Origin of the sequence: Acidiplasma sp., from assembly GCF_038728925.1 — an archaeon.
Taxonomy (GTDB): domain Archaea; phylum Thermoplasmatota; class Thermoplasmata; order Thermoplasmatales; family Thermoplasmataceae; genus Acidiplasma; species Acidiplasma aeolicum.
In genome coordinates this window covers 1-57,671 of record NZ_JAVYSZ010000009.1, presented here as the reverse complement: position 1 = coordinate 57,671, position 57,671 = coordinate 1, and the positions used below count along the sequence as shown (strand labels likewise).

At 32.5% G+C, this 57,671-nt stretch carries 54 protein-coding genes and 2 pseudogenes (1 of these 56 running past the window's edge); 35 read left to right on the top strand and 21 right to left on the bottom strand.

Going from position 1 to position 57,671, the window contains the following annotated elements; genetic code table 11:
- Positions 1–9, top strand: partial view of a hypothetical protein gene (locus QXW15_RS04990; RefSeq protein WP_342790071.1) — the 3' end only. 180 nt of this gene lie to the left of the window's left edge; only the last 9 of its 189 coding nucleotides appear in the window; the start codon falls outside the window, past its left edge; its stop codon occupies positions 7–9.
- Between the two features lie 219 nt (positions 10–228).
- On the opposite strand, the gene QXW15_RS04985 is transcribed toward QXW15_RS04990, so the two are convergent.
- The 3 genes from QXW15_RS04985 to QXW15_RS04975 form a co-directional block, all read right to left on the bottom strand.
- Positions 229–642, bottom strand: a complete 414-nt coding sequence (locus QXW15_RS04985) for a type II toxin-antitoxin system VapC family toxin (protein ID WP_342790070.1) — start codon at positions 640–642, stop codon at positions 229–231.
- On the bottom strand, positions 632–856 hold the full coding sequence (locus QXW15_RS04980) for an antitoxin (protein WP_342790068.1): 225 nt from the start codon (positions 854–856) through the stop codon (positions 632–634). Before QXW15_RS04980 ends, QXW15_RS04985 begins: the two co-directional genes overlap by 11 nt.
- Positions 857–1,446: 590 nt before the next feature.
- Positions 1,447–2,352, bottom strand: coding sequence for a hypothetical protein (locus tag QXW15_RS04975; RefSeq protein ID WP_342790067.1), 906 nt, complete (start codon positions 2,350–2,352; stop codon positions 1,447–1,449).
- A 76-nt stretch (positions 2,353–2,428) separates the two neighbouring features.
- Here QXW15_RS04975 and QXW15_RS04970 point away from each other — a divergent pair, with 76 nt between their 5' ends.
- Entirely contained in the window at positions 2,429–2,728 is a 300-nt protein-coding gene (locus QXW15_RS04970; protein ID WP_342790065.1) for a hypothetical protein, read from the top strand.
- Between the two features lie 328 nt (positions 2,729–3,056).
- Here QXW15_RS04970 and QXW15_RS04965 read toward each other — a convergent pair whose 3' ends face one another.
- Entirely contained in the window at positions 3,057–4,439 is a 1,383-nt protein-coding gene (locus QXW15_RS04965) for an APC family permease (RefSeq protein ID WP_342790063.1), read from the bottom strand.
- A gap of 722 nt (positions 4,440–5,161) precedes the next feature.
- Positions 5,162–5,779 carry an HAD family hydrolase gene (locus QXW15_RS04960; RefSeq protein ID WP_048101297.1) on the bottom strand — a complete coding sequence of 206 codons (618 nt, stop codon included), beginning with the start codon at positions 5,777–5,779 and terminating at the stop codon, positions 5,162–5,164.
- A 198-nt stretch (positions 5,780–5,977) separates the two neighbouring features.
- Between QXW15_RS04960 and QXW15_RS04955 the strand changes: the two genes are divergently transcribed.
- The 5 genes from QXW15_RS04955 (at position 5,978) to QXW15_RS04935 (ending at position 11,343) form a co-directional block, all read left to right on the top strand.
- Entirely contained in the window at positions 5,978–6,628 is a 651-nt protein-coding gene (locus QXW15_RS04955) for a cyclase family protein (protein ID WP_048101296.1), read from the top strand.
- Positions 6,629–6,696: 68 nt separating this feature from the next.
- Entirely contained in the window at positions 6,697–8,073 is a 1,377-nt protein-coding gene (locus QXW15_RS04950) for a glutamate decarboxylase (RefSeq protein WP_342790061.1), read from the top strand.
- A gap of 60 nt (positions 8,074–8,133) precedes the next feature.
- Positions 8,134–9,240, top strand: coding sequence for a glycosyltransferase family 4 protein (locus tag QXW15_RS04945; RefSeq protein ID WP_342790060.1), 1,107 nt, complete (start codon positions 8,134–8,136; stop codon positions 9,238–9,240).
- A 28-nt stretch (positions 9,241–9,268) separates the two neighbouring features.
- Positions 9,269–10,192 carry a glycosyltransferase family 2 protein gene (locus QXW15_RS04940; protein ID WP_342790059.1) on the top strand — a complete coding sequence of 308 codons (924 nt, stop codon included), beginning with the start codon at positions 9,269–9,271 and terminating at the stop codon, positions 10,190–10,192.
- Positions 10,193–10,227: 35 nt separating this feature from the next.
- Positions 10,228–11,343, top strand: coding sequence for a glycosyltransferase (locus QXW15_RS04935; protein ID WP_342790057.1), 1,116 nt, complete (start codon positions 10,228–10,230; stop codon positions 11,341–11,343).
- Here QXW15_RS04935 and QXW15_RS04930 read toward each other — a convergent pair.
- Both QXW15_RS04930 and QXW15_RS04925 read right to left on the bottom strand, forming a co-directional pair.
- Entirely contained in the window at positions 11,328–12,251 is a 924-nt protein-coding gene (locus QXW15_RS04930) for a hypothetical protein (protein WP_342790055.1), read from the bottom strand. The genes QXW15_RS04935 and QXW15_RS04930 overlap by 16 nt on opposite strands.
- 425 nt (positions 12,252–12,676) lie before the next feature.
- The gene (locus tag QXW15_RS04925; protein ID WP_342790054.1) at positions 12,677–14,059 is read right to left on the bottom strand and encodes an MFS transporter; all 1,383 of its coding nucleotides are present in this window, start codon (positions 14,057–14,059) and stop codon (positions 12,677–12,679) included.
- 206 nt (positions 14,060–14,265) lie between these two features.
- Between QXW15_RS04925 and QXW15_RS04920 the strand changes: the two genes are divergently transcribed.
- From QXW15_RS04920 to QXW15_RS04900, 5 genes are all read left to right on the top strand, one after another.
- On the top strand, positions 14,266–15,282 hold the full coding sequence (locus QXW15_RS04920) for an alcohol dehydrogenase catalytic domain-containing protein (protein ID WP_169749781.1): 1,017 nt from the start codon (positions 14,266–14,268) through the stop codon (positions 15,280–15,282).
- Positions 15,283–15,348: 66 nt separating this feature from the next.
- Complete coding sequence (locus QXW15_RS04915; protein ID WP_052656710.1) at positions 15,349–16,701, top strand: xylulokinase; 1,353 nt, start codon at positions 15,349–15,351, stop codon at positions 16,699–16,701.
- A 74-nt stretch (positions 16,702–16,775) separates the two neighbouring features.
- Positions 16,776–17,453: a transaldolase family protein gene (locus QXW15_RS04910; RefSeq protein ID WP_048101291.1), complete on the top strand. Its 678-nt coding sequence runs from the start codon at positions 16,776–16,778 to the stop codon at positions 17,451–17,453.
- Between the two features lie 101 nt (positions 17,454–17,554).
- Positions 17,555–17,743, top strand: a complete 189-nt coding sequence (locus tag QXW15_RS04905) for a hypothetical protein (RefSeq protein WP_048101290.1) — start codon at positions 17,555–17,557, stop codon at positions 17,741–17,743.
- Positions 17,744–17,795: 52 nt separating this feature from the next.
- On the top strand, positions 17,796–19,151 hold the full coding sequence (locus tag QXW15_RS04900) for a dihydrolipoyl dehydrogenase (RefSeq protein WP_342790052.1): 1,356 nt from the start codon (positions 17,796–17,798) through the stop codon (positions 19,149–19,151).
- Here the strand turns inward: QXW15_RS04900 and QXW15_RS04895 are convergent.
- The 6 genes from QXW15_RS04895 to QXW15_RS04870 form a co-directional block, all read right to left on the bottom strand.
- Positions 19,148–20,500 (bottom strand): hypothetical protein, encoded by a 1,353-nt coding sequence (locus QXW15_RS04895; protein WP_342790051.1) that lies wholly within the window; start codon positions 20,498–20,500, stop codon positions 19,148–19,150. The two genes, QXW15_RS04900 and QXW15_RS04895, sit on opposite strands and share 4 nt — an antisense overlap.
- Complete coding sequence (treS, locus tag QXW15_RS04890) at positions 20,487–22,175, bottom strand: maltose alpha-D-glucosyltransferase (RefSeq protein ID WP_054963950.1); 1,689 nt, start codon at positions 22,173–22,175, stop codon at positions 20,487–20,489. The genes QXW15_RS04895 and treS overlap by 14 nt, the downstream gene beginning before the upstream one ends.
- Positions 22,169–24,091 (bottom strand): alpha-1,4-glucan--maltose-1-phosphate maltosyltransferase, encoded by a 1,923-nt coding sequence (locus QXW15_RS04885; protein WP_342790049.1) that lies wholly within the window; start codon positions 24,089–24,091, stop codon positions 22,169–22,171. The genes treS and QXW15_RS04885 overlap by 7 nt, the downstream gene beginning before the upstream one ends.
- On the bottom strand, positions 24,088–26,196 hold the full coding sequence (gene glgB, locus QXW15_RS04880; protein WP_055032580.1) for a 1,4-alpha-glucan branching protein GlgB: 2,109 nt from the start codon (positions 26,194–26,196) through the stop codon (positions 24,088–24,090). Before glgB ends, QXW15_RS04885 begins: the two co-directional genes overlap by 4 nt.
- Before the next feature lie 93 nt (positions 26,197–26,289).
- Positions 26,290–26,937 carry a helix-turn-helix domain-containing protein gene (locus tag QXW15_RS04875; protein WP_342790048.1) on the bottom strand — a complete coding sequence of 216 codons (648 nt, stop codon included), beginning with the start codon at positions 26,935–26,937 and terminating at the stop codon, positions 26,290–26,292.
- 98 nt (positions 26,938–27,035) lie between these two features.
- Positions 27,036–27,431: a cupin domain-containing protein gene (locus QXW15_RS04870; protein WP_055032579.1), complete on the bottom strand. Its 396-nt coding sequence runs from the start codon at positions 27,429–27,431 to the stop codon at positions 27,036–27,038.
- Positions 27,432–27,526: 95 nt separating this feature from the next.
- Between QXW15_RS04870 and QXW15_RS04865 the strand changes: the two genes are divergently transcribed.
- The 4 genes from QXW15_RS04865 (at position 27,527) to QXW15_RS04850 (ending at position 31,583) form a co-directional block, all read left to right on the top strand.
- Positions 27,527–28,915 (top strand): hypothetical protein, encoded by a 1,389-nt coding sequence (locus QXW15_RS04865; protein WP_287954358.1) that lies wholly within the window; start codon positions 27,527–27,529, stop codon positions 28,913–28,915.
- Between the two features lie 84 nt (positions 28,916–28,999).
- Entirely contained in the window at positions 29,000–30,319 is a 1,320-nt protein-coding gene (locus tag QXW15_RS04860; protein ID WP_055032577.1) for an NADP-dependent malic enzyme, read from the top strand.
- Complete coding sequence (locus QXW15_RS04855) at positions 30,320–30,790, top strand: GNAT family N-acetyltransferase (protein ID WP_048101280.1); 471 nt, start codon at positions 30,320–30,322, stop codon at positions 30,788–30,790.
- 586 nt (positions 30,791–31,376) lie between these two features.
- Complete coding sequence (locus QXW15_RS04850; RefSeq protein ID WP_342790046.1) at positions 31,377–31,583, top strand: hypothetical protein; 207 nt, start codon at positions 31,377–31,379, stop codon at positions 31,581–31,583.
- A gap of 47 nt (positions 31,584–31,630) precedes the next feature.
- Here QXW15_RS04850 and acnA read toward each other — a convergent pair whose 3' ends face one another.
- Entirely contained in the window at positions 31,631–34,138 is a 2,508-nt protein-coding gene (acnA, locus tag QXW15_RS04845; protein ID WP_048101278.1) for an aconitate hydratase AcnA, read from the bottom strand.
- Positions 34,139–34,279: 141 nt separating this feature from the next.
- Here acnA and QXW15_RS04840 point away from each other — a divergent pair, with 141 nt between their 5' ends.
- Positions 34,280–35,458, top strand: a complete 1,179-nt coding sequence (locus tag QXW15_RS04840) for an NADP-dependent isocitrate dehydrogenase (RefSeq protein WP_048101277.1) — start codon at positions 34,280–34,282, stop codon at positions 35,456–35,458.
- On the opposite strand, the gene QXW15_RS04835 is transcribed toward QXW15_RS04840, so the two are convergent.
- The gene (locus QXW15_RS04835) at positions 35,455–36,294 is read right to left on the bottom strand and encodes an aldo/keto reductase (protein ID WP_048101276.1); all 840 of its coding nucleotides are present in this window, start codon (positions 36,292–36,294) and stop codon (positions 35,455–35,457) included. The genes QXW15_RS04840 and QXW15_RS04835 overlap by 4 nt on opposite strands.
- Positions 36,295–36,391: 97 nt before the next feature.
- Between QXW15_RS04835 and sucC the strand changes: the two genes are divergently transcribed.
- The 4 genes from sucC to QXW15_RS04815 all read left to right on the top strand — a co-directional run bounded on the left by sucC (position 36,392) and on the right by QXW15_RS04815 (position 39,063).
- The gene (gene sucC, locus QXW15_RS04830; RefSeq protein WP_048101275.1) at positions 36,392–37,498 is read left to right on the top strand and encodes an ADP-forming succinate--CoA ligase subunit beta; all 1,107 of its coding nucleotides are present in this window, start codon (positions 36,392–36,394) and stop codon (positions 37,496–37,498) included.
- 1 nt (position 37,499) lies between these two features.
- Positions 37,500–38,351 carry a succinate--CoA ligase subunit alpha gene (gene sucD / locus QXW15_RS04825; protein ID WP_084795442.1) on the top strand — a complete coding sequence of 284 codons (852 nt, stop codon included), beginning with the start codon at positions 37,500–37,502 and terminating at the stop codon, positions 38,349–38,351.
- Between the two features lie 60 nt (positions 38,352–38,411).
- Positions 38,412–38,735, top strand: a complete 324-nt coding sequence (locus QXW15_RS04820; RefSeq protein WP_048101273.1) for a DsrE family protein — start codon at positions 38,412–38,414, stop codon at positions 38,733–38,735.
- A gap of 160 nt (positions 38,736–38,895) precedes the next feature.
- Positions 38,896–39,063 carry a hypothetical protein gene (locus QXW15_RS04815; RefSeq protein WP_342790045.1) on the top strand — a complete coding sequence of 56 codons (168 nt, stop codon included), beginning with the start codon at positions 38,896–38,898 and terminating at the stop codon, positions 39,061–39,063.
- Between the two features lie 26 nt (positions 39,064–39,089).
- On the opposite strand, the gene QXW15_RS04810 is transcribed toward QXW15_RS04815, so the two are convergent.
- Both QXW15_RS04810 and QXW15_RS04805 read right to left on the bottom strand, forming a co-directional pair.
- On the bottom strand, positions 39,090–39,707 hold the full coding sequence (locus QXW15_RS04810; protein WP_236689031.1) for a transposase: 618 nt from the start codon (positions 39,705–39,707) through the stop codon (positions 39,090–39,092).
- A 57-nt stretch (positions 39,708–39,764) separates the two neighbouring features.
- Positions 39,765–39,993, bottom strand: a pseudogene (locus tag QXW15_RS04805) (type I restriction-modification system subunit M N-terminal domain-containing protein); the annotation flags it as partial.
- 147 nt (positions 39,994–40,140) lie between these two features.
- Here QXW15_RS04805 and QXW15_RS04800 point away from each other — a divergent pair.
- Positions 40,141–40,566 carry a hypothetical protein gene (locus QXW15_RS04800; RefSeq protein ID WP_054963802.1) on the top strand — a complete coding sequence of 142 codons (426 nt, stop codon included), beginning with the start codon at positions 40,141–40,143 and terminating at the stop codon, positions 40,564–40,566.
- 531 nt (positions 40,567–41,097) lie between these two features.
- Here QXW15_RS04800 and QXW15_RS07800 read toward each other — a convergent pair.
- Entirely contained in the window at positions 41,098–41,262 is a 165-nt protein-coding gene (locus QXW15_RS07800) for a nucleotidyltransferase domain-containing protein (protein WP_405021909.1), read from the bottom strand.
- 881 nt (positions 41,263–42,143) lie between these two features.
- Between QXW15_RS07800 and QXW15_RS04795 the strand changes: the two genes are divergently transcribed.
- The 3 genes and pseudogenes from QXW15_RS04795 (at position 42,144) to QXW15_RS04785 (ending at position 44,571) form a co-directional block, all read left to right on the top strand.
- The gene (locus QXW15_RS04795; protein ID WP_055032279.1) at positions 42,144–43,589 is read left to right on the top strand and encodes an ATP-binding protein; all 1,446 of its coding nucleotides are present in this window, start codon (positions 42,144–42,146) and stop codon (positions 43,587–43,589) included.
- 303 nt (positions 43,590–43,892) lie between these two features.
- A pseudogene (locus tag QXW15_RS07795) lies at positions 43,893–44,261 on the top strand (IS200/IS605 family accessory protein TnpB-related protein); the annotation flags it as partial.
- A 94-nt stretch (positions 44,262–44,355) separates the two neighbouring features.
- Positions 44,356–44,571, top strand: a complete 216-nt coding sequence (locus QXW15_RS04785) for a DUF167 family protein (protein ID WP_287950579.1) — start codon at positions 44,356–44,358, stop codon at positions 44,569–44,571.
- Positions 44,572–44,591: 20 nt separating this feature from the next.
- Here QXW15_RS04785 and QXW15_RS04780 read toward each other — a convergent pair whose 3' ends face one another.
- Positions 44,592–45,908, bottom strand: coding sequence for a hypothetical protein (locus tag QXW15_RS04780; RefSeq protein ID WP_054964045.1), 1,317 nt, complete (start codon positions 45,906–45,908; stop codon positions 44,592–44,594).
- A gap of 136 nt (positions 45,909–46,044) precedes the next feature.
- Here QXW15_RS04780 and QXW15_RS04775 point away from each other — a divergent pair, with 136 nt between their 5' ends.
- The 4 genes from QXW15_RS04775 to QXW15_RS04760 all read left to right on the top strand — a co-directional run bounded on the left by QXW15_RS04775 (position 46,045) and on the right by QXW15_RS04760 (position 49,490).
- The gene (locus QXW15_RS04775; RefSeq protein ID WP_048101268.1) at positions 46,045–46,611 is read left to right on the top strand and encodes a hypothetical protein; all 567 of its coding nucleotides are present in this window, start codon (positions 46,045–46,047) and stop codon (positions 46,609–46,611) included.
- A gap of 4 nt (positions 46,612–46,615) precedes the next feature.
- Complete coding sequence (locus QXW15_RS04770) at positions 46,616–48,310, top strand: long-chain fatty acid--CoA ligase (protein WP_342790043.1); 1,695 nt, start codon at positions 46,616–46,618, stop codon at positions 48,308–48,310.
- A complete protein-coding gene (locus QXW15_RS04765) occupies positions 48,297–48,809 on the top strand; it encodes a hypothetical protein (RefSeq protein ID WP_048101267.1) in 513 nt (170 codons plus the stop codon). The genes QXW15_RS04770 and QXW15_RS04765 overlap by 14 nt, the downstream gene beginning before the upstream one ends.
- Before the next feature lie 273 nt (positions 48,810–49,082).
- The gene (locus tag QXW15_RS04760; protein WP_048101266.1) at positions 49,083–49,490 is read left to right on the top strand and encodes an SCP2 sterol-binding domain-containing protein; all 408 of its coding nucleotides are present in this window, start codon (positions 49,083–49,085) and stop codon (positions 49,488–49,490) included.
- 25 nt (positions 49,491–49,515) lie between these two features.
- Here the strand turns inward: QXW15_RS04760 and QXW15_RS04755 are convergent, their stop codons facing one another.
- Positions 49,516–50,226 (bottom strand): DUF72 domain-containing protein, encoded by a 711-nt coding sequence (locus QXW15_RS04755; protein WP_054963943.1) that lies wholly within the window; start codon positions 50,224–50,226, stop codon positions 49,516–49,518.
- 109 nt (positions 50,227–50,335) lie between these two features.
- Here QXW15_RS04755 and QXW15_RS04750 point away from each other — a divergent pair, with 109 nt between their 5' ends.
- Complete coding sequence (locus QXW15_RS04750) at positions 50,336–51,280, top strand: DMT family transporter (protein WP_342790042.1); 945 nt, start codon at positions 50,336–50,338, stop codon at positions 51,278–51,280.
- 108 nt (positions 51,281–51,388) lie between these two features.
- Here QXW15_RS04750 and QXW15_RS04745 read toward each other — a convergent pair whose 3' ends face one another.
- Positions 51,389–52,987 carry a B12-binding domain-containing radical SAM protein gene (locus tag QXW15_RS04745; protein WP_342790041.1) on the bottom strand — a complete coding sequence of 533 codons (1,599 nt, stop codon included), beginning with the start codon at positions 52,985–52,987 and terminating at the stop codon, positions 51,389–51,391.
- Positions 52,988–53,191: 204 nt separating this feature from the next.
- Here QXW15_RS04745 and QXW15_RS04740 point away from each other — a divergent pair, with 204 nt between their 5' ends.
- From QXW15_RS04740 to QXW15_RS04720, 5 genes are all read left to right on the top strand, one after another.
- Entirely contained in the window at positions 53,192–53,962 is a 771-nt protein-coding gene (locus QXW15_RS04740) for a hypothetical protein (RefSeq protein ID WP_342790040.1), read from the top strand.
- A 50-nt stretch (positions 53,963–54,012) separates the two neighbouring features.
- Positions 54,013–55,317, top strand: a complete 1,305-nt coding sequence (locus tag QXW15_RS04735; protein ID WP_236689072.1) for an MFS transporter — start codon at positions 54,013–54,015, stop codon at positions 55,315–55,317.
- Positions 55,318–55,478: 161 nt separating this feature from the next.
- Complete coding sequence (locus QXW15_RS04730; RefSeq protein WP_054964171.1) at positions 55,479–55,709, top strand: cation transporter; 231 nt, start codon at positions 55,479–55,481, stop codon at positions 55,707–55,709.
- Entirely contained in the window at positions 55,702–57,090 is a 1,389-nt protein-coding gene (gene merA / locus QXW15_RS04725) for a mercury(II) reductase (protein ID WP_342790037.1), read from the top strand. Before QXW15_RS04730 ends, merA begins: the two co-directional genes overlap by 8 nt.
- Before the next feature lie 152 nt (positions 57,091–57,242).
- Positions 57,243–57,671 (top strand): acetyl-coenzyme A synthetase N-terminal domain-containing protein (locus QXW15_RS04720; protein ID WP_342790035.1); only part of this gene is annotated, 429 nt, incomplete at its 3' end.

The window sequence follows — 57,671 nt, the reverse complement described above, 5'->3', positions numbered from 1 at the left end:
ATGCAATAATGGGTGGCCTTCATTTTCTTGGCATTGATGATGAAAGAATATGTAAGAACATAAATAAACTTGTATGATAAATTACTAAATTTAGTTCAAACAATTAACCATCTAACATTATTCGGGTTTAAATGTTACTATTAACATAAAATATCCAAATATACTATAAACTTTAAACTCTAATGTTTCATCAAGTAAGGAAATTCATAATTTTAAATTAAAAATAATTTATAAAATATTTAGTTTGTTCTCCTTAATTTTATTGATTAATCTTTTATCCGATGTAATTAGTGGTATTGATAATGTTATAGCCAAAAAAACATAAGATGAATCATAAACTGTAATACCCATCTTAATTGATAAGGAAAAAGCACCCTTAACAATTTCATTAAAGCTGTGTATTTTCATTAAATTTAAAAATGAATAAGCTTTATTCATAATGGTCTCGCCGTCATCAATGGTTATATTATTTCTCTGTATCCTCTTCCATACAGTATTGAAAGATTCATAATAAGTAAGATCTAATATATGAAAATAATCAAAATTGGATATTTTATTTTCTATATTTTCTGTTGTGCTATCTTCCATTAAAAGCGACATTATGGCTGACGTATCAAGAACTGCCTCTTTTTTATCTATCACGGTCATCCCTAATTAATTTGTATGAATCATCAAAAATACCATATTTTGCCTTCATTTTATTCCTGTTGTTATTTATATCATTTAATTCTTCCTTTATTTGTTCCCTTTTAACCAATAATTCAAGATAGTTTCTAACCTCATTGTTATAATTTATATTATATTCTTTTAATTCTTTTTTTAATTCTTCAGGTATTCTTATAGAAATAATATCCATATTTATTATATATTATAAGATTATATAAAGTTTTCATTCCAGTTTATAATAATGTTTACATATTTGTATAACCAAGACAGACTATAATAAACTAATAAGCTCTGGTTTAAACAATTAACTATTAACACTCAAATTATATAATGCAATGAACATAAAAATATCCAAATATACTATAAACTTTAAATTCTAATTTTTCATCAAGCAGGAAAATTAAAAATTTTAAATTAAAAAAATAATCTATAAAATATTTGGGCTGTTTTCCCCAATTTTATTGATTAATCTTCTATTTAATGTAATTAATGGTATTAATAGTTTTATAGCCACAAAACATGGGATGGATTATAAATTGTAATATGTATCTGAACTGATAATGAAAGGGCAGCATTAATGCTTTCATTAAAGTTATGTATTTTTATTAAATTTAAAAATGAACAGGTTTTATTTATAATGATCATAAAGTCATCATTACCCATATTATCTCCATGTATCATCTTCCATAAAGTTTTGAAAGATTCCTGGTAGGTAGGATTTAATATATTAAAATGCTTAAATAATGTTTAATAAACCTGAATAATATATTAATCATAAAATTATATAAAATTTATAAATTCCATATTATTTTTGATTTCAATCATTTTTTTCCATGACAATATATAAAAATCATATAATATAAGCAAGACAGAATATAAATAAAATGCAAAATAAATCAAATCACTTGATGTGAAAATAATTAGGAATGGAAATATAAATGGTATGGAAACTATTATCATGGGTGTTAATGTCTTCCTAAAATTGTTCATGACCAGTGAACTGCTTGGATATGAGGATAAATCAAGGGCCTGAAAGGGACAGGATATGCCAGAAATATATATTCCTGCAAGCATCATGGATGCGGGAATGGTTAAAGAATATATTAATAACATTAGGTTAAAATTATCAGGGTGAAATGAATAAACAAGGCCCATTGATAAAATAAGGGGGGACATCATCATGGGTATTGCCAGGGATCTTGATATCATGTAATGCCTTATGTATCTGCATGGATTCATGACTGAAAATGCCAGCCATGCCCTTTCAGATGCCCACGGGGTGGCAATTCTGAATATTAGTGGATAGAATGTAAGCTCCCATGTATAAAGAAACAGGTCAAACCTTGGAATGCCTGTAAAATCGAAAATATAATTTAGCATAAAATATCCTGTGCCCAAACCTGCATATATTATTAACCAGAAATATATGTTTCTCGAAAAATGGTAACGTTTTTTGGATATGCCAAAAATGTATACTGTGTTTGAATATATTGTGTTTAGCTTATATATCACATTTAATGGTTTTCCTTTTAAATTTCTTGATTTATATGTTTTTTCCGATGGTTTTTCAAACGTCAGGAAATCAAGTTTATAAGACCGTGAAAATATGTAATAGAAGATTATAATAAAGATAATTATTGATGATACACTTCCATATATAATATTTCCAAAAAATACTGAATTCATATTAAATTTATAATTATATATTAATGGGCTGAATAAATATATAATGAATAATATTAATGGATACTTTTTATGAATCATGTATGAAGAAATATATGATAAACCAATGGATATTAGATATAACAATAATGCATCAAAAATTCCTATAATTATTTTATATGAATTAAGTGCAAGGCCTATTAAATATAAAAATATTATAAATATAATTGAATATTTTATAGATGAGAAGAAGAAATATGACTTAAACAGATCTTTCTTTTTCAATGGAATATTTAGGAGAAAATCATTATCTGACTGTATAATTATATTGCCGGACAAAAATAATGGGATTATTATAAAGGTTGATATGAGTACAATTACGAGATACTCCAGTATATAAGGCCTTTGAAAATTATATCTGAAATATAAAATATTCACAAAAAATGAAAATATTAAAAGAATCAAATAAAATATGTATCTTGGCGATTTCATTCTTGTTTTAATTATGAAATTTGTAAGGTTTGAAAGCACACAAATATAACATAAAATAAGATAAAAATTTTTTGGCGGAATACACAATTTTTTTTAAATTTATCATAAATTTAACCATTTCAATAAAATTATTACATTTGAAATGGTTTGTATATAAATATTATAATAATAGAAAATAGGATTAAAAGGTTGGGTTTAAAAAAAATATTTTTTATGTCCTTTTGATAATTTTCATCCTACTGTATATTCTCGTGATAGAGCATTTTTCTTCCAAGGTATGAATATATTAAGCCTATTATAAGCCACACCACAAATGTTATGCTCGCAATTATAACCACAGAGTTAATGCTTATAAAGCTTCCATAGAATACAAAGGCAAGAATAACTATGGATATTGCCGGAAGGATCACATCAGCGGCGATATTCAATTTAAGTTTTAACTTATATACAATTCCAGGAAGGGACGCATTTGCAATCATATGAACTGCAAGGGCACCAAGTGTTGAGGCTATTCCGGTGAATAAAAATGCGTTAAAACCGCCAAGGGTGACCACACTCACAGTACCTATTATAAAGGCTATGACAACCATTAATCCAGCCGCCCTGTGTGGTGTTCTTCTTTCTGAGTGCACGCTGGAAAGTATCCCTGGAAGAACATTATCCCTGCTCATTGAGAATACGACCCTTGACAGTGAGTTTGTGAAAACCACAGAATCGGTAAATAAACTGTTTATAAAAAAGGCTGTGATTACTATTGCACCTATTAATCCTATATAGTCCTTTGTAAGTATTATTCCGGGAACGAGTTCAGTAGAATAGCTTAACATTTTTGTTGGACCCCAGCCCACTGTAAATGCATATGATGCAAGTATAAAGAACAGTCCAAGGACAACAGCAGAGGCAAGGACACCACGGCCTATGACCTTTTTTGCATTTTTTGCCTCCTCACCCAGCGGGGTGGCAGTTCCAAAACCTGTAAATGCAGTGTACATAAATAAAACTCCAAGCATAACACCTGTAAAGCCATGGGATGCATATACTGGTGTAAAAACAGAAAATGTATTTACGGTTGGCTTTGATATTATTATTATAATGCTTATTGCTGAAACAACAGCAACCTCAAGGCTGGCCATAACCATTGCATATCTGACAGAATTTTTTACACCTGAGAATGAAACGAAGTAACCAAATGCCAGCACAATTATTAGCAAAATCACCCACGAATATGACGGTATGGTTATTCCAAATACCGATGAAAGCAATGCTGGAAGGAATATGGCTATACTCAAACCTATGAATGCCAGGGACATGACCTGATATAATATGTACATCCATCCGGTATATATGCCCGCAAAATTTCCTAGCCCCTCCCTGGAATATGCATAGTATCCGCCAGCGCCGGCCACATGTCTGGAAATTCTGTTTATAATCACGGCATTAATAAATACAATTACAAATGCGACCACAGCTGATAATGGCAGTGATCCAAGGGCAAATGCGGCAGAGCCCGTCAGGGTTGCAACTGCCGCACCAGCGGGGGCAGATCCAGCCACTCCCTGAAAAATAACATCATATACATTTAATGTATCTCTTTTCAATGTTTTTACTGATCCTTGCATGATATCTCACCCCATAAATAAATCTGGATTTATGGTTCTTGCAGGGAATATTTATGCACATTTATGTCCGCCTATAATATTTTATTAAGGTCAGTTTTATTGAATTTTTTATGGTTATATATTTTTTATATTGATTTTTAATTGAATGTAAGTTTGATTTACTTAAATGTTTATTGTGATAGACTATAACATGCATTGTTCCCTGTTCCATATATAGCCTATTCTGTATGCATTTATTGTATTTCTATGTATTTATTTTATTAAAATAAAAATTTTTGAAATGTAACTAAATAAAATATACAAAATTTATTATTTATCGTTTTAATTTCCCGAAAATTAGGGATTTATACCATATTTGAAAGGGGTTCCACGGATAAATTATTAGATGTGATATGCAGGTATCCATGCAGTTCGGTTACTTCGGCCATTACATATTTTAAATTTTTATCAGTTTTCACCATCAATAATTTTTACATTTAAATTTTGAATTTATATTCAGACTGTTCATAAATTTACTATTTTTCTTACATATTCATGGTTCTCAATAAAATATTTTCGTATCTCTAAAGCTATTTTAAAGCCATTTAGATTAATATTCCAGAATAATATTCTTAAATATTCTTATTCTGTATGCATATATATGATTTCAAGGGCCAATCCTTAGGTTACCGGGATAATAAATTTATCTTCTTTATTGTTGAAAAAATTTTTCAAATTTTACATTATAAATTAAATCTTTTTTTGACCACATTTATAACATCATATATATTTACTATGGAAAAATCCTTATGATCTGCATCCTTTTTTGCACCATGGGTTACAAGAACCGCAGTCATACCAAGCCTTTTTGCAGGTATGAGATCATTATCGATATCACCAACTGCGACAGCATTATTGGCACTAACATTCATTATTTCCAGCGCCTTTAAATATGGTTCCACATCAGGTTTTCCATTTTTTACATCGTCCATTGTTACTATCGCATCAACATTAATTTTTAGCCTGCTGACCATGGCCCTTCTTGACGATGTTACTATGGCAATCTTAAATCCCATGTTTTTTAATTCTTTAAATGTTTTATCAACATCGGGAAAGAATTTTACGTAATTAATGTAATTTCCAAAATATTCCTCCTCACTTTTTTCTATATTTGGGTCCCTGCCATTAACTGCCTTGATGAGCATTGTGCCCGGATATCCAATTAATAATCTAATAATTTCTGGGTCGGTATCAATTCCATAATCATGAAGTGCCTGCTTCCATGCCTTAATTCTGTATTCCACCGAATCCCATATCGTGCCATCGAGATCAAAAATAATACCATATGTTGGAATTCCCATTATTTGGTATTGAATGTATGTTATTAATTTTAATTGTTAAACAATCTTAATTTAATCAGATAAAATTCCATGAAATTATTTGATTATACAATATTATAAATATGCCTGTTTCAAATTTTCTCGCTTTTTGAAAAATTTTGTCAAATAATACTATTAATACATTAGATATATTTATTAATACCAACTTCATTATTTTTTATGGAACCGAAAAAAATTTTTGATCTGTCTGTGGAAATTAAAACAAATATGCCGTGCTGGCCAACAAATCCACTTGTAAGGGTGGATCCAATAGGTCTCCTTGCCAGGGATGGTTATACCGTTGAGAAATACGAATCTGTCACGCATACCGGTACACATATTGATGCGCCCTACCATATGATAGACAATGGAACCACGGTGGATAGGATCCCTCTAACACAGCTTGCAGGTCCTGGATACTGCATCAGACCTCAATACGATGGAGATGAAATTCATGCAGATGCACTTAAAAAGATCTGGAAAAGGGAATATGATGGAAAAATTATACTGGTAAACACTGGATGGGATAAAAAAAGGGGTTACACAAAGGAATTCCAGTATGAATTTCCGGGATTTTCATACGATGCTGTTGATTTTCTTCTGGAACATAAACCAAAGGTTCTTGGTATAGATACTCTTGGAATAGACCCATATTCACATGCTGATTTTGGTGTTCATAAGGCACTGCTTGCAAAAAATATGGCGTTTATTGAGGATTTAACAAATCTTGATCTCCTTGAGGAGGGTAAGGAATACTTTGTTGTTGCTTTACCGTTAAAACTTTATGGGGCAAGCGGTTCAATGGCAAGGGTAATTGCCATGGAATTTTAATATTATTTTAAATAATCTTTATAAATTATATTTAATATATTTAAATAGTATGTCAATATCTTAAATCCATGGTCAGCGTTAAAAAAGATTCAGAAAAAAAGGTTTATGGAACATACAGCAACCGGTATTTTGATTCGCCGGTGCCGGAAAATAAATTTCCAGAAAATGGAATGCCTTCCCAGGCAGCATATGAAATGATTCATCAGGAACTAAACCTTGATGGAATACCGGAGCTCAACCTTGCCACATTTGTTACAACCTATATGGAACCGGAAGCGGATAAACTTTACATGGAAAATGCCCACAAGAATTTTATTGATTCCTTTGAATACCCGCAGATAAAAAAGGAGGAAAATAGAATAGTTAACATACTTGCCAGGCTCTATAATGCACCGGAGGAAGAGGAATTTACAGGGACATCAACAATAGGATCATCAGAGGCCATAATGCTGGCACTTCTGGCGCATAAATGGAACTGGAAGCAAAGAATGAAATCAAGAAATAAGGATTATTCAAGGCCCAATATTGTGTTTGGTGCCGATACACATGTTGTATGGGACAAATTTGCAAAATACTTTGACGTTGAACCAAGGGTAATCCCTGTTGATAAAGAAACCATGGTATCAGACCCTGCAGAATTAATTAAAAATATTGATGAAAATACCATGGCTGTTGGTGCTGTACTTGGCACAACATTTACCGGTGCATTTGACAATGTTTTTTTATTAAATAAAATGCTTAACGAGTATGAGGAAAAAACAGGAAATTTTATACCATTGCATGTTGATGCTGCCAGCGCAGGATTTATAACACCCTTTATTGAGCCCGATCTTCTATGGGATTTCAGGTTAAACCATGTGGCATCAATAAACGTTTCAGGACATAAATTTGGACTTGTATATCCGGGACTTGGCTGGCTTATTTTCAGGGATAAAAAGTATCTCCCAGAAGACCTTATATTTTATGTTAATTATCTGGGAAATGAGATGCCAACCTACACCTTAAATTTCTCCAGGAGTGCATCAAACATTGCCGCACAGTATTATAATATATTAAGAATGGGAAGATCAGGATACAAAAAAATTGCAGAAAATATGATGGGAAATGCACGATATCTGGCAAATGAGATTAAAAAAATGGATAACTTTGAACTTGTAAGCTCTGCAGAGCATATACCGGTAATAACCTTCAAACAGAAACATGAGGATTCTTTTAATCTTTTTGACCTTTCATCGGAGCTAAGGAAATTCGGATGGATAATACCTGCATATTCACTTCCGGAAAACGCCAGTGACACTGTTTTGATGAGAATAGTTGTTAGGGAAAGTTTTTCAAGGGATATGGCCGACTTATTAATAAACCACATCAGGCAGGCAGTAAATAATATTGGTAAAAGGCAAAAATTTGAAATTAGATCCCCAAGAAAGGGGCATGCTGTTACGTAAAAATATTATAATAATATATTAAAATATATTAAATAAATAATACCGTCATGGTGTCATCCAATGAGAATACTTGAAATTGCATACAAACCCCCAGAACTTGGAGGCGGAGTTGAGAGATTTGTAAATGGGCTTTCCAGATATTTAATTTTAAATGGTAATGATGTACATATAATGATTTCCGGGGCGGAAAATAAGATATATATAAAGAATAATATTAAATTCATTCAGATTAAGGTTAAATTTCCTTATTTTAAAAAACTCATTTATAATATAAAACTTTATTTTTATGTTAAAAAAAATAGGAATAAATATGATATTGCTCATATTAACGGTGACAATGGATGCTTTGCCTCCAGAATTGGTGGTTTAAATAAAATTATGACCCTGCACGGTACATCATTATTTTCTGCGGGTGTAAAGCAAAATTTTACCAAAATATCCATAATTAGGTGGGGTTTAATGCACCCTAATTTATTTTTTTCATATCTAATGGAGAGGTATTCAGTCAGGCATTGCAGCACTATTATAACAGTATCCGCAGGCCTTTTGGACACCTTAAAAAAAATATACTCCAAAAATGATATATCTGTGATTAATATTGGAATTAATACAGCTTATTTCAGGCCCGGAGATAGGGATGAAATTAGAAAGGAATTAAACATGGATGATAAATTAATCTATGCCCTCTGGGTTGGCATGTATCCAGAGAGAAAAAGGCTTAATTTTGCCATGGAATTAATAAAGAACTCAAAAAATATGCATCTCATATGCATAGGCAACACTGAAAAATACAGTGGAAATGATAGGATTCACCTTCTTGGGCATGTTCCAGATGATACGCTATTAAAATATTATCAGGCCTGTGATTTACTTTTATTGCCATCTGTTTCAGAGGCTTTTAGCCTGACCATCGTCGAGGGGATGGCATGCGGTCTTGTTCCCGTGACGGGTAAAAACGTTTACATGCCCGGTCTTAAGAATAATATAAATTCGTTCATTGCCGGTACAGATGATGATTATAAAGATATAATAACGAAGATTGAAGATAAACCTGATATATTAATTAAAATGTCTGAAAATGCTATTAAAACGGCATATGAATATTCAGATGAGAAAACATATTCCAGATACCTGGATGTAATGCAAAAAATAGTATATAAAAAATAATTTATACAGAATTCTTATAGCATTTTTAATGGAATCAGATTTTATCTCTGTTATAATACCGTCATATAAACCAAATAATCTTGTATATAAGGCCATAGAAAGTGCATTAAACCAGTCTCTGGGCAGGAATTTTTATGAAATAATTGTAGTTTTAAATTATGAGGATCAAAAAATTTCAGAAATGGAAAATGAGCATTTAATAAAAATTTTGCATGTAAATGATCTTTCCCTATCCTCAAAGTATATTGCTGCACTGAGGATCAGCCATGGAAATATTTTATCATTTCTGGATTATGATGATCTTTTTTACAGCAATAAACTCGAGTATGTATATAATAGCTTTAAAAATAATAAAAATCTGGTTTACTTTCATAATAGATGCACATTTATCAATGATGAGGGGAATAGCATTGATGAATATTATTACAGCCCTGATTTTAATTTATCATCAATTTCCATTAAAAAAGATATAATAAATATAGAATATCTATCAAAGGTAAGGGCCCTGTATGATACCTTTTTTTATTATATATCCCTTGACTCCGGTGGTGAAATAGAACTCAGCCGTGAATTTTTAACATATTATAGATTCCATGAAAGTACCAGCAATACAAATTTGCGTGGAATAGATAGATGGAAAATAAAAATGGAAACATATTTAAGATACCTGAATTCACTGGAAACCATGTATAAATTTTTAAAAACCAAAAAGTCCCGGATGCTTGCCAGGGATTATATAATATCATTAAAAATAGAATTAAACATGCTTTCAGGGTTATTAAACTCAGGAATAAAATACGATCTGAACTATGATGATGTCCTTCACTGGCTTTCTGTGGCAAGCTATAAGGGAAACAGATTTCATTATCCATTTAAATTCATAAAAATATTTCAGTATAAACTTCCATTAAAATACAATAGAAAGGTTGAGGATTATCTTTTAAAGATATAGGAAGATATTTATAATGAACAATTGCATTCCATCTTATGGCCATGCCTAAAATTTTACAGATATGCCACGGGCAGATCATACCTGAATACATTAGTGCATATTCATTAAGATGCCATAACCTTCTTAAAAATTATGAAAATAGGCTTTTGGTTTCTGCTGGCGGACCTGTGCTGGTTGATAAAAATATGGGTAATTCCAGGCAGTACAGGTCAGTTTTAATTATGATCATGTCCTATTTAAAGGGAAACCGGGCATTTGAAGTTTTCCTCTCCATGGGCAAATATTTACGTAAAAAATATGTCCATGAGGTTATAAAGGAAATTAAAAAAAGTGATATTATAATATTTGAGGGGCCCTGGCAGTATCAACTCTTCAGGCCATACCTAAAAGATAAATTTATAATATACGATGCACACAACTATGAAACGGGGCTCAGATCTGGCAACCCCTATGAAAATTATGTCTCCAAAATAGAACAGGAATTGTTAAAAAATGCACATATGATATTATCACTTTCAGTAAATGATATAATGGAGTTCAAAAAAATTATAGATGAGTCCAAAATATTCTATATACCACTGCTAACTGAAAATAAAAATATAGAATGGAATGGTATGGAAACAAATAATATAGTATTTATCGGATCCCTGTACCAGGCCAATATAGATGCTGTCAGGCATATTTTAGAAATGTCCGCAAAACTTCCTGAATTTAATTTTATTATAATAGGAAATGTAAAAAATTATAAATTTAAGGAGTCACAAAAAAATGTGAAATTCCTTGGAGTAATAGATGATGCCAAAAAGGATATGGTGTTAAGGTCAGCATGCATGGCTGTTAATCCTGTGATGGAGGGCAGTGGAAGAAATTTAAAGGTCCTTGATTATCTTTCATATGGCATACCGGTGGTATCAACAAAAATTGGCTTAAGAAGCTATGAGGAATATAATACTGATAATAACATAATCATAGGAGATATACAGGAATTTCCAGAAAAAATAAGATATTTATGTAAAAATAGAGAATTACTAAGGATACAGTCATTTAAAAGCCTTGAGATGTACAAAAAAATTATAAAATCTGAGGGAAATATAAATCCAGCTAAAATAATTTTAAATGAATATAAAAAATTAAATCATGATATTAATTGATCGTTCAATAAAAAATCCTCGAAATTATATTCATCACTATTTTTATTTTTTATGGCCTTTAATTTTATTATTTCATTATCTAGAAATAATTTTATCTGTATTTTATTATTTTTATAATATAGAATTAATGGAAATTCCTCTGTGTATTTAAATTTAGCCCCAGGATAAATACTTAAAAGATGCCTGAAAGCCTCGTTGTATGCAAGCCTTACAATATCAGATTCTGGATTGTTTAATGTAAAACAGTTGTCTGATGTAAATATTTTAAAATAATTTCTATTTTCACCTGATTTAACTGTATATATTAATCCAGAATCTATTAAAGCGTTAAGGATTTGATTCAATTCATTTTTATTAAGTGCAAATCTATGCATTAATGATTGCATATTTAATTCCATTGCAGGGTTCTCAAGAAGGAATTTAGAGACATTAAAAAGCCTGTGCTTATTTATGCAGTACTTTATGGATAATCTGCCGATTATTTCATTGAGAAACATCATGGGATTTATGTCATCGTGAATATAAAAATCAATAAAACCGCCATGCCTTAGGTAATAGATTAAATCTTTTTTGAATCTTTCATTAACAGTTTTGTAATCCATTGGGGTATCAAAAACATCCAGGTGCCTTTCATGTAAATTGATTTTATTTTTTAAATCCAGAATTGTACAGCTATAACCTGAACGCAGTACGGATATGCCAGCTAGGGATGGTTTAACCATTATATGTTCTCCATCATGGACCTGCAAATAGGCTGGAATGCTGTGATTATACCTTCCAAATTCTGCTATGTAAACTTTTTCCTGAAATGCGGGCAAATTCTTTATTAGAAATTTTAAATCGGATTTATATGGAAAATCTTTATTAGATGCAGATTTAATTTGCACACATTTTATACCTTCAAGCATAGTTATTCTTTTATTATTTTATGGCTTATTAATTTTTCTGTAACATTAAGCCTGCTGTCGTATATCTTTTATATGTTAATATTAAAAATACATAAGGTTTAGCAGATTTTAATATATGTTTTGCATACATTATCGCTAAAAGTTATTGATATATTAATAAGGCATTGAAAGATAAGAATTACAGTAAAGAAAAATGTCCTATGAGATTCTAGGCATAATAATATTGTTTTAGCCAAAAAAGAATTATTCAAAATAGCTGTATTTTTTATACAATATTTATATATTTTTAGATTTTTATAAGTTTAAACCATCCATAATGAATGCAAAAAGTAGGTACCCTAAATAAATACACAAAATATTATACACGGGCATGACCATAAACAGTATTAATACTGGAACCTGGTAAATAAAGTAAATAAAAAAATTTATTCTTCTTCCACATCTTTGAACGTGTATGCCTCCTCATTTTCGTTTATTGTCTCATCCTCTATATATTCAAGAGATTTATCCTTTGTTTCTATTGCAAGTATGTAAAGTATTATACCTGCTATTACCGGCATTATTGTATCGAAAAGCACCGAATTAATCGGGCCCAAAAAGGCATATAGTGCAAAGGCACCAGCCGCTGTTGGGAACTCCCATAATTTGTCCCATCCCATTGATAATCCTCTGTTTCTTGTACCTCCAAGTTCGGCAGCAGGAACATATTGAAGGGTACCTATTGTTCCAACGTTAATAAAATAAAATATCGCAAACATTGACATTATAAGTGGAAGGGTGGCAAAATGAAGTGTAAATGCCACATACATTATTCCCATGGGTATGGAGCTTAATATAAATCCAGCGACGCCAATGTTTTTTCTTCCGATTTTATCTACTGTGATCATAACAATAAAGGTTCCTAAGAGTCCAAGGGCTGCACTTATAACAGAACCAAGTAATGATAAGGTGGATGTCGCGCCAAGATCACTAAGAAATTTTGGTTCATAAACAGAAACCAGGTTAATGGTCATTGAATAGGCTGTTCCAAGCCAGAATATGTAAATTAATGCCCTGGCATTTGGCCTTGAAAAGAATTTCTTTATATTATCCTTTATGGATGTCTCCTCGCCAAGGTCATTCTTATCGACGTTTACCTTTATTCCGTAATTATTGAGCCTCTTTTTAATACTTTTAACACGCTCTTCTTTTCCATTTTCCACTGCCCATCTTAAGCTTTCTGGCATTGATTTTCTCAGGAAGAATAATATAAATACTGGTATGGCAGCAGTTATAAATATGTATCTCCATGCAAGATAAACACCAACAAGTACTGTTAATGCAAGGCCCTCGCCTATTGCCAGTAAGGCTCCAAGTGTGAAAAAGAATTTTTGAAATGATAACTGCTTTCCACGATCTTTTATGGGTGAGTATTCAGATATTAACGGTAGGGCAGCAACATAGTCTATGCCTATAAAGAAACCCAGTAAAAGCCTGGAGAAAAAGAAGAATGTGCCTGAAAATGATATGGCACTGATCAGTGCAAATACGCCCATGCCTATTGTATCATATACAAACAGTGTTTTTCTGCCTATTTTATCAGAAAATATGCCACCTATCATTCCTCCGGCGCCAACACCTATCCAGTATGATGCAAGTATTAGTGAAGACATGATTGCTGATAGATGGAATAAAACTGCAATTGCCAGTAATGCCGTTGATGCACCAAATTCATTGAAACCATCTGTAAAAGGACCAACTGCAGCCAGTACTGAAAGTTTTTTCTGGAACTTATCCGTAACTCTATCATCCAAAAACTGGTAATCCATAAATATATAATAAATCATCATATAAAAAATTTATTAATTAATACTCAAAAAATTATATAATCTAGAGATATTATAGAAGTTAACTGAAATTATATTTAAAGATTTATTTAATTTTTTTATTTCAATATATCGTAAAATTTATATGAAAATCCTTAAAACTCACAATATATAATAATAAAATTTTAATTTAATTCATGGAATTATCCATGAATTTTTCTGTAGAAAAATATTTAATAAATATAAAAAAATATAAAATAATGAGGGCGGCAATACTGGAGTCCCAAAAAAATTTAAAAATCAGGGATATAAAGAACCCGGATTATGTACCGGATGGATATGTAAAGATAAGGGTAAAATCAGTGGGTATCTGTGGTTCTGATGTTCATTATTATTCCAGTGGAAGGATTGGTGATTTTATTTTAAAATCCCCAATGATACTTGGCCATGAAACTGGAGGAATAGCAGAATCTGATGGTGATAATATTAAACGTGGTGATGTTGTTGCCATAGAACCCGGAATACCATGCGGGAAATGCATTTATTGCAGATCTGGAAGATACAATCTATGTTCCGATATTAAATTCTTTGCCACACCTCCGGTTGATGGTTCAATGAGGGAATATATTGTTCATCCTGAGGGCTTTGTTTATAATGCTAAAGGGCTTTCAACCTCAGAGGCAAGCCTTGCAGAGCCAATGTCTGTTGGTGTTTACGCAGTAAGAAAGTCCCTTATAGGACCCGGTGATTCTGTACTCATTACAGGATCCGGTTCCGTTGGTATATTGACTGCATTTGTTGCGGAATCAAGTGGTGCCAGTGTAACATTAAGTGATGTGGATCCAAAAAAGATGGATTATGCCAGTAAATGTGGCTTTAATGCCTATTTGAATGATAAAATTAGGGACAAATTTGATGCTGTTTTTGAATGCAGTGGATTTGCCTCAGAATTTGCCCTTGAACATGTAAAAAGGGGCGGTGACATTTTTCTGATTGGAATGGGTAATGAAGATGGCCTAAACAATTTAAAAATAACATCAAATGAGATCACTGTTCATGGGATTTTTAGATACAGGAATACATTTGAAACTGCCATTAGCATAATAAAAAAATACCGTGAAAGGATGAAACCTCTTACAGAAAAACACATAGGCCTGGAACAGCTTCCTGATTACCTTGAAAACGGTGAGTATGCAAAATATATTAAAACTATAGTTGATTTATAGATTCATTAAATTTTTAAACCAGATTTATTAAATAAGTTTATATAAAAAAATATATTAAATTCATAAATGTCTTATCTCGGCATAGATGTGGGTACAAATGCAATAAAGGCAGTTATGATTGACAGTTCAGGAAACATAATTTTTGAAAAATCAATAGATTATAAGATTTATTTTAATAATTGTTATGCAGAGGAAAACCCATATGACTGGATAAACGGATTTAAAAAAATCATGGAATCACTGCCTGAAAGGCCAGAATCAATGGCCTTTACAGGCCAGATGCACACATTTGTAATAACAGACGACTACGAAAAGCCAGTGAGAAATGCCATTTTATGGTCAGATTTCCGAGGATATAAATACTCACAATTTCTTATCAAAAAATATGGGTTAAAAAATTTAATTAATGAAACTGGAAATTACCCACTCTCAAATTTCAGCCTGCTTAAACTTTTATGGATAAAATATAATGAAAAACAAAATTTTAAAAAGATGAAAAATGCATTTATAGCAAAGGATTTTGTTAAATATTATTTAACAGGGAAAAAATCCATAGATGTAACTGATGCATCAGGCACATATCTTTTAAATGTTAAAAAAAGATCATGGACCCGGATATTTGAACATTTAGACATATATCCAGAAATATTCGGGGATTTAAATGAATCATACGATACTGATTCATATTATGATGGAATAGAAATAAGGGCCGGTGCAGGTGATCAGGAGGCATCTGCCATAGGGATGGGGCTTGGACCAAATGACCTCGGTATAACACTTGGCACATCCGGTGTCGTTTTTAAGCTTTTAAAGGAATATAAAATTCCCAAAAATAATTCACTGCATTTATTCTGCCATGCACAAAAAAATAAATGGCATTTAATGGGTGTAACACAGTCAGGTGCATTATCATTAAAATGGATAAATAGCATTTTAAATTTAGGTTATAAGGAATCAGAGAAACTCGCCATGTCTTCAGACCCTGGAAGCAATGGCATTCTATTTTTTCCATACCTTAACGGTGAGAGATCACCATTTAATTCAAGCACCGTTCGTGCATCATTCTCCGGCATTAGTTCAGGCAGCAGCAGAAATGACATAATAAGGTCTGTAATGGAGGGCATAGCATTTAATTTAAAACATGTATATAAAGAGATGAATCAGGGGGCAGAAAAAATAGTAATATCCGGTGGTGGTGCAGAAAGCAAACTGCTGGTTCAAATAATATCAGATGTTTTCAATAAAACTGTTTATTTAGGCAATGTGAACAGCACAGCATACGGCGCTGCCCTAATATCAATGGGGCATGACGTTAAACAGGATTATCATGAAGTTTTTGAACCATCCCAAAATGCTGCATTGTACCAGGAACTATTTTTAAAATATTTAAGGTCTTCAAGCTTTATAAGAAAAATTTAGTTTAAATTCAATGAATTATTTATAAAAATATAATAAACACTTAAATATAAATTATGTATGTAAATTAGGTTACAATGAAAATATTTCTGGATTCAGCAAATATTGATGAAATAAATAATATAGCCCGTTACGGCATTCTGGATGGCATAACAACAAATCCGTCAATCTTATCTAAGGAAGTGGATGACAATAATGATACTGCGGGGATCATTAACAATATTATAAAACATGTTAATGGTGAGGTGCACATACAGGTAACATCAGATGAATACGACACCATTTTAAAACAGGCGATGAAAATACATTCTCTTGGACTTAATGTAATAGTTAAGATTCCAGTTACACAAAATGGGATGGCTGCAATGGCCTCATTAAGATCCAGGGGCATTAAAATTAACGCAACCACAATATTTACCCCTCTGCAGGCTTTGGCCGCAGCAAAAAATAATGCTGAATATTCAACTGTATATTTAAGCAGCATAGATGATTCAGGTAACAGTTCATATAAGGTTATTCAAACAATAAGAACCATGTTTAATAATTATAATATGAAAACAAAAATAATGGGGGCTGCAATTAAAAATCCAGTTCAGATTATCGAGTGCGGAATGGCAGGTGTTGACGCTGTTACAGCACCATATGGAGTATTAAAGCAGATGCTCGACCACCCGGAAACATTAATGAATGTTAACAGATTTATAAAGGACTGGAATTTAATACCCCAGAACAGTAAAACATTTTTTAACCAATGATTTGGATTCCAGCATTTTTAAAAGTATGAATGAAGTATATAAGATGTTTTTACTTTTTATAATAAAAAAACATTAAGTATTTTCATTATATTATAAAAATTATGGAAATAAATAATGTAAAAGTCTGCCCACATTGCAATATTGATATGCAATTAAAGAATGCTCCCTACCATCAAAATAATGAATATATAGGGGATTTTGAGGCGTATGTTTGCCCCAGCTGCCACAGGGTATATTACACATCCAAAGGATTTTCTGATATGGGAAGTGTATTAATGAGGAAAAAATAAATAAATTTAATTTTATGGTAAATGTTATTTATAGTTCTATTATATTTAAGTTATGGAACATTACGATGTAATTACAATAGGTGCTGGTGGGGCATGCTATCCTGCCGCCTTCAGGCTTGACCAGTCCGGTTACAGTGTGTTAATGGTCGACAAAAAGGGTGTCCTATCTGGAAACTGTCTTTCAGAGGGATGTGTCCCATCAAAAACAATCATTGAAAACGTGCACAATTACGCCAGAGTTAAAAAATTTTATAGCTTTAATATTGACTATGAAAAAATAATTGAAAGAAAGGATTCAGTTCAGAAAATAAGATATGCCAATCACGATCGTGAGATTAAAAATTCAGGAGTTACGCTTTTAAAGGGCGCAGCGTCCATTGTTGACGAACATACAGTAAAGGTTAATGCTGATGGCGTGGAAAAGCTTTACAGTGCAGACTATATAATAATAGGCACTGGAACAGATACATTTGTTCCAGACATACCAGGAAAGGAATATGCATATGTAAGTGGTGATATATTCAGAATAAATCCAAGTTTTAGAAAAATTCCCGATTCTGTTGTTATAATAGGTGGCGGATACATTGGCCTTGAAACAGCATCATTTTTATCAATCCTTGGTTCCAGGGTAAAACTGGTTGAGGTAAAGGACAGAATTCTTATAGATATGGATAAGGAAATTATTGATAAGCTCTATCCCCTGCTGCCGGAGATGGATGTTTATTTTAATAATGAGGTTAAATCAATAGAAAAGGTCAATGAAAGGTATAAGGTTAATTTGTTACAGGATAATGGTAACAGGGAGAGCATTTATGCTGATGCGGTAATAATGGCAACAGGTCGTGAACCTGTTTTCCCGGATGGACTTGATAAAATTGGAATAGTATATGATAGACATGGCATAAAGGTAAATTCTGGAATGCAGACGAATATAAAAAATATTTATGCCACAGGGGATGTGAATGGCATTACACCGTTATTCCATGCGGCAAAACGCCAGAGCCTGGTTGCGGCCCATAATATAATGTCTGATGGAAAATTAACTGATTACTATGACCCATTAAGTGTGCCGTATACATTATATACCATACCACAGATGTCCTATGTTGGCATTACACCTGAATATGCCATAAGAAATAATATTGAATACACAGAGGTTAAATATGATCTGAAGGAGGATACACTTGCCGAGGCCTTTGATGAAATGTACGGAGAAATAACATTGCTTGTTGACAAACGTATGAAAATTATAGGTGGTTATGCAATAGGAAACGATGCAGGGAACGTCATTAATGAAATAGCACTTGCAGTTAAAAATGGCCTTACAGCAAGGGATTTTGCAGAGATGGCACACCAGCACCCAATGACGTTTGAGGGGCTTGATACCGCTGCGAGAAAACTATTTTAAAGACATAACTTTTTATAAATTCTTTTAATTTCATTTAACGGTATGCCTATCCATGATGGCCTGTTTTTAATTTCATATAATAGTTCATATGAGGCTTTTTGAAGCAAAAAGAGGTCAATGGAGTTAAATAAATACTCTGGCATAATACCGATACTGCATATCACATTTTTATATGCATTTAGGAATTTTACTGAAACATTATCTAATATATCATTTATATCATCGGGCCTGATGCATGATGATGAATAAATAAGGTAGCTCAATGATCTGAGCATGCCCGCAACATCTCTCAGGGGTATCTGCCTTACGGATCTTTCTGAAAGTTTTCTAAGGGGTTCTCCCTCAAAATCAATAACATAGTACTTTTCTGAATATATTATCTGGCCCAGATGATAATCACCATGTATCCTTATCTTATATATACCGGTGTAATCGAGACTTTTTATCATAATATTTAATTTATTTTTTAAACTTTCTATAATGCTATCTTCTATAAGTCCAGATTCTCTCAGATTATTAATTGTTTCTTCCATAACAGAATAAAAATCATCCATGGTGGCCAGAACCGGAATAAAATCCTCCTCACCTGAATAAAAAAGTACCCTGTGCATCCTTCCTGTTAATGTTCCAAGGTCACCTGCCATTCCAGTTAAAAAACCTTTTATTTTTTTCTCCAGTTCACTGTAATCTGAGGCCTCACTGCATATAGATGATATTTTTTTATTTGAATATGACCATAAATCTATTGAATTATAAATATATTCTGATATATTTATTAAGTAAATATTCCCGGAACGTGATGTGTAAACGGCATATCCCATGGGTGCAGGCACATTATCAAATCCATTTTTTATCAATACAACAGACATTCTTATATCAGGGTTCTCACCATACTGAAGAAATCTGTAATTTTTGCAGATTATATTTCCCATGATGAATGAACTGTTACTCTGTTCTGCCTTTATTGTCGCAAAATTGTTAGAATTGTTAAAATTGAAAAACTGTGTTTTTATGAATCCTAAAATGCCATTTTTTCCCTTTAATTCAGTTTCAGACATGAATAGCCTTAAAATGGCATCTGCATAATCTTTGGAATAAAATGCATCATAAATTTTATTGTTATCCTGGCAGGAAATTAAAATTTCTCCGGAGCCTATGCTAACAGGGAAATAATAAAGATAACTGCCCATATTTGTCTGGAATTTTAATATCAAAAGTAGAAAATTATCAACATTAAATGAATCATAAACACTTACACCTGTAATTTCATCATTTTTATTTGAAAACCACCTCCGTGATTTTATGTAATTTATTACCTCATTATTTAAGATTGATTCAGGATTGATCATAATCATCCACCAGGTCAAATGAATCGTCGCGTTCGGGCACTATTAAATTAAACCAGAAAAATGACCTTGGGGTCATTGTGATGAAATAATTTAGGTCACCTATTCTTGGAAATGCTGCCTTTGTTATGGCCTCTATTGGCTTCAATCCTGCATATTCATGCAAATCTAGTTCAACATAGGTTGGACTTCTGGAGAGGTTAAAAAGGCATAGCATTCTCTGGTTTTCATATTCCCTTATATAAACAAGAACCCTTTTGTTTTTCTGATTTATAAATTTGATTGACCCCCTGCCAAGAAGTTCCTTGTAATCCTTTCTTATATTGATTATTTTGATCATCCATTTTAATAACGATGAATTCAGCCGCATCTCGGCCTCAACATTTACGCTCTCATAATTATAATTTGGATTTGTAATGACGGGTGAGTAAAGTTCCTCGGAATCTGCGGTTGAGAATCCAGCATTTCTATCATATGACCACTGCATGGGCGTCCTTACACCGTTTCTGTCACCCAAATAAATATTATCACCCATGCCTATCTCATCACCGTAATATATAATTGGCGTTCCAGGCAGTGAGAATATTAATGCATTAAGGAGTTCTATTGTATTTATATCATTATCCACAAGGGGTGCAAGCCTGCGCCTGATTCCAAGATTAAGCCTCATTTTTGGCAGCTTGGCATATTCCCTGAACATTATATCCCTTTCGGCATCAGTAACCATTTCGAGTGTGAGCTCATCATGGTTCCTTAAAAACGTGCACCAGTCGCAGTTATCTGGAACCGGAAGCGTCTGGTTTATAATATCCTCTATCGGATAATAATCCCTTTTTGCAAGTGCAATAAAAATTCTTGGCATCAATGGAAAATTAAATGCCATATGGAATTCATCCCCATTGCCAAAATATGCCCTTGCATCCGTTGGCCACTGATTCGCCTCGGCCAAAAGTATTGTTCCAGGATATTCACTATCCATCATTTTTCTTATTTCCTTGAAGAAATTATGTGTTTCTGGAAGGTTTTCACAGTTGGTACCCTCACGCTTGAAAAGATATGGCACGGCATCCGCCCTGAAGCCATCCAGGCCAAGGTTCAGCCAGTACCTGATAATTTTTTTTACCTCCTCCCTTACCTCGGGATTATCATAATTAAGATCTGGCTGTGATGAATAAAATCTGTGGAAATAGTACTGTCCCGATTCCTGGTCATATGCCCAGTTGGATTTTTCAGTGTCTATGAATATTATTCTGGCCTCCTTGAATTTATCAGGAGTATCACTCCATATAAACCAGTTTCTTTTTGGGCTGTCCCTGCTTTTTCTGGCCTCCACAAACCATGGATGCTGGTCTGATACATGGTTTAAAACCAGATCGGCTATTACCCTTATATTCATTGAGTGCGCTGTTTCTATAAACTGTTTAAAATCATCTATGGTACCGTATTCTGGTAGGATTGAATAGTAATCTGATATATCATAACCATCATCCTTAAGGGGCGATTTATAGAAGGGTAAAAGCCACAAAGCGTCAACACCAAGGTTTTTAAGGTAACCAAGTTTCATTGTGAGCCCCCTAAAATCGCCAATTCCATCACCGTTGGAATCATAAAATGATTTTACAGGGACCTCATAGAATATGGCATCCCTGTACCATAGTTTATTGCCGTCATCTAGCATTTTATCACCATTATATGTGCCTGCCTTTTTCCAGGAATAAGCCGGACATAATTATATTCGCCATTCCACTTATATTTATTGTTGTTTAGGACATCAACTGCATCATAAATATAATTATTAATTTTAAGCGTCCCCAATGGAACCCTTACATAACCAGACTGTACATTATCAGTATCCATATTTAGTATCACAAGAACTATATTTTTAAAATCCTGAGAATATCGTGCATACGCCAGTATGGAATTATTCGTTGTTTCACAGAAATATATATTGCCATGTGTTTTTAACGCAGGATTTTCCTCCCTTATTATATTAAGCTTTGAAATTATATCTTTGATATTACCAGGAGAATCAAAATCTCTATGTTTTATTTCATATTTTTCAGAATTTAAATATTCTTCAGTATCCCCCAGATGATCATTTTCACATAATTCAAATCCTGAGTAAATGCCCCATAATGGCGATAGCGTTGATGCCAGAACCGCCCTTATGATAAATTCATTTCTTCCCTTCCATAGATCCTTTCCAAGAATATCCGGTGTATTGGTAAACAGCATTGGCCTGAAAAAGTAATTTAATGGTTCTGAATTTAATTCAGAAAAATAGGATGTAATTTCTTCAGGCGTAACGCGCCATGTAAAATATGTGTATGACATTGTAAATCCACGCTTTGAAAGCTCAAACATTAGGTTCTCCTTTGTAAATGCCTCGGCAAGAAAAACAACATCCGGATACCTTGACTTAATCTCATTTAAAAGCCATTCCCAGAAATCCAGTGGTTTTGTGTGCGGGTTATCTATTCTGAAAATTCTTATGCCATGGTTTATCCAGTATATAATAATATTTCTCATCTCATTCCATAGTGCCTTTTTATTTTTTATTTCAAAATTTAAAGGATAAATATCATAATATTTTTTTGGCGGATTTTCTGCATATCTTATGGAACCATCAAGCCTGTGGTAAAACCATTCAGGATGATCATGAACATATGGATGATCGGGCGAACACTGAAATGCAATGTCCATGGCTATTTTAATGCCGAGTTTTTCGGCTGATTTTACCAGGTCTTCAAAATCATCCATGGTACCAAGCTCGGGATTAATTGAATAATGGCCCCCTGAGGAATTGCCTATTGCCCATGGGCTTCCAGGGTCACCAGGGGATGCAGTTCTGGAACCGTTTTTTCCACGCCTGTTTGTTATCCCAATTGGATGTATTGGCGTTAAATATATTACATTAAAATTCATGGATTTTACATAGCCTAAATGATTAATTAAATCCCTAAGCGTTCCTGATCTGCCATCATTTCCAAGAGACCTTGGAAAGAGCTCATACCATGAGGCATAGCCACCATAAACTGGATCAGATATGAGCCCGAGATTTTTGCAGTAACCAGTTTTTTCAGGTTTTTTCTGATATTTTTTGACTATGGCAGAAAAATTTTGATCCTTAAGCATCTCTATTTTTTTATCCACATTTAATTTTTTAAATTCATTTATGCTTGACCTTAAAAATTTTTTATCATCCCCCTTTGAATTATTATAAGAATATCTTATAATTTCCATGATAACTTTTAGGTCCTCCTCCACATTTTCCCCTGCATTGTACCATGATTGTATATCCTTCAGGAGGCTGCCGTATGAATCCTTCCATGCCTCAATTGTATATTCATAGAAACCAATGCCATCCGTTTTAAATTTTGCAGTAAATATATCATTTGGATTTGAGTCCATTGGGATTATATTCCACCTTCTCTTACCCTTTTTCCTGTATTTTAATACAGCATATACAAGGTCATGCCCGCTCTTAAAAATCTCGGCACTGACATAAAAATCCTGTCCTTCTATTGTTTTTGCCGGATACCTTCCACAGTTAATTTCAGGCCTTACATTCTCTATTGCAATTGGAGCCGTCATAACGCATCATTCCTCAGATAAATGGCTGATAATGGTGGCAAATTTATCTCTATTGAATATTTTCTCCCATGCATTGAATAATTGCATGATTCTATATTTTTATTTATATGATTTGAACCGCCGTACCTTGATGAATCGCTATTAAAAATTTCTGTATATGTTCCAGGACTGTCAACACCTATTGCATAATTTTCCCTTTCAACAGGTGTAAAATTAAATATGCATACTATATTTCCCCTCATAAAACTGATCACGGTATTATTTACATCATTAAAATCAATCCATGAAAAGTTTTCATCTATATGGAGGTCGTCATATTCTTTATATAAACTGTTGAGGTCATTAATCAGGTTTAATAAACCCTCCTCAGGTTTTCCAATGGCATTCCACTGAAGCTGTGAATTTGAATCCCATTCATTCTTCTGTGCAAATTCATTTCCCATGAATAGTAATTTTTTGCCCGGATATGCAAACATATACGACATAAATAATCTAATATTGGATATTTTTAGGTTATAATCACCGGGCATCTTCTGATAAAGTGAACCCTTGCCATAAACAACCTCATCGTGTGATATTGGCAGTATAAACCTCTCACTGTATGCATACATTACTGTAAAGGTTAATTTCCCAATGTTATATTTCCTGTAAAGCGGGTCTGTATGAAAAAAATCCAGTGTATCATGCATCCATCCCATATTCCATTTGTAATCAAAGCCGATGCCAGACCTTGACGTTATTCCCTTATATGTGCTTGATTCCTCAGCAACTGTTATGACCCCATGATACTTTTCATGCACCGTTGAATTAAGCTCTGTTAATAGTGATACAGCCTCAAGGTTTATGTTTCCACCGTATATATTTGGAATCCATTCCCCTGGTTTTCTGGAGAAATCCAGATATATCATTGATGTTACCGCATCAACCCTAATGCCATCTATATGAAATTCATCAATCCAGTACATAATTGCAGAGATTAAAAATGACCTGACCTCATTTTTGCCAAAATCAAATATATTTGTTCCCCAGTCCGGGGTTCTTCCCTTTCTGGGATCTGCGTAATCATACAGGTGTGTGCCATCAAACATGTATAATCCATAATCATCATCCGGAAAATGTGCCGCAACAAAGTCAAGTATTACCCCAATGCCATTCCTGTGCAGTTCATTTATAAGGTATTTTAAATCCTCCGGCCTGCCGTATCTTGATGTGGGTGCATAATAATTAACCGCCTGATATCCCCAGGATATATCCAGCGGGTATTCAGTTAATGGCATAAATTCTACATAATTAAATCCGGTTTTTTTAAGATATTCAATCAGCATTGGTGCTATTTCCCTGTAACTGTAATATTTATCGCCATTTTTCCTCCAGGAACCAAGGTGCATTTCATAAATTGATACGGGATCATTGTACCCCAAAATATTTCTTTTATTTATCCATTCGCTGTCATTCCAGTTAAAATCATGGCCGATTACTATTGAGGATGTTCTTGGTCTCTTTTCAGTATAAAATGCATATGGGTCTGTTTTCATTTTAATCCCAAAACTGCTTGTATTTATTGCATATTTATAAACCTCATTTTCTGAAATACCTGGTATAAAAATAGACCATATGCCTGAGTCATTTATGTTAATCATTGGATGCATTCCGGGCGTCCAGTGGTTGAAATTTCCAACAACTGAAACTGAAAGGGCGGAGGGTGCCCAAACAGTGAAATTGCAGCCAGAAACCCCATCAATTTCAATTAAATGTGAACCAAAGGTCTTATATGATTCAAAAAGTTTGCCCTCCTTAAAAAGGTAAATATCATAATCAGATACTGCAGGCCTGAAGTTATATGGATCGTAATACTTATGCTCATAACCTGAACTGTCAGTATATGAAATCATATACTTATTAATCTTATCATTAAAATTGGCCTGAAATATTTTATTATCGGTCTCAATCATTTTATATTTTTTATCATTAATAATTACGTAGGCATTAACAGCTATTGGTAGATATGCCCTTATAACATAACTTCCATTCTCAAAGTGCATGCCAAGATGTTTTTCCGGATGGTTACATTTGACATTTTTCAGGCACTCATATATCCCAGACATGATAATTTAATATAATTATTTTATATATTAATTTAACCTGAGATATTTTTATGAATATTTTAAATGATAAATTTATATTAATTATACCGTCAATCAGTCCAGAATGGATTCAATTATCTTTTTTTCTGCATTTCTTATGTGGAATAAAACCGTTGGCTTTGAGAGTCCGTATTCATCTGCTATGTTTTGCAGGCTGTATGTTCTTGGCCATTCATAATATCCATTCTGAAGTGCTTCCTTTATAAGTTTTCTCTCCAGTGCGGTTATTTTTAATGTGTGAACCATAGAATATATCTTTTTTGAAATATCAAGGATGCCATCCCCTGATTTTAGATTTACGTAATCGTATTCTATTATTTTATTATGCGATTTTGATATTGAATTAAATATGCCTTCAATAGAATTTTTATCATATGTAACTATAAAATAATGTTCAAGACCTGTGAAAGAAAAAAAGGGGAAAATTGGCATGGCATCATTTTCAGCAATTGCATTCATGATGCCATGGCCCCTTTTATTCCCACTGAATGCTATAAAATTCTTTCCAGCAGTGAATTTAATTTTATTAAAATCTTTATGATATTTTTCCTTAAAATCATCATTTACTGCAAAGTATCCGAAAATAGAATTAAAATATTTACCTGTCTTTCCCACAAAGGATAGTATTATTTTTGAATCATTATTATATGTTGATTCAGAAAGGCTGCAGCTGCTTTTAGTCTTTACATTTATTAAATACATGTTTGTTTAAGTATTTAATAATATTTAAATTATGTGCATGGCTTAAATAAGATATATAATAATTTTAATAAAAATAATGTTCATTTAATATTTAATTTTTAAATAACATTATCCCTGCACTCATCATTTACAGGTATTATATCCATATTTTTTGTATAATTTATTACACAAATAAATTCTAAATCCTCACTGCCATTATTTATTAATTCATGTTTAAATCTGGAATCTATAAAAATAAAATCTCCAGATTTTAATTCCATTGAATCATTGTTAACGCAGGCAATGCACTTTCCCCTTATTATGTATAAACTTTCGTAATAATCATGGTAATGCATCTGTATTATACCATTTGGTTTTATAATAAATCTTCTCATGGCATAAGATTTTTCCTGCCTGTCCGTGATAAGCCACTGTATGTATGCATCCTTTGAATTGCCTATTTTTACCTCAGAGCTTTTAACATCATTTATATTTCCCCTATAATATCCATCCATATTATTATAATAAAATATTCATATAAAATGTTATTTTATTAAATATTCTAAATAATATGAGGAAATGTTTTTAATAAGTTAAACACTTTAAGTTTATGCAGCTTCTGCAGGGTGTTAAGGAGGCAATAATATCTGACAATATTAATCATAATATAACAAAAATACTGGAGGACAGTATAAAAAAGAAAACTTTTGATGTTCCGGATTACTTATATGTAACAGACCTGATAAATCCAGTCAATTCATATTATTCAAGAAAATACAAGGAAATCGAAATTGGCAATGACATATATTTAAGAATGAAGCTTGGTGAGGAATACCATTTCATGGCCAGGGGCTGGTTCGAGCAGATGGATGGTTTTTCGGGTTATGAAATACCTGTGAACGGCTCCCATCTTAATTTAAATGTTGTTGGCAGAATTGATTTTATGATAAATAATTCAGTTATTGAATTTAAGCTTAAAAGCAGGGAAAACATAGAAATTGAAGACCTTTATAAAGATTATTTATCCGACCTTGAGCAGCTGTTATTTTACTCAGTTTTAAATAAAAATTACAGTGACATAAACTATCTTGTTTTTTACTCGTCTGGAAATTTTTATGCCTATAAAATTCATATTAAAAACAGGGATAATATAATAAATGAGATGGTTTACAGAATTGATTTAATAAAGCGTGGCCTGTATAATGATGATATTTCAAATTTTCCAAGATGCACTTATTTTACGCATGGATGCCCTTTTCAGGAAAATAATGTCTGCAATTGCAGTAAATTAAAATTGAAGGATGATAAATGGATAATTAATTCAATTAATATATCAGAGGATGGGGAACTTGAGAATAGTTTAAATAATTATTCCATTGAGAATACAAGGCTGGATATAAGGAACATCGATTTAATATATCCAAGGAGATATTACCATAGGATAAGAAATGACAGGGAGATACAGGTAGAGAATAGATTAAAATCAACGTTTAATTATGATAAGAATAATATAAAATTTTTTATGATGGATGCCATAGAAACATCTGCACTTGCAATATCCTCACAGGAATATGCATTAAAAAATTCGGTAAATACACTTGGGCTATCAGGTTATGAAAAATATTTGATAAAAAACATTTACGATGAAACCTCAATTGTGCCATATATTCTAAAGATAAATAATTCTGTTTATACAAGCAATATACCTGATACATACTATTCAGAGCTTGCTGTAATATGCGCAAAAAGGAATATAAATTCTGGATTAATAATTATTGTCTACCCAAAACTTAACAATTCGGTAATTGTGCATGAGATCATATTTAATAATGAAAAACTTATAAATTTATGCCTTACTAAAATTGAGGATATAAAATCAGCTGTTAAAAATTCATATCCTTATAAACTTGACATGTGCCCGCAATTTACCATAAACTCGTGTAATATAGAAAACTGCAGCTGTAAAATGGAAATATACAAAAATTTAAAAAATAGCTAAATTTTTAATTTTTTTCTCAAAAATTACGGTAAATGTTTATATGTTTAAAGGTAAAGTTTTAATAATAATTGTATATATATTTTTATGATTATGAGGGATTCTGAAAAAACTGGCGATTATAATAAGATTGCCATGGAAATATCCAGAAAATATAAGGGGAAAATAAGAATACTGCCCAAGGTTCCAATAAACAGCCTTGACGATTTTTCTTCCCTTTATACACCAGGTATAGCGGAGGTATCCAGGCAGATTAAGAATAATGATGATCTAGTTTATGAATTAACAGGCAAATGGAATTCGGTTGCCATACTAACAGATGGCACCAGGGTATTAGGCCTGGGAAATGTTGGAACCCATGCATCCATACCTGTTATGGAGGGGAAGGCCCTGCTTTTTAATTACCTGGGAGGTGTAAATGCTGTACCAATACCGTTAAATGTTAAAAATAATGATGAGTTTATAACGGCTGCAAGGGCCATTGAGCCTTATTTTGGCGGCTATAATTTAGAGGATATAGAATCACCAAGATGCTTCTTTCTGCTGGAAAATCTTCAGAAGCAGATGGATATACCTGTATGGCACGATGACCAGCTGGGAACAGCATCAATAACACTTGCAGGAATTATTAATTCATTAAGGCTTGTTAATAAGAAAAAGGAGGATGTTAGGATTGTATTTAATGGTGCAGGTGCGGCCAACATTGCGGCAATATATCTCTTCGAGGCTGCAGGATTTAAAAAGGAAAATATGGTTGTTATAGACTCCCATGGAATTCTGGAGCCGGAACGTGAGGATATAGATTCATTAATGTTAAAAAATCCCTGGAAATACCACATTGCGCTTGAAACAAATAGGGAAAGAATCAGGGGGAATACAGATAATGCATTCAGGGGTGCTGATATTATAATATCAGCTTCAAAATCCGAGCCTGGCACAATAAAAACAGACTGGATAAAATCCATGAATAGGGATCCAATTGTTTTTGCCCTTGCCAACCCCCTGCCAGAGATATGGCCACAGGATGCAATAAGTGCCGGCGCCAGAATAGTTGCAACAGGCAGAAGCGATTTTCCAAACCAGATAAACAACAGCCTTGTTTTTCCGGGTGTCTTCAGGGGTGTTCTGGATGCACGGTCTAAGGGTGTTAATTTTAGGGTCATGGTTGCAGCATCTCAGGCAATTGCCGATTATGTAAGTGACATATCATATGATAAAATAGTTCCAACAATGGATGACCTTAATTTATTCCCGGAGGTTGCGGCAACAGTTGCAAGGAAAACTGTGGATGAGGGCCTTGCAAGGAAAACTGATTCCCGTGAGGGATTTTTAAAAACTGCAACAGAAATAATCGGTTCAAACAGAAAAATCTATAAAAAGCTGTTTAATGAAAAGGATGGTGAGTAAATGGATTATAAGATCAGGGAAATGACAGATAATGATATAGATCAGGCAATGGACTTGCTGTTAAGACTCAAGAGATTAAATTCAGAATTTGATTATGCATTAAGGGTGTCATCAAATAATGAGCAGGAGATCAGGGAAAAATTAAAAAAAATAGTTAATGACCGTGATAATCATATTTCACTGGTAATAGAATCAAATAAAAAGATTGTTGGAATTTTGATTTCTGATATAATATTCAGAATATATTATGACCCAAAATATGAGGCCAGAATAAGGGAAATTTATGTGCTTCCAGAATTCCGTTCAAAGGGCATTGGCAAGGAGTTTATCGATAAATTTACAGATGTTGTCAATGACCGTGGAATTAACATGGTAACTGCGGAATTTCCATCCCTCAACACAATGGCCATTAATTTTTATAAAAACCTTGGTTTCAGGGAATTAATAAAAATATATTCAAAAATACAATAATGCAAATTATAAATAATCAAACAAATTTTCATTAATTTATTTTTTTCCCTGTAATATTAATCCCGCATTTTGTCCCAAAAACTCCAATAGTCTTATAATATATTTTTATAAAAACTATTGTTTTTATTCTTTCCATTTGATACAATTCGATTTTCCTGATGCAGTGCTGGTATTGAGACCAATTGCGACAAATTGATTCAATGTTTTTATAATACTATTTTTATTTTAATTGAGAGATACAAATATCAAAAATCAAAACGGCGGATTTTTATTACATGCATAAAATGCTTTGTATTAATTGATTAAATATTTTATTTTATGATATAATCAAATAAAAAATGATTGTATACAGAAATATGTTATTCATAATATTATTAAAAATATCTTATAACATAAAATCTTATATATAATTATATTACATAAATTAAATATAAGGATAGGAATAACCACTGATGAAAATAACAATTTAATAAAGCTGGAGGATTCCAGATATTTTTTAATTTTTGATGATGAAACAAAAAAGGAGGAAAGATACGACTCACCTGCATATAAAATAACGCCAAAGGGACAAGCACGAGATGTTGGAATGGATGAATTGTTAAAATATAAACCTGAGATGATGGTAATAACATCAGATTCATTATGCAAATGCACATATGCGACGTCACTACTGGCCAAGGTTAGATATATATTAATAGATGAAAAAATGAATGCAAAGGACATAGAAAACAGAATAAATGAATTTAAGAATAAAGCCCTTGACGTGCTAGAGCCAGAGTTATATAACAGATAAAAATTTATTTATCATTAAATATTAAATCCAATATTATATTAAAAAATTTATTTAATCTGTTCTGATATATACTTGAGTATATTTCCAGATTTTATGTAATTTAATTCTGCATCAGTATATATCAGTGCCTTTCCATGAATTTCATTACTGTTTATTCTTATGGTTAAATCCTGATTTTTATTTATATTTTCAATGCCATCTATGCTTATTAGCTCATCACCCTTTAGTTCAGGCATTTTATCGATCTGGACTGGTATTACTCCCATGTCCACAAGATTGTTTCTGTGTATTCTTTCAAAGCTCTCGGCAATTACTGCCTTTATGCCAAGCAATGCTGTAACCTTTGCTGCCCAGTCTCTGGAGCTTCCTGATCCGTACTGTTTTCCTGCAAATATGACCAGCGGAACATTTTCACTTTTATACTTCATTGCAGCATCATAGAAAGACATTTCCTCGCCTGATGGGTAAAATATTGTGTACCCACCGGTTTTATCAACCATTAGATTCCTTATTTTTGGATTTGAGAAGCCACCGCGCATCATTACCTCATGATTACCGCGCCTTGCACCGAATGTATTCATTTCAGACACACCAAGCGAGGAAAGGTATTTACCTGCAACAGAGTCCTTTGCTATTGGCCCTGCTGGTGAGATGTGATCTGTTGTAATCTTATCACCAAATATTGCAAATATTCTGGCATTTTTTATGTTTTTTACAGGATCAAGATAAAGCCATGGTGGCTCCCTAATATATGTTGAGGAATCATCAAATGTAAATAATGTGCTTTTTGACGATTTTAATGAATTCCAGTTTGCGTCACCCTCGAAAACCTCGGCATATTCCTTTCTGTATGCCTCGGGATCCATTGCCAGATAAAAGTATTTTTTAATCTCCTCACTGGATGGCCATACATCCCTTAGGTAAACCGGTCTGTCGCCATCAAAACCTATGGGCTCATTTTCAAAATCTATGTCAACCCTGCCTGCTATGGCAAAGGCCACAACAAGAACAGGGGATGCAAGAAAGGCCCCTGCTATGTATGGATTGATCCTTCCCTCAAAGTTTCTGTTTCCGCTTAAAACTGCATATGTTTTTATATTATTTTTTAAGATATCTTTCTGTACCTCAGGTATGAGAGGCCCGCTGTTGCCTATGCATGTTGTGCAGCCATATCCAACTATATCAAAGCCTACTTTATTTAAATAGTCAAGAAGGCCTGCGGCCTTAAGGTAATCTGTAACAACCCTTGAACCTGGAGCCAGGCTTGTTTTTACATAATCCTTTGATGTTAAATGGTGTTCATATGCCTTTTTGGCAAGTATGCCGGCGCCAAGCATAACTGTGGGATCGGATGTATTTGTACAGCTGGTTATTGCAGCAATCACAACAGACCCATCATTAACAACATCACCATGGTTGTTTTCTATTAGACCCTTTACTGTACCTCTAAGATCCTTTAATTCAACAAGCTCATCCGGGTTTTTTGGACCTGCCACAGAACTTTTTATTTCTGAGAGATCAATATCTATAACCCTATTATACCTCTTCGGACCATTATAAAATAATCCCTGCGCCTTAAAATAGGCCTCAACTGAATCAGCATCCCTGTTTGTTGCCCTTATATACTGAAGTGTTTCATTATCCACAGGGAAATAACCGATGGTTGCACCGTATTCCGGGGCCATGTTTGCAATTGTTGCCCGGTCCTGTGCGGTGAGTTCATTAATATTTCCAAAAAATTCAACAAATTTATTAACAACGTTCTCAGACCTTAGCCTTTTGGTTATATAAAGCACGGTATCTGTTGGCGTTACCCCGGCATTTAATTTTCCCTTTAAGTTTACACCTATTACCTCTGGAACAGTCATAAAATATGGCTCATTAAGCATGGATGCCTCGGCCTCAAGACCACCGACGCCCCAGCCAAGCACACCGATACCTCCTATCATTGTTGTATGTGAATCTGCACCTATAAGGCTTTCAGGGAATATTGTGCCGTCCTTTTTGACAGCAAGTGAGGAAAAATATTCAAGATTTATTTGATGTATTATGCCATGGCCTGGCGGGACTATTCTAACATTTTCAAATGATTCCTTTGCCCATTTAAGAAAATTATATCTTTCTATGTTTCTTTCAAATTCGTCCTTCATGTTAATTATTATCGGCTCTGTATCCTTAAATGTATCAACAATTACTGAATGATCGATAACCATATCTGACTGCACTGCCGGATTTAATTTTTCAGGGCTTACATTTTTACTGTTCAAATATGACCTCATTGCTGCAAGGTCTAAAAGTATTGGTATTCCGGTATAATCCTGAAACACAACCCTGGATGGTTTGAACGCAATTTCTGATCCTGTTTTCATTGATGCGGTATTATCAATAGATTTTTCATTTATATCAATTCCATCAAAATTTCTCATCATATTCTCAAGTAAAATTTTAAAGGAGTATGGAAGGCTGTCAACATCGTACTTTTCATTGAGCTGCGCGAGAGGGTAATACCTGTATTCATTTCCGTTTATTTTTATTGTATCAGTTTTAAATTCCATATCTCAATATATGTATATTAAATTTTAACTTTATTATTGGATGATTACTGCCTTAATTAAATCCAACTTAAAATTCAATGTATTTTGTATATCATAGAAAAATATATAAGATAATAAAATTTATTGAAACAAGGGATTTTAATGGATAAAATAATTTTTACCGGCGAAAAATGGCGGGTTCCAGACAATCCAGTTATACTTTATACGGATGGTGATGGCATTGGCCCTGAAATCATGGATGCAACCAGAAAGGTCGTTGATGCTGCGGTTAAGAAGGCTTACAAAAATAAAAAAATAGCATGGAGGGAGGTCCTGGTGGGCGATAAGGCCCTGAATCTAAAGGGCGATAGGTTTCCTGAGGAATCCATAAAGGATATAATGGAATACAGGATATTACTGAAGGCCCCACTTGGAACCCCTGTGGGCACAGGTTTCAAGTCCATAAATGTAAGAATACGGCAGATGCTAGATTTATATTCAAACATAAGGCCGGTAAAGTATGTGAATGGCCTTCAGAGTCCGCTTGAGCACCCAGAAAATGTTAATTTAACAATTTTCAGGGAGAATACAGATGACCTGTACATGGGTTATGAGTGGAAATATGATAGCAGGGAGGCACAGGAAATAAAGGCATTTTTTAAGGAAAAATTGGGCATAGATCTTGGTGATGATACTGGCATAGGGCTGAAGCCAATGAATAAATATAAAACACAGAGAATAACAAGGGCGGCAATTAAATTTGCAATATCAGAAAATAAGAAAAAGGTCACAATTATGCACAAGGGCAATGTAATGAAGTATACAGAAGGTGCATTTAGGGAATGGGCATATGAAACCGCATTAAATGAATTTTCTGATTATGTTTCACAGGATGGCAGTAAAAAAATACTTATAAATGACATAATAGCAGATAATATGTTCCAGCAAATTATAACAAGACCCGGGGAATATGATGTTATTCTTGCTCCAAATATTGATGGTGACTATATATCTGATGCCGCCGGGGCACTTATTGGAAATATAGGCACACTGGGGGGCGCCAATGTTGGTGACGATGGTGCCATGTTCGAGGCAGTGCATGGAACAGCCCCAAAGTATGCAGGTAAAAATATAGCAGACCCACTTGGGCTCATAAGGGGTGCCCAGCTTATGCTGAAATATATGGGCTGGACAGAGGCAGAGGATATAATTGAAAGGGCTGTAAACAAGGCAATAGAGGAAAAAACTGTAACTGCAGACCTTGCAAAATTCTTTAATGTGAATCCACTTGGAACAGCAGAATATGGTCAGAGGCTTGTTGAAAACATAAATTCATTTTAAAAATTATTTTGTATATATTTTATTAATTCATCATTCAATTTTATATCAGCATATTTTATATTCTGCATTACATGTTCAGGATTTGATGCACGCGGAATTGGAAAAACATTATCACTTATGCTTGTAAGGTACGAAAGGGCTATGCTTGTACTGGGTACATCCCCAATTTTTGACCTTATATAATTAAATTTTTCCTCAAGATTCTTATTCCTTGCTGTTTTACCATGGGCTATGGGAAAATACGCCATTAATGCAATATTATTCTTCTTTAAATAATCTAAAATATTATTCTCAACGTTTCTGTGCAATATATTATAATTAAGCTGCACGGCGCATAAATTGTATTTTTTAAGATTTTCCACAGTGTATTTAATAAGCTTAAAACTAAAATTGCTTACACCTATATTTCTTATTAATCCAGCCTCTGTTAATTCCTCCATTTTTTTTAATGTTTTCTTAAGATCAACCGCATAGTTTGGAAAATGTATTATGTATAAATCCACATAATCCATATTTAAATTTTTTAGGCTTCTTTTCAGTGCCCTTTCAAGGGATTTTGGTGATAAATGTGTTGGAAGCACCTTTGTTGATATAAATATTTCATCACGCTTGAAATTTTTTACCGCCTCGGATACAATACCCTCTGTATGATAAAATTCAGCAGTGTCTATTAAATTAATTCCATTTTCCAGACCAGTTTTAATGGCATTAATCTTTGTTTTCTTATTTGAATATATCCCGGCATATGTTTTAAAGATCCACCGCATATCATAATATGTTCCCATTCCTATTGCCGATGCTTTAAAGCCTGATGTGCCAAAGTCTCTGTAAATCATGTAATAAAATGCATTATATCCTTAAAAATATTTTTAACCATACTTTTAGCCTGAAAAATAATATTAAATATGGTCTAATCATTTAATTTCGATATATATGAATCTCTATGAATACATGGGGAAGGAAATTTTTAAAAAATATGGAATACCAGTTCCAGATGGCTATGTTGTTTCTGATATTAATGAGATCAGGCCCTATCAATATCCAGTGGCCGTAAAATCCCAGATACTTTCAGGAAAGCGTGGCAAATCAGGTGGTATAAAATTTGCCAAATCACAGGAGGATCTAAAAGAGGCTGCAAAAACCCTGCTGGGAACAACTATAAACGGTTTAAAGGTAAATAAACTATTAATAGAGAGAATGATAAATATTAAAAAAGAGTTATATTTAAGCATAACCCTTGATAGATCATCAAAGGGGCCACTTTTAATGGCATCTCCTGATGGCGGGATGGATATAGAGAGTGTACCAGACAGCAGAATAATAAAAATAAAGATAGACCCATTAATGGGATATTCTGATTATATATCACGGGAGGTTTCTGAATTTCTGGGCCTTTCCGGCAGTTTGAAGTCGCAGCTTGGTACTTTAATAGGATTACTTTATAATGCATTTAAAAAGGAGGATTCTCTACTGATGGAGATAAATCCTCTTATAATCGATTCATCAGATAATATTATTGCCGGTGATTCCAAGGTAATTATAGATGATAGTTCCCTATACAGGCATAAGCAGTATATTTTCCCTGATCCTGAGAAGACAGAGCTCGAAAATGAATCAGCATCAAAAAGCTTTACATTCATTGAAATGGATGGTGACATCGGTGTAATAGCCAATGGTGCGGGGCTTACAATGGCGACGCTGGATGCCCTGACGCTTCACAAACTCAGGCCAAGAAATTTCCTTGACCTGGGTGGAACTGACAGTACGGGTATAGTTGAGGATGCATTCTCATTTGTTTTGAGGGCAGATCCAAAAATATTTTTTGTGAATATATTTGGCGGTGTTACCAAGGCTGATACGGTGGCCAATGGCATAGTTGCAGCAAAGAATAAATTCAATATAAAACAGAAAATTGTTGTTAGGCTTAGTGGTGTTCATGAGGATGAGGGCAGGAGGATTCTTATGGACAATGGCATAGATGCCTATTCAAATATGAATGATGCAATCAATGAGCTTGTGAAATTAAATGGGGGTAATTAAAATGGTGCTTATAACAAAAAATACAAGGGTAATAGTTCAGGGAATGACCGGTCACCAGGGTGCATTTCATTCAGGTGAAATGATAAAATTTGGGACAAATGTTGTTGCAGGAGTTTCTCCGGGAAAATCTGGCGGCACTGTCAATGGCATAAAAATATATGAAACTGTTATGGACACACTTGAACTTATGCCTGAAGCCTCAATGCTGGCAGTGCCGGCTCCTTTTGTCAGGGATGCCGCCTTTGAGGCAATTGATAATGGACTAAAGCTTATATACATACTGGCAGAACACGTTCCTGTACATGACACCATGGAAATTGTTGCAGAGGCAAACAGAAAGGGTGTAACAGTTATAGGCCCCAACAGCCCCGGAATTACGGTTCCTGGTGAGGCAAAAATAGGGATCATGCCCAACCATATATTTAGAAAAGGAGACGTTGCAATTGCATCAAGAAGTGGAACATTAACATATGAAATTGTTAAGGCTGTTACTGATGCTGGATTTGGTGAGAGTACAGTAATAGGACTGGGAGGAGACCCTATTGTTGGCCTTACCTTCCTTGATGTAATAAAAATGTATAACGAGGATAAAAACACCAAAAGGATTGTGCTTGTTGGTGAGATTGGTGGAAGTGAGGAGGAAAGGGCTGCCAGATATGTAAAGGAAAATGTCAAAAAGCCTGTTGTTGGTTACATAACCGGAAGGAGTGCACCACCAGGAAAAAGAATGGGGCATGCAGGTGCAATAATTGAACGTGGGACAGGCACTGCAGAATCAAAAATAAAAGCGTTTATGGATGCTGGAATTAATGTTGCAGATTACCCGGATGATATACCCAAGCTTTTAAAATAATTTTTATAAACATTTTCAAAAAAAATATACCTTTAATTACATTATAAAAATTAGTATGATATGAAAATATTATTTCAAATATCTGAAAGTGAGAAAATACCTTTGTCATATCTGGCAATATCCAATATGGCAAAAATGAATGATGTTGAAGACATTGTTGCAGTTTATTCAGAAACTGGTATATTTGGCGTTCTTAAATCCGAATCTGAAAATATAAACAATTTGCTTGGCAATCATAAAATAAATGTATACGCATGCGGTGTTGCAATGAAATCAAACAACCTTTCAGATGCTGATCTGGCACCCGGTGTTAAAATCGCTCCTGTTAGCTTTTATGAAATTGCAAAAAGGCAAAAGGATGGCTATATCTACCTAAGGCTTTAAAATTTTAATTTTTACTTCCAGCCTGAAAGTATCCTGCCCCAGTTCTGGTATAATATCTTTATTTAAACCATGATTTTATTAATAAAAATTTTTTATACTTAATAATATTATAACATTAAATTGATAATAAATATACATGTGTACAGGGGAACAAAAAAATATGCGAATAAAAGAAAATGGTCTTGATGTATACACTGACGAACCAATGGAAAATAACCGGGCAAATGCAGGTATTATAAAACAGCTATCCAAATTTTATAATGTTAATTCAAAGGATATAAAGATAATTTCTGTTCTTAAATCTGATAATGTAATACTTTTACTGTAAATTCAAATGACCCTTTACCATTATACTTAATCAACCAGCCTTATCAGTGAATCACCATTGGGAAATGCACCTATCTTTCTTGTTCTTCTCTTTAATTCCCTGTTAAATCTCTCTGTTGCATTGTTTGTATGCAGTTTTCTCTGATGTTCTTTTGGAAATGATATGTATGAATATAAAGAATCATACCACTTATAAAACATATCTATTGATTTATTTAACTTCATTTCCTCCATCCTATCCATGGCTATCCTAAATAATGATTCATCCATTAGTGCCTCTGACACTATTTTTGATACATCCCTCCAATGCTCATTATTCACTGTCTTTCTTAGATTCTTCATGAAATGGAAATGGCAGTACTGCCACAGTGATCCGGGGAATGATTCTTTTACTGCCTTCATTATTCCCCTATGGCCATCTGATATTACCAGTTGTACTCCTGTTAATCCCCTTTCCTTAAGCCTGAAGAAGTTGCTCCAGTCCATTTCATCCTCTGAATTATAAATATCCATTGATAATATCTGCCTTATACCATTGGTGTTTACACCTATTGATGTGTATAATGCCATTGATTTATATTTACTATTTTCCCTGACCTTAAAATAAGCAGCATCTATGTATAAATATTTTATTTTATCCTCTATTCTATTCTCTAAGAACTCCTTAACCTTGGTATCAAGCTGCCTATTCAGTGATGATACATCAATAATAGTTCCTATTTCCGGGCGCTTTGCATTATTCTGGATATATTCCCATCTTGTACCGGGGAACCCAGAATATGTTTCTTGCTATATATTCGTCCCTATCCTCAGAGTCGGAAAAATGTTCCCTATCATTTTCCAGTTCATTATAAACTTCGGTAAAAGTATCTGATATGTATTTTAAGAATATTAATCCAAGCACAACATGCTTATATTCTGCGGCATCCATATTGTTTCTTAGCTTATCTGCGGCTGCCCATAATTTTTTTGAAGTATTAATTTTACATTATAATATTTAAATAATTAAGAACTAATTATAAAAAACAAAGATTTATTAATAACTAGTAGTTTACTTTATAAATTAGAAGGTGGAAAAATGGGTAAAGATTTAACAAATGAGGCTAAAAAATATCTTGGAAAAGATGAAACCATAATATCAAGTTACAAAGGGCAGTATTTTGCCACCGAAAAAAGAATATTAATTCCAAATCATAGGCATGGTTTTGAGGATTTTAGTTATAAGCATATTACATCTATAAAATATGAAAAATATGCAAGAAAACCGTTAATTATATTGGGCATATTATTTATAATTATAGGTATGATAACATCTTTTGCAAGTGTTTCTGCATTTGCAGCTCTTTTTATTCTGGGAATAGTATTTATTGTACTGGCATTTGTGTTTAAATTGAACTTTTATCTTATTAGAACAAGCGGTGGTGAGGATTTTAAAATACCGGGAAGTAAACAGCAATCTAAAACTGAAGAATTTATTAAATCTATAAGGGAACATATAGATTAAAATTATTTTTTTGTACTAGTTATATATCTATTTAAAAATTTATAATGTATTATTGTTATATTTCCATATAATTTATCTGCTTATGTTCATATTTTTTAATATACGCCATATAAATACACAACCACTGCAGCGAATATGCATGATATATAAAAGTAGGTAAGCACCGTATTTGACATTAAATTATATGGTATAAATATTGATAATAAGGGCATAATTATTGCAGTAAGATCAGGTCTCAAAGATTATTAAGTATTTTAAGGACAAAATTTTCAATAGAAAATTCAAGCCTTTTATATACCGTCATTAATTAATCAAAGACTTTGAAATTTATCAAAAGAATCTGGCAAATTATTCTTTATTAATTCTAAACTTTCATGAATTTCCTTTATTTTTTATTATATACTTGTATCTTCTCCAGATTTATATAATCATAATAACCGCGTTTATAATCCTCAAATTCCTCTATGGTATTTCTAAAAATATCATATATATCTTTATAGCATAGTATTTTACCCTTTAAAACATTAAATCTTATATATAATGGAAGATCCTGAAATATATATCAAAAATATCATTTACATTTAATACACTTAATCTAAATTTATTTCTTTCCTCCTGATTATTATCATAATAAATACATAAATCAATATCTGAACCATTATGAAATGTGCCATTTACAAAGCCGCAATTAACAATAAACTTTATATCTTTCTGTTTATCAAATTTTTTATAAGATTAACAGTGTTATTAATAAGTGGATTATACACAAAATGAAATTATATAAGTATTAATAACTTTATCTTTTGTAATATTTATTTCACAAATCAATATACCAGAAAGGAATCCAATGAGTTTATATATAATTTCTGCAACTAATACTATTAAACATTCAATAAATAATTAATATTTAATATATTTTCAGAACTTATAAATGGCATTATTTTTAAAATAACAATAAATACTATAATTTTAGAATAAACTTAGACAAACTAAGCCATATATATTTATATTATTGATGTTATATAATGTTAAAATCCTTTGAAATTAAACTAATAACAAACAAAAATCACTGATATATAAATTGTATTATATAATGCCGGAATTAATTTATGATTTTATGATAAATAGCCATAAATATAACTTTTTTATCATTATTTAACTTTATATAATCATGTCATATATGACACAATATTTGTATAAAACCATGTCTTATATGGCATAATGATTTTAGATTGGTGATATATCAATATTTTATCAAACTATAACTTCTGGGAAAATTTATACAGACATACCCAGAATTTTTATACCAATAAAAATAATTAAGCTCTTAAATGGTATAAATATATTTAACTGAAAGTGCATAAATTGTTTCTTCGTTATATACTTAAATCAGCAATAAATCTGAGTATCATAACATGCAAGAGTTATAAAAAATATCAATACTAAACTAAAAACATAAACCCAGTTTTTAATAATAATAAAGATTACGTAATTACATATAAAATTTCTATATTATCAAGAATTTCATTTGAATGGACTTAAATTTAAATATTAGTTGAATATAAAGTATTATACTTATGTCTCAACAAAAATTTATTGATAGAGAAGAGGAAATGGAGATATTAAAAAATCAGTATGATATGGAAGGATCAGGGCTTATTGTTATATATGGAAGAAGAAGGGTTGGTAAAACAGAACTTATAAATAATTTTATGTCAGGCCATGGTTTATATTTTCTCGCAACCAATGAGGGGGATACTGAAAATATAAGAAATTTTCAGAAATTATTATCAGAGTTTTTAAATGACAAAAACATTGAATATGCCTATTATAATGACTGGTATTCACTTTTTTCATCCATTGTTAATAACATAAATTTTATAGAGAAAACAAAAAAATCAAAAATTATTATTGCAATTGATGAATTTCCATATTTAATAGAGGCAAACAGGTCTATACCATCTATTTTTCAGAAAATTTATGATTCATTTCTTAAAAATAATAATGTTTTTTTAATTCTTTCAGGGTCATCTGTAAGCATAATGGAAAATGATGTTTTATCATATAAATCCCCGTTATATGGCAGAAGAACCGGGCAGATTAGAATTAAACCATTAAAATTTAAATTTATTAATAATTTTCTGAAATACAACATTGAAGATCTATGCAATAGCTATTTTGTCCTTGGTGGAATACCAGAATATATATTAAAGTTTAATACCAATTTATCATTCTGGAATAATTTAAAAAACAATTTTTTAAACCGTGGCAGCTATCTTTATGAGGAGGCAGAGTTTTTATTAAGAGGCGAGTTAAGGGAGGCCAGGAATTACTTTACAATTTTAAAGGCAATAGCAATTGGAAATCACAGGCTGAATGAGATATGCTCATATACCGGAATGGATAAAAGCATGGTATCAAAATATATTGATGTTTTGATATCCCTTGATTTTATAGAACCGGAAATACCATTTGGGTCAGATAAAAATTTTAAACGCAGGCTTTACTGGATTAAGGACAATTATTTATCATTCTGGTTCCGCTACATATTGCCAAATAAAAGCGAAATAGAAAATTCAAGAACAGAAAGGGTGTTTAATTATATAAAAAATGATTTTAATACATACGCGGGAGAAAAATTTGAATATTTAATAAGGTCATTAATATACGATGGCCTTACCGGAAAATATTATGACAATGTATCAAGGTGGTGGGGTAAAAACAAATTAAAGAATAAAGGAAATGATATTGAGGAAATAGACATAGTTGCGTATTCATCAGAAAGAAATGAACTGTTATTTGGTGAATGCAAGTGGACAAATAAAAAGATATCAGCATCATTAATAGACAAATTAATGGAAAAATCTAAAATTTTGCTTAAAAATTATAATAACTGTAATGTTATATATGCTTTATTTTCCAAATCTGGCTTTATTGAAAATAAAAACACCATAAAAAATAAAAACATAATTTTAATGGATTTAAATGATGTAAAGAATTTTATTGAAAAAAATAAAAGTTAATACACGCTTTAAAGCTGGTTGTGTATATTTTACCTATATATTACATAATGGTACATAATTATATATAAATATTCACATTAACAGTTTCAACCCTATTACCTCATTTAAATGCTTTAATCCTGATGCCCTGGTATTGATTTTTTAAGTATGCAAGAGCATACTATGCCTTTGACATACCCACGGGCCTTGAAATTGATAAAATTTTTTATTTAAATTTATATAGGTTAATGGAGAATATGCTATTATTTTTATATTGTTTTTGTCGCAAGTCAGAAATCTAAGGATTTTTGTTTAAGAATCACTATCCAACATCAAAACAATCAGAATTTTTACACAGATACCTTTTAATAAACTAATAAAACTAATTAAATACAAAGGAGAAGAGAATGGAATAGATGTTATTTTCAGGAAGAATCATACACTTCTAAATGCTCTTTTCTTGATAATGAAACAATAGAAAAACATGATAAATATCTTGGAAAAAGAATAAAAAGAGGATTGTTTAAATCTGCAAAAGGAATTTTAATAAATCCAGATATTAACGGTTCTTACAATATAATAAAAAAGGCATTCCAGAATGCATTTGACGGGATAGGCGGGTTAAGGGTTAATCCTGAAAGTTTAAGCATCTTTAAATTATTAGAGATGACAACTTTCAAAGATGGATGTTAACAAATGTTAACAGAAATCTTAACATAATGTTATGATTTGAACCACGATTTTATTAATAAAAATTTTTTATACCCAATAATATTATAACATTAAATTGATAATAAATATACATGTGTACAGGGGACCAAAAAATATACGCATAAAGGAAAATGGTCTTGATGTATACACTGACGAACCAATGGAAAATAACCGGGCAAATGCAGATATTATAAAACAACTATCCAAATTTTATAATGTTAATTCAAAGGATATAAAGATAATCTCTGGCCTTAAATCTAAAAAGAAGTCCATTTTAATTAAAAACAAATAAGGTTTATTCGTGTTTATATTTCATCTTTTAATTATTTCCCTGTATGCATCCAAATTTATACTTTCATCTATTGTTTCCATCTTTCTCCTCAGTTCTCCCGGAATTTTTGATATATAAATATCATCCTTAATGATAAAGGCGTTAACAGATGAAAGTTCCAAAAGTAAAGATTCAATATAGCTCATTCTGCCCGGGTGTATAAATGTCGAATGCCTAAAAAATGATAAATAAAAATTAAGCGCTATTGTGTTTATTATTACATAGCCATCTATCGCCCTGCTATCAATCCAGTAAACGCTATCAGAATAAAGCCTGAATTTTGAGTATGATACAATACGGTCTATAAAATTCCTTAGGTTGATTGCCTGATAAATAAGATTATGATTTATGTCAAGGTTTGATATGGCCATTTTTAAATTTCTTACCTTCTTAAATTCAATAAAATCCACATCCTCATTTCCCTCATAAAATATATAATATAACAATTTTCCAATCCTTTTTTCTGAGAAAAATATGCTTTTTTTTAAAAGTTCATTATAATCCCTGTAAAGTATAATCTTCTCCATTTTAAATCTGTTTTTAATTTTTATAATATCATTTTCATTTCCCTCTATTATGAAATTAATATTATTTTTCATAAGTTTTTGTATGTTTTTTGGTGTATTAAAACCGGATTCCAGAATCAAAACACCCCCATTATTAACAGACCTGGTCATATTAATGAACTTTTCAATATTGTAAAATTTATCGGTAATATAATCTGAATTTATTATATTAAGGCTGATGGCATCTATAAGTATATCCAAAATAACCACATTAAATTCATTTTTTTCCTCAATCTGTGATATTATTGATATCTCAATGTGAAGCAAAAGCATATCCTCTTTTATCTCCATAAGGTTCTCAAATTTATCACGTTTCCTTGACAGATACCTTAAAACATAACTTATATTGTTATTCATAATCTTAAGGCGTGGCCATATTAGGCTAAGTATGCTTCTTTTATAGTAATATCTTGAGTAACCAAGCGGGGATTTATAAAGTGCAATTATTAATGCAAGTGCCTTAATTTCATTATTGTATTTGTCAAATATATTATCTATTTTATCAAGTGACTGCCTGTTAAGGGTCATAATTGCCGCTATGTCCCCATACTGTAATGCCCTGTCAGGAACCACGAACTTTTGGTTTATAACTATATTCCCGTTATCCAGCCTTCCCAGATATCTTGTTTTTTTAATCTCCCTTTTATTCCTTTTATCCCAGATGTTTAAAGTATAGTATGCATAATATTTATTTTTAATATTTTTAATTTCAATCTGGCCAGATCTGCTCATAAAATATATAAGCCTTGGTAATATATTAAATGTTTTTCCAGGATATAATAGATTTATATATTACAATTAAAAGTGTTAACCTCCATTTTTTAAATTTAATATATAAATGCTTGTTAATATAAATTAGTGATAAAAAATGGTCAAATTTATAGAGAGTGCAAAAAATCATAAATCAAAAAGAAATAAGATAATACTAATAGCAGGGATAATCATTGCACTTCTATTGTCCATGACTGCGGGTTACATGGCACTAAACTCATCAACTGTTACTGCAAAACCTGTGACACTGACTGATTTCGGGATTACAGCATCTGAAATGATTTTAACAAATGCAACAATTACGACATTAAATGTTAGTGGGCAAACTGAATATCATGTTGTAATGCAAAAGGTATCAATAAGCAACCTTGTTTTAAAAAAGTATATTAACGGGTCATTGTACGCAACAATTAAATCATCGATGGCAACAGGATTAAATGTTACACTGTATGCAACACACATATATGCAAATAATACATCGTATACGAACCTTATTATAAATGAGCAGCCAAATTTTACCATAACAGCAAGTCAGATAATAATGTATAATGCCACAATAAATGCAACTTACCAGAAAGCCTCATCATTTAGCATGTCAAAAACAAACCTTGGATTCAACAGCCCTAATTTTATACTGGCTGCATACACGGTGAAGTCCAGGTGATTTAATGATGGAAGAAATTACTGAAAAACTGGATGATATACTAAAATTAAATTATCCACCCTGGGTACACAGGCACATTGATATACCAAAGATAAGCTTATATGATGCCTTTTCCCGGTCTGTGGATAAATATAAGAATAATATAGCAGTAGACTTCATGGGACTTAAAATAAGTTATGGGCAATTAAGGGATGAGGTGGATGCCCTTTCATTCAGGCTATCTGAACTTGGAATAACAAAGGGAGACCGAATTGCAGTTATGCTGCCTAATATACCACAGTACATCATATTTTTCTTTGCAATATCCAAGCTTGGTGCAATTATCGTCCAGGTTAACCCATTATATACAGAGAAGGAGATAAGGGAGGAACTATATGATTCTGGGGCACGTTCAATGGTTGTCATGGATGAATTTATAAATAAGGTAATAAAATTTTATCCTGCACATTTAAAAAATATTTTTGTTGTAAGGGTTAAGGATTATCTTCCCGGTGTAATATCTGCAATTTATTCCCTGATAACCATAAGAAAAAGGCCAAAAATTCCTGCAGCAGATAAGATATATATCTGTAAGAGGCCAAATAGAATAAAAGTATCTCCTGAACCGGTAGATATAGACCCTCAGAATGATCCTGCCCTGTTCCAGTACACTGGAGGCACAACAGGCGTTCCCAAGGCTGCAGTTTTAACACATTATAATTTAATAGCAAACGCATACCAGATAATAGAATGGCTTCCACCGAAGTACAAGGAGAATTTATCATATCTATCATCAATACCATTTTTTCATGTTTACGGCATGATGACCGCAATGCTAACACCATTGATACAGGGATCCAAAATTATTCTTGTACCAGACCCAAGGGATATTAAAATGACAATTAATTTAATGGAGAGAAAAAAACCAACGGCATTTCCGGGAATACCAACGTTATACCATTCAATTACCCAGTTTAAGAATATTGAGAAGAGGAATATCAGGGATGTAAGGGTATGCATTTCCGGGGCCGCACCACTACCTGTGGAACTGCAGAAAAAGTTTGAGGAACTTACAGGTGCAAAGCTTGTTGAGGGCTACGGCCTCAGTGAGTGCTCACCCGTGGCTAACATCACACCAATTTACGAAGAAGACAGTGATAAATACATAAGGCCGGGTTCCGTTGGCATGCCTGTTCCAGACACATATGAAAAGATCGTTTCAATAGATGATGGCATTACAGAGATGCCCATTGGGTCTCCGGGTGAGCTGTTAATTAAGGGTCCACAGGTCATGAAGGGCTACTGGAACAGGCCCGATGAGAATAATAATGTTTTAAGCGATGGCTGGTTACATACAGGTGACATAGCAAAAATTGATGATAATGGCTATGTTTACATACTTGACAGGAAGAAGGACATGATCATAGCCGGAGGCTATAATATATACCCCAGGGAGATAGAGGAGGTTTTATACCAGAATCCCAGGATATCAGAATGTGCTGTAATAGGCATAAGGGATGAGCACCGTGGTGAAACGGTAAAGGCTGTAATAGTAAGGAATGATAATACATTAACAGAGGATGATGTAATAAATTTCTGCAGGGATAAGCTTGCAGTTTACAAGGTGCCAAAAATCATAGAATTCAGGGATGAGCTGCCAAAGACACTTGTTGGAAAGGTGGATAAGAAGGCATTGCGTGGTGAAAATGAGAACAAATAAAAAATATCTAAAAATTGTGGTCATTTCACTGGCATTAATAATCATATTAAGCTTTATTCCCTATTATGGAAGTTTTCTACATCAGGGCAGGAATGGAAATGAAAACAATTCCAGTACAGCCAGTGACCCACAAAATTTCTTTTTTATAAATATAACCAAAATAACACTTCATGATGCAGTTATTACACCAGAGTTGAATGGAACCTACCATATTACAGCTGCCTCTGCGTCATTTAATAATCTTACCCTGCAGCACACCGTATTGGGAAATAAAATTATAACCATAACAGCACCATATGGAAATATTACAGGCCTGAATGTATGGTCAAACACCCTTAGCTTTTCAGCAATTAACACACTGGTAAATGGTATATTAAATGTAATAACCACCATAACTGGAATTTTAAGCGGGAATCTAACCGTGTATAATCTATCAATTGAGGCAACCTATTTTAGTGCATCTAGCCAGCAATTAAATAATGGAAATGTAACATTATAATGGATTTTATTAGATATTATTTTTAAAATTTTAATTTTATATATATAAAGAAATTCTTAGCCTAGATATTTACTATAAATTATCAGAATAAGGATATGTTACTATAAATTTAAATAGCCAATTGTTAATTATAATTATGCATGGTCTTATTTTGATAATTCATAAATGTATTAATTAGAAAACAAAACCTTATAATTTAAATTTGGGCAATAAAATAATAGAGATATAATTTCCATTTAACAGGAATTATATACTATTTAAAGATGAATTTTTATGACTTTATTCTGCACTGAAGAATGGGCTGAAGAATTTGTTGACCTATTAAACAATAATAAAGAATATTATATTAATGGAAAAGACTGGAACGATACAATTACCTTTGGAATAAATGCAGATGACAAACATCCAGAAAACTGGTATCTTTATTTAAAACTTTCCGGAGGAAAATGCATTGAGTATAAATGTTCTGAAAATCTTAACAAGCTCCCAGAATCAACATTTTTATATTATGGAACCTATTCAAACTGGATAAAATTAATAAAATCACAGATTGATCCCATACAGGGATTAATTACTGGTGAGTTCCATCTGAGGGGGCCAATGATGAAGATTATGAATTATACAAAGGCTGCAGAGGAAATGGTTTCAACTGCAAGCAAAATTAAAACTGAATTCTTATAATTAACACCAAAAAATAATTTGATATTTATCCATTTATGATATTTAGCATTTCAAGTGCATTTTTTGGTGCCATTGCGTTGTAATCATTATTAAAATAAATAAATGCTTTTTCAGGCTTTATGTTTATGATTTCATTATAGAAGGCTTTTAATTTATTACTTGAATAATCTGTTGCATAACCGTTTTCATCACCATGAAGCCTAAAATATATTATATTATCATCAGGGAATATCAGTGGTAAATCTTTAGAACTTACCGAGGCGACATGTATGCCATTGGCAATTATATTTTTTATTATATTCATATCAAACCATCCACGGTGTCGGAACTCAACAATTCCTCCAGCAGGAATATTGTTTAAAATTCTTTCTAGATTTTCATCTGTATATTTAAATGATGGCGGCATTTGGTATAATATAAATGCCAGTTTCTCCTTCAGATTCTTTATTGCCCCTAAAAATGTATTAAGAGTATCAGTACAGCCATTCAATTTTTGAATGTGGGTTATATATCTATTTGCCTTAACACTAAATAAAAAATTTTTTGGAGACATTTTATACCATTTAATTACACGCTTGGCATCTGGCATGGAATAAAACGTTGAATTAATTTCCACAGTGTTAAACCTTTCTGAATAGTATTCGAACCATCTCCTTTTGTTCAGATTTGATGGATAAAAAAGGCTATTCCAGTGAAGGTAAAACCATCCCGAGCAGCCCACATGAAATTCTATCATAATTTGTTAATATCAATTCATATAAAAGTTTTGAAGCATATTTTAAAATAATGTAATAAAATATAAATAATATAATATAAATTTTAATTCTTATTACATAATTCAGAGTTTGGATTTTTTAGCTACTAAAAATTTATATATTTATCTTATATGGCAACTTGGTGGTTTAATCGATTATAATAATTCTAAAAAGGGTCTTATAGAAATATTATCGTCAACTGTAATATGGGGTTCCATACCTGTTTTTGCCATCTGGTCAATGCTCCCATCACCCGTTTTTGTTTTCTTTAGAGTTTTAATATCATTTCTGTTATTATCAATAATATTAAGGAAGAATCTGATAAAAATATTAAAGAAATTATCCAATTTTTATGTAATTTTATCCGGTATATTATTATCATTAAACTGGGTTTTTTTATTTTATGCAGTTTTTATGATCCCTGTTTCAGAGGCAATAATATTTTATTATACTGGCCCGGTTATAGCCATATTATTCTCACCATTTTTGAAGGAAAAAATAAATAATGGTGGGTTATTGAATATTTTTGTATCCTTCACAGGAATAATAATAATGTCACTGGGGTCATTGAATTTAAATATAATTGGCATAATATTGGCATTGCTATCTGGGATAACATACGGTTTATTATCTGTAACAAGCAAATTTTCCTCCAGATATGTAAATTCAATAGATTTGGTGTTTCTGCAGTCGGTAATATCAGCAATAATATTATTACCGTTTTTATTTATAAACAAATTCATAATAAACTATGATGTAATAATAATTATAATAATATCAGGATCCGTGCAGACTGTGCTTGCATTATTTTTATGGTATGATTCATTAAAAAATTTAAACATACAGATAGTTTCAATACTGAGCTATCTTGATCCTGTTTTTGCAATAATATTTGCACTGATATTATTAGGGCAGATACCGTCATTGTATACAATAATAGGAGGCTTGCTATTAATAGGCAGTGGAATAATAACCACTGGCAGTACCATCAGAAGATACAATGTAAAATCATTTAATGCCATGGATAGGCCATAAATATAATTTAAAGTCCAATTAAGAGCAGTTAATTTATACATTTAAATATTATAAATAATAAATAACAATATCAAATCATTGAGGGTGGATTAAAAAAATTAAAGATGGTTATTTATTTTTAATCATAAAATATGGGTTTTTCTGTTTGTTTGCATAGACTATCTTATTGGAAGTTTGAAGAATTTCCTTAATCCTTTCCTGTGAAATTTTCATTTTTTTCCTTCCATATGAATAAAGATCATAGGTTTTAAATAAAAATTTTGGAAATGAAAAGAAATCCCTTAGATATACCGGCATCATTTTTAATATGAACTGTGTTCCATTATCTATTAATTTTTTCTTAATCCCGCCAAGCCTGTCATTACGTATCTTTCCTATAATAAATTTATAAATATAAAATGAATATGATGCATAAAACTGTATAATCTGGTCCAGAACAGGGCCAACCTTTGTTTTCATTACGGGAGTTAAAACATCATACCTGTCCCAGTCAAGTGTAAACAATTCATTATTTTTTAGTGCATTATCGAATATCCTTGTTCCTGGCAATGGGGTGTATATTGAAAATTGAACGGCATCTGCACCAGCCCTTCCAAGCTTTCTTGAAAACCTCACGGTTGATATGGCATCCCTTAACCTCTCATATGGTGCACCTATCATCATACCCACCAGAACAACTATATTATTCTGGGACAGTATCCTTACAGCATCCACCGACTGCGGTGTAAACTCACCCTTATGCATTTTTTTAAGAATTTCCTTGCTTCCGGATTCAACACCCAGGAATGATATTCCCATTCCCGCCTCTGCTGCAAGTTTAATTAATTCAGGATTTTTTGATGTGACATCAGCACGCATCTGAACTATCCACTTCATATCTATTTTTTCTTCTATTATTCTTTTAAATAACTCCTCACGCTGCTTAACATTTGGGAAGACTATGAAGATATCATCTGTAAAAAATATCCATGTGTACCCTGCGCTTTTGGCCCTCTTCATCTCCTCTATGATGCGGTCATTTGATTTATTGCGCCACTTATTTCCCCATGTGGGGGTTACAGAGCAGAAATCACATGCATATGGGCATCCACGTGAGGTTTCAAGGCACATAACCTTTTCATGCTCACCATATACCTTAAATGTATATTTACTGCTGTCCAGGAGCTCCAGTGGTGGATATGGCAATGAGTCAAGATCCGATATTAGTTCCCTGGGTTCAGTTTTTAATATTCTATCACCATTTCTGTAATAAATTCCCTTAACAGTGGAAAAATCGTGGTGATTAATTATGGCCATGGCTATATCATATATTGTCTCATCCCCCTCACCAAGAACTGAAATGTCAAAACCAGAATTTATGATTTCTACAGGAAGAAATGTTGCATGATGCCCGCCTGCAACCATAACCGTATCAGGTAAACTTTCCTTAATTTTTCTGGCTATATACCCTGCATTGTTATGTGCGGCAGTTGCGTGCAGGGTTATTCCCACCATGTCAGGTTTATAATTTACAGACATTGAAACAACATCATTCAGTGTAAGATTATCACCCTCCATATCTATAATTTTAACCTCTGCACCAGGTATCCGTAATATTTCCCCGGCAAGGTCTAAAAGGCCCAGCGGTGCGGGAAGAAATCCCCATTTTGTCATATATGCACTGCCAGTTGCATTGCTAGGCCTTATGAATAACGCCTTAAATGCCATATTAAAAAATGAATTAACAATTTAAATACTTTTCTTAATCATTAAATATACACAAAATACTTATTTAATGAAGAGTTTATACCTGAATATTTTATATAAAATAGCGTAGTCCCATAATTTAAATAAGGATAAAATTTGCATTTTATTATACGTCCATTAAAAATAATATATATTATTACCTATACCCATGAGGGTGCAAAAATATTGAATAATTACATTATTGGAGATTATAAGCAACAAAAAGAGATTTATAAAGATTTCCTGAAAAACATAGTCGATAAATTTATTAAAAAAAATTATAAAAAACCATTTATAATAGGTTTAACAGGCAGCGTTGCATCCGGAAAGACAACATTATCATATATATTCCAGGAAATACTTAAAAATATGCTACCCGGTAAAAATATATGCCGTGTTAGCACAGACAATTTTTTAAAAAGTAATGAAGAGCTTATCAGGGAAAATATCCTTAACCGGAAAGGATTCCCTGAAAGTTATAAAAATGAACTGTTCTGCCAATTTTTTATGCTAATAAAATCTGGTATTAAATTTATATCCATACCTGTATATTCACATTTATATTATGACATAATACAGGAAAATTACATTATAAGAGACCCAGATATTATAATTCTGGAAGGCCTTGGTTTTGGAAATAATTTCAATAAATGCCACGTTTATGAACATGTGGATGTATTAATATTCATTAAGGCAAGGATGAATTATGTAAGGTCATGGTATATATCAAGATTTTATAATCTTATATATGAATCAAATAATAACCCCAAAAGCTTTTACTACAAATTTAGGTCAATGAATGATGATGAAATTATGAAAATCATAGATTACGCATGGTATAAAATAAATCTCCCAAATTATTATAAAAACATTGTTAGGCTGCAGAAAAAATCTAACTTTATTATTGTTAAAACAGCAAATCATGTTGTATTGAATATAATAGAAAATAATCAATAAAAAATAAATTTATTGCATAAATTTTATCTATTACATTGCCATGCTATAGCATGGAAGATGATATGAACATACATAATAGCAAAATGCTTGGGGGTCATTTAAGATGGACCGTCATACTTTTTGCCTTTGGAATAATAACATTTGATTATATTGATAGGGGGATAGTATCAACAGCCCTGCCAATACTTACATCTGAGTTTAATTTAAATCCTTATTTTCAGGCTCTGGTGGGGGATGGCTTTACCTATGGTTATTTAATTATGAATCCTGTGGTGGGCTATTTTCTGGATAGATTTGGTGCAAAGAAAGTATTTGCGTATTCCGGCACAGGCTGGGGAATTGTGCAGTTAACTGCTGCAGGTGCCTTTTCCGGAATATACCTTGTTATTAATAGAATTCTTCTAGGCATAGGTGAGGCTGTTGGTTTTCCCGGAATAACAAAAATAACCGCTGAATGGATGACAAAAAGTGAAAAGGCGCGAAGTGGCACAATTGGCGATTCTGGTGTTAATGCAGGTGTGGTTCTGGGAACGCTATTACTTCTTGCACTGACGTATGTGGTGAATAATAATCTGGCTTGGAGGCTGGCATTTATAATCAGTGGCGGGTTAACAATATTTTTAATACTTTTACTTGCATATTTTCTCTATGATTCTCCAGAAAAGGACCCAAGAATTAGCAGGGAAGAATTAAATTATATAATTAAGAACCGGGATGATATAAAGGAGCAGAAAAAACTCCCGGTACGGTCATGGCTGGTTACCAGAGATTACTGGGGAACAATGATGGGACTTGGAGCACAGGCAGGGATATTTTTTGGCCTTTTAACCTGGCTTCCACTGTATCTTTTTTATGCCAGGCATCAATCATTAAATTTAACCCTTGGTTACACAGCATTAGTATGGGGAATGGGATTTATTGGAGAAATAATTGGTGGTTTTATTGTTGATTATTTGAACAGATCATACGGTCCAAACAGGGGAATGAAGGTGGGATTTTCTGTCAGTTCACTGGGTGTTACATTTGGAATACTTGCCACAATATATGCAACAAGTGCATTTGAGGCTGTCTTAATCCTGGCCATTACATTCTTCCTTTTAAGATGGTCAGGCATACAGTGGGCAGTTAGCTCCTTCATTGTTCCAAGGACCTATGCAGGTCAGTGGGGTGGACATATAGGATTTTGGGAAACACTCTGGGGGATAATTATTCCACTGGTTTTTGGTGCAACTGTTGCAGTTACAAAGGCATATACAGAGGGCATGTTTATATTTGTTTTCATAGGTATTATCTACTTTTTGGGTGCGGTGGTTGTGACAAGATATAAAAAATTAAAATCTTACAATGTTGATTGAATTCCCATAAAGGAAAATAGAACAATCATAATTAATTCGGCAAATTCACACATCAATCAAATGGGAAGCCACTGAGCTTAATATATATGAACTTTTAAAATTTTTATTGGTAAATTTTTTTTTACTTTCTAGATTATATACCAATATTAAATTACATATTTATGGTTAAAACAATAGAATTGAGAGTTTATGGAATGACGTGCGATGACTGTGTGCTTCATGTTAAAACCGGCCTTTTAGGTGCAAGCGGTGTCAAAGACGCGGAGGTTTCCTTAAAGGATGGCACGGCACTGGTGCATGCTGATGATACAGTAAAGCCAGAAACACTCCTAAGCCTTGATGTTTTCAGAGGGAAGTATAAGGCACAGTTGAGAAGTGTTAAGAATGAATGAATATGATCTTGCAATTATAGGCTGGGGTGCTGCAGGATTTGCAGCGGCCATCAAGGCAAGCGAACTAACAAATAACGAGATGAAAATAGCCCTGATCGGCCATGGAAATCTTGGCGGTACATGTGTTAATGTTGGGTGTGTCCCCTCAAAATATTTAATAGAGGCATCAAAAGTTTATAAAAACCTTAAAAATCCATTATATGCAGGTATATCAGGTGATGGAAGCCTTAATTTTCAGGAATTTATGGAATCTCTAAGAAATTTTGTTTCAGATGAGAGAACAATAAAATACGAAAATGTTATAAAAAATTTTAAAAATGTGGACCTAATTAAAGGGAGTGCGTATTTTAAGAATAATAATACAGTTTATGTAAATGATACTGAAATAAGGGCAACAAATTTTATTATTGCCACTGGGTCAAGGCCTTTAATACCTGATATCATGGGGCTCAATAATAATTATTATACCAGTGATAATATCTGGACAATTAAAGATATTCCGGAAAAGATTGCAATACTGGGGAGTGGTGAGGTTGCCATAGAACTGGCCTATGCATTTTCAAGTTTTGGATCTGAGGTTCATATTTTTAATAGATCCAATAGAATTTTAAAGAACTTTGATGATGATATAACATCAGAATTAATAAAGAGTTTAAAGGAAAATCATATAAATTTCCACCTTGGAAGTAAAATTTTTAAGATTAATGATTCCGGTTCCGGCGAAACATCCATACAAACAGAAGATGGAATTTATAAGGGTTTCTCACATATACTGGTTGCCACGGGAAGAATTCCAAATATAGACTCACTCAATCTTGATAAAGCAGGCATAATGTATAAAAATGGCATAATCGTTGATAATCATCTTAAAACAACAAATGATATTGTATATGCCGCCGGCGATTGTGTGGACCAGCCAATTAAACTGGAAACACTGGCAGGCAAGCAGGGTGTTACTGCAGTAAATAATATCCTGGGCGGAAACGAAAGCATTGACCTTCACGAGGTTCCATGGGCTGTTTTCTGTGAACCCAATGTTGCCTCAATAGGATACACCGAGAAGGAATTAAGAGATAAAAATATAAAATACAGCACCCGAATAATAGGGCTAAAAAACGTTGTTAAGGCAAATATATTAAAAAACAATAGTGGTCTGGCAAAGATTATTGCAGATGATGAAAATAAAATACTTGGCATTCATGTGCTTGCACCCAATGCTGCGGAGTTTATCATAGAAGGAGTTTACATTATAAAAAATAAACTAACATATAATGACCTTATAAATTCCATGCACATATTTCCAACGGTATCTGAATCCATTAAAATATGCGGGCAGTCATTTATAAGGGATGTATCCAAAATGAGCTGCTGCATGGATTAATACAGTATCAAATTCTGAATACCATATTATTTAAGTTTTTTAATTATTATATCATAATAATATTTTTTTATAATATAAAGTAGATTGTATTTTGTCCAAACATTTATTTTAATTTTAGCAAACTTTTTATAATTATAGATATTTATTATACTATGGAAAGTAATTTACCTTTTAATGAAAAACACAGCATAAACATGGTACATTATTTTGAGACCTATAAAAAATCCCTTGAGAATCCGGAAGAATTCTGGAATGAACATGCATCCATAATAGACTGGTTCTCACCATACACAAAGGTTCTTGATGATTCAAAAAAGCCATTCTACAGATGGTTTATAAATGGAAAGACAAACATGTCATATAATTGCCTTGACAGGCATATAAACACGTATAAAAGGAACAAGGTTGCATTTATCTGGGTATCAGAATCAGGGAATGAAAGGGTTGTAACATACTATGGGTTATACAAGAGGGTAAATGCATTTGCCAGGGCATTATTAAACCTTGGAATAAAGAGGGGTGATAATGTTACAATATATTTGCCAATGATCCTTGAGGCACCGGTTGCAATGCTTGCATGT

Excerpts from the sequence above, each read along its gene's own strand:
- QXW15_RS04980 (WP_342790068.1), bottom strand. The coding sequence starts at position 856 with ATGGATATTATTTCTATAAGAATACCTGAAGAATTAAAAAAAGAATTA.
- QXW15_RS04975 (WP_342790067.1), bottom strand. The coding sequence starts at position 2,352 with ATGAATTCAGTATTTTTTGGAAATATTATATATGGAAGTGTATCATCA.
- QXW15_RS04970 (WP_342790065.1), top strand. The coding sequence starts at position 2,429 with ATGTATGAAGAAATATATGATAAACCAATGGATATTAGATATAACAAT.
- QXW15_RS04965 (WP_342790063.1), bottom strand. The coding sequence starts at position 4,439 with ATGCAAGGATCAGTAAAAACATTGAAAAGAGATACATTAAATGTATAT.
- QXW15_RS04960 (WP_048101297.1), bottom strand. The coding sequence starts at position 5,779 with ATGGGAATTCCAACATATGGTATTATTTTTGATCTCGATGGCACGATA.
- QXW15_RS04955 (WP_048101296.1), top strand. The coding sequence starts at position 5,978 with ATGGAACCGAAAAAAATTTTTGATCTGTCTGTGGAAATTAAAACAAAT.
- QXW15_RS04950 (WP_342790061.1), top strand. The coding sequence starts at position 6,697 with ATGGTCAGCGTTAAAAAAGATTCAGAAAAAAAGGTTTATGGAACATAC.
- QXW15_RS04945 (WP_342790060.1), top strand. The coding sequence starts at position 8,134 with ATGAGAATACTTGAAATTGCATACAAACCCCCAGAACTTGGAGGCGGA.
- QXW15_RS04940 (WP_342790059.1), top strand. The coding sequence starts at position 9,269 with ATGGAATCAGATTTTATCTCTGTTATAATACCGTCATATAAACCAAAT.
- QXW15_RS04935 (WP_342790057.1), top strand. The coding sequence starts at position 10,228 with ATGGCCATGCCTAAAATTTTACAGATATGCCACGGGCAGATCATACCT.
- QXW15_RS04930 (WP_342790055.1), bottom strand. The coding sequence starts at position 12,251 with ATGCTTGAAGGTATAAAATGTGTGCAAATTAAATCTGCATCTAATAAA.
- QXW15_RS04925 (WP_342790054.1), bottom strand. The coding sequence starts at position 14,059 with ATGGATTACCAGTTTTTGGATGATAGAGTTACGGATAAGTTCCAGAAA.
- QXW15_RS04920 (WP_169749781.1), top strand. The coding sequence starts at position 14,266 with ATGAATTTTTCTGTAGAAAAATATTTAATAAATATAAAAAAATATAAA.
- QXW15_RS04915 (WP_052656710.1), top strand. The coding sequence starts at position 15,349 with ATGTCTTATCTCGGCATAGATGTGGGTACAAATGCAATAAAGGCAGTT.
- QXW15_RS04910 (WP_048101291.1), top strand. The coding sequence starts at position 16,776 with ATGAAAATATTTCTGGATTCAGCAAATATTGATGAAATAAATAATATA.
- QXW15_RS04905 (WP_048101290.1), top strand. The coding sequence starts at position 17,555 with ATGGAAATAAATAATGTAAAAGTCTGCCCACATTGCAATATTGATATG.
- QXW15_RS04900 (WP_342790052.1), top strand. The coding sequence starts at position 17,796 with ATGGAACATTACGATGTAATTACAATAGGTGCTGGTGGGGCATGCTAT.
- QXW15_RS04895 (WP_342790051.1), bottom strand. The coding sequence starts at position 20,500 with ATGATCAATCCTGAATCAATCTTAAATAATGAGGTAATAAATTACATA.
- treS (WP_054963950.1), bottom strand. The coding sequence starts at position 22,175 with ATGCTAGATGACGGCAATAAACTATGGTACAGGGATGCCATATTCTAT.
- QXW15_RS04885 (WP_342790049.1), bottom strand. The coding sequence starts at position 24,091 with ATGACGGCTCCAATTGCAATAGAGAATGTAAGGCCTGAAATTAACTGT.
- glgB (WP_055032580.1), bottom strand. The coding sequence starts at position 26,196 with ATGTCTGGGATATATGAGTGCCTGAAAAATGTCAAATGTAACCATCCG.
- QXW15_RS04875 (WP_342790048.1), bottom strand. The coding sequence starts at position 26,937 with ATGTATTTAATAAATGTAAAGACTAAAAGCAGCTGCAGCCTTTCTGAA.
- QXW15_RS04870 (WP_055032579.1), bottom strand. The coding sequence starts at position 27,431 with ATGGATGGATATTATAGGGGAAATATAAATGATGTTAAAAGCTCTGAG.
- QXW15_RS04865 (WP_287954358.1), top strand. The coding sequence starts at position 27,527 with ATGCAGCTTCTGCAGGGTGTTAAGGAGGCAATAATATCTGACAATATT.
- QXW15_RS04860 (WP_055032577.1), top strand. The coding sequence starts at position 29,000 with ATGATTATGAGGGATTCTGAAAAAACTGGCGATTATAATAAGATTGCC.
- QXW15_RS04855 (WP_048101280.1), top strand. The coding sequence starts at position 30,320 with ATGGATTATAAGATCAGGGAAATGACAGATAATGATATAGATCAGGCA.
- QXW15_RS04850 (WP_342790046.1), top strand. The coding sequence starts at position 31,377 with ATGGATGAATTGTTAAAATATAAACCTGAGATGATGGTAATAACATCA.
- acnA (WP_048101278.1), bottom strand. The coding sequence starts at position 34,138 with ATGGAATTTAAAACTGATACAATAAAAATAAACGGAAATGAATACAGG.
- QXW15_RS04840 (WP_048101277.1), top strand. The coding sequence starts at position 34,280 with ATGGATAAAATAATTTTTACCGGCGAAAAATGGCGGGTTCCAGACAAT.
- QXW15_RS04835 (WP_048101276.1), bottom strand. The coding sequence starts at position 36,294 with ATGATTTACAGAGACTTTGGCACATCAGGCTTTAAAGCATCGGCAATA.
- sucC (WP_048101275.1), top strand. The coding sequence starts at position 36,392 with ATGAATCTCTATGAATACATGGGGAAGGAAATTTTTAAAAAATATGGA.
- sucD (WP_084795442.1), top strand. The coding sequence starts at position 37,500 with ATGGTGCTTATAACAAAAAATACAAGGGTAATAGTTCAGGGAATGACC.
- QXW15_RS04820 (WP_048101273.1), top strand. The coding sequence starts at position 38,412 with ATGAAAATATTATTTCAAATATCTGAAAGTGAGAAAATACCTTTGTCA.
- QXW15_RS04815 (WP_342790045.1), top strand. The coding sequence starts at position 38,896 with ATGCGAATAAAAGAAAATGGTCTTGATGTATACACTGACGAACCAATG.
- QXW15_RS04800 (WP_054963802.1), top strand. The coding sequence starts at position 40,141 with ATGGGTAAAGATTTAACAAATGAGGCTAAAAAATATCTTGGAAAAGAT.
- QXW15_RS04795 (WP_055032279.1), top strand. The coding sequence starts at position 42,144 with ATGTCTCAACAAAAATTTATTGATAGAGAAGAGGAAATGGAGATATTA.
- QXW15_RS04780 (WP_054964045.1), bottom strand. The coding sequence starts at position 45,908 with ATGAGCAGATCTGGCCAGATTGAAATTAAAAATATTAAAAATAAATAT.
- QXW15_RS04775 (WP_048101268.1), top strand. The coding sequence starts at position 46,045 with ATGGTCAAATTTATAGAGAGTGCAAAAAATCATAAATCAAAAAGAAAT.
- QXW15_RS04770 (WP_342790043.1), top strand. The coding sequence starts at position 46,616 with ATGATGGAAGAAATTACTGAAAAACTGGATGATATACTAAAATTAAAT.
- QXW15_RS04765 (WP_048101267.1), top strand. The coding sequence starts at position 48,297 with ATGAGAACAAATAAAAAATATCTAAAAATTGTGGTCATTTCACTGGCA.
- QXW15_RS04760 (WP_048101266.1), top strand. The coding sequence starts at position 49,083 with ATGACTTTATTCTGCACTGAAGAATGGGCTGAAGAATTTGTTGACCTA.
- QXW15_RS04755 (WP_054963943.1), bottom strand. The coding sequence starts at position 50,226 with ATGATAGAATTTCATGTGGGCTGCTCGGGATGGTTTTACCTTCACTGG.
- QXW15_RS04745 (WP_342790041.1), bottom strand. The coding sequence starts at position 52,987 with ATGGCATTTAAGGCGTTATTCATAAGGCCTAGCAATGCAACTGGCAGT.
- QXW15_RS04735 (WP_236689072.1), top strand. The coding sequence starts at position 54,013 with ATGGAAGATGATATGAACATACATAATAGCAAAATGCTTGGGGGTCAT.
- QXW15_RS04730 (WP_054964171.1), top strand. The coding sequence starts at position 55,479 with ATGGTTAAAACAATAGAATTGAGAGTTTATGGAATGACGTGCGATGAC.
- merA (WP_342790037.1), top strand. The coding sequence starts at position 55,702 with ATGAATGAATATGATCTTGCAATTATAGGCTGGGGTGCTGCAGGATTT.